This window comes from Leptospira sp. WS58.C1 (genome assembly GCF_040833995.1).
GTDB lineage: Bacteria > Spirochaetota > Leptospiria > Leptospirales > Leptospiraceae > Leptospira_B > Leptospira_B cinconiae.
This window is the reverse complement of sequence record NZ_CP162137.1, coordinates 3340816-3398486: the sequence shown is the minus strand read 5'-3', so window position 1 is coordinate 3398486 and position 57671 is coordinate 3340816. Positions and strand designations below refer to the sequence as shown.

The 57671-nt window shown below is 41.3% G+C and carries 55 protein-coding genes and 1 tRNA gene (2 of these 56 only partly in view); 30 read left to right on the top strand and 26 right to left on the bottom strand.

Annotated features, from left to right (window positions below; translation table 11 throughout):
* From AB3N61_RS15625 to AB3N61_RS15610, 4 genes are all read left to right on the top strand, one after another.
* Positions 1-657, top strand: the 3' portion of a protein-coding gene (locus AB3N61_RS15625) for an acyltransferase family protein (RefSeq protein WP_367898040.1). The gene continues 534 nt to the left of window position 1, outside the view; the window shows 657 of its 1191 coding nt (coding positions 535-1191); its start codon lies beyond the left edge, outside the window; the stop codon is at positions 655-657.
* Positions 658-684: 27 nt separating this feature from the next.
* The gene (gene lepB, locus AB3N61_RS15620) at positions 685-1281 is read left to right on the top strand and encodes a signal peptidase I (RefSeq protein ID WP_020769060.1); all 597 of its coding nucleotides are present in this window, start codon (positions 685-687) and stop codon (positions 1279-1281) included.
* Between the two features lie 92 nt (positions 1282-1373).
* Positions 1374-3188 carry a penicillin-binding protein gene (locus AB3N61_RS15615; protein ID WP_367898039.1) on the top strand — a complete coding sequence of 605 codons (1815 nt, stop codon included), beginning with the start codon at positions 1374-1376 and terminating at the stop codon, positions 3186-3188.
* The gene (locus AB3N61_RS15610) at positions 3185-5050 is read left to right on the top strand and encodes a motility associated factor glycosyltransferase family protein (RefSeq protein ID WP_367898038.1); all 1866 of its coding nucleotides are present in this window, start codon (positions 3185-3187) and stop codon (positions 5048-5050) included. Before AB3N61_RS15615 ends, AB3N61_RS15610 begins: the two co-directional genes overlap by 4 nt.
* A 2-nt stretch (positions 5051-5052) precedes the next feature.
* On the opposite strand, the gene AB3N61_RS15605 is transcribed toward AB3N61_RS15610, so the two are convergent.
* A complete protein-coding gene (locus AB3N61_RS15605) occupies positions 5053-5808 on the bottom strand; it encodes a hypothetical protein (RefSeq protein WP_367898037.1) in 756 nt (251 codons plus the stop codon).
* A gap of 594 nt (positions 5809-6402) precedes the next feature.
* Between AB3N61_RS15605 and AB3N61_RS15600 the strand changes: the two genes are divergently transcribed.
* Positions 6403-6783, top strand: coding sequence for a phasin-related domain-containing protein (locus tag AB3N61_RS15600; protein WP_020769276.1), 381 nt, complete (start codon positions 6403-6405; stop codon positions 6781-6783).
* Between the two features lie 82 nt (positions 6784-6865).
* Here AB3N61_RS15600 and AB3N61_RS15595 read toward each other — a convergent pair whose 3' ends face one another.
* Positions 6866-7273 carry an MmcQ/YjbR family DNA-binding protein gene (locus AB3N61_RS15595; protein ID WP_367898036.1) on the bottom strand — a complete coding sequence of 136 codons (408 nt, stop codon included), beginning with the start codon at positions 7271-7273 and terminating at the stop codon, positions 6866-6868.
* 154 nt (positions 7274-7427) lie between these two features.
* A complete protein-coding gene (locus AB3N61_RS15590) occupies positions 7428-8657 on the bottom strand; it encodes a PLP-dependent aminotransferase family protein (RefSeq protein WP_367898035.1) in 1230 nt (409 codons plus the stop codon).
* A gap of 38 nt (positions 8658-8695) precedes the next feature.
* Here AB3N61_RS15590 and AB3N61_RS15585 point away from each other — a divergent pair, with 38 nt between their 5' ends.
* The 6 genes from AB3N61_RS15585 to AB3N61_RS15560 all read left to right on the top strand — a co-directional run bounded on the left by AB3N61_RS15585 (position 8696) and on the right by AB3N61_RS15560 (position 14125).
* Complete coding sequence (locus AB3N61_RS15585; RefSeq protein ID WP_367898034.1) at positions 8696-10120, top strand: PLP-dependent aminotransferase family protein; 1425 nt, start codon at positions 8696-8698, stop codon at positions 10118-10120.
* Between the two features lie 42 nt (positions 10121-10162).
* Positions 10163-11182 (top strand): DUF2804 domain-containing protein, encoded by a 1020-nt coding sequence (locus AB3N61_RS15580; RefSeq protein WP_367898033.1) that lies wholly within the window; start codon positions 10163-10165, stop codon positions 11180-11182.
* Between the two features lie 6 nt (positions 11183-11188).
* Positions 11189-11947 carry a PPK2 family polyphosphate kinase gene (locus tag AB3N61_RS15575; protein ID WP_020769228.1) on the top strand — a complete coding sequence of 253 codons (759 nt, stop codon included), beginning with the start codon at positions 11189-11191 and terminating at the stop codon, positions 11945-11947.
* A gap of 121 nt (positions 11948-12068) precedes the next feature.
* Entirely contained in the window at positions 12069-12440 is a 372-nt protein-coding gene (locus tag AB3N61_RS15570) for a phasin-related domain-containing protein (protein WP_020769408.1), read from the top strand.
* 102 nt (positions 12441-12542) lie between these two features.
* Positions 12543-13361 (top strand): hypothetical protein, encoded by an 819-nt coding sequence (locus AB3N61_RS15565; RefSeq protein WP_367898032.1) that lies wholly within the window; start codon positions 12543-12545, stop codon positions 13359-13361.
* Complete coding sequence (locus AB3N61_RS15560) at positions 13361-14125, top strand: glycerophosphodiester phosphodiesterase (protein WP_020769142.1); 765 nt, start codon at positions 13361-13363, stop codon at positions 14123-14125. The genes AB3N61_RS15565 and AB3N61_RS15560 overlap by 1 nt, the downstream gene beginning before the upstream one ends.
* Here AB3N61_RS15560 and AB3N61_RS15555 read toward each other — a convergent pair.
* On the bottom strand, positions 14118-14717 hold the full coding sequence (locus AB3N61_RS15555; RefSeq protein ID WP_367898031.1) for a hypothetical protein: 600 nt from the start codon (positions 14715-14717) through the stop codon (positions 14118-14120). The genes AB3N61_RS15560 and AB3N61_RS15555 overlap by 8 nt on opposite strands.
* A 478-nt stretch (positions 14718-15195) precedes the next feature.
* Between AB3N61_RS15555 and AB3N61_RS15550 the strand changes: the two genes are divergently transcribed.
* From AB3N61_RS15550 to AB3N61_RS15540, 3 genes are all read left to right on the top strand, one after another.
* Positions 15196-15480 carry an LIC10235 family protein gene (locus tag AB3N61_RS15550; RefSeq protein WP_010513869.1) on the top strand — a complete coding sequence of 95 codons (285 nt, stop codon included), beginning with the start codon at positions 15196-15198 and terminating at the stop codon, positions 15478-15480.
* A gap of 60 nt (positions 15481-15540) precedes the next feature.
* A complete protein-coding gene (locus AB3N61_RS15545) occupies positions 15541-16128 on the top strand; it encodes a tetratricopeptide repeat protein (protein ID WP_367898030.1) in 588 nt (195 codons plus the stop codon).
* A gap of 96 nt (positions 16129-16224) precedes the next feature.
* Complete coding sequence (locus AB3N61_RS15540; protein WP_020769083.1) at positions 16225-17442, top strand: Crp/Fnr family transcriptional regulator; 1218 nt, start codon at positions 16225-16227, stop codon at positions 17440-17442.
* A 39-nt stretch (positions 17443-17481) separates the two neighbouring features.
* On the opposite strand, the gene gmd is transcribed toward AB3N61_RS15540, so the two are convergent.
* Together gmd and AB3N61_RS15530 are read right to left on the bottom strand one after the other, a co-directional pair.
* Positions 17482-18504, bottom strand: a complete 1023-nt coding sequence (gene gmd, locus AB3N61_RS15535; RefSeq protein WP_020769182.1) for a GDP-mannose 4,6-dehydratase — start codon at positions 18502-18504, stop codon at positions 17482-17484.
* 99 nt (positions 18505-18603) lie between these two features.
* Positions 18604-19968, bottom strand: coding sequence for an MATE family efflux transporter (locus tag AB3N61_RS15530; protein WP_367898029.1), 1365 nt, complete (start codon positions 19966-19968; stop codon positions 18604-18606).
* 109 nt (positions 19969-20077) lie between these two features.
* Here AB3N61_RS15530 and AB3N61_RS15525 point away from each other — a divergent pair, with 109 nt between their 5' ends.
* The 5 genes from AB3N61_RS15525 (at position 20078) to AB3N61_RS15505 (ending at position 25496) form a co-directional block, all read left to right on the top strand.
* Positions 20078-21403, top strand: a complete 1326-nt coding sequence (locus tag AB3N61_RS15525) for an adenosine deaminase (protein WP_367898028.1) — start codon at positions 20078-20080, stop codon at positions 21401-21403.
* 2 nt (positions 21404-21405) lie between these two features.
* On the top strand, positions 21406-22179 hold the full coding sequence (locus tag AB3N61_RS15520; RefSeq protein WP_020769101.1) for a hypothetical protein: 774 nt from the start codon (positions 21406-21408) through the stop codon (positions 22177-22179).
* Between the two features lie 6 nt (positions 22180-22185).
* Positions 22186-23988 (top strand): TrkH family potassium uptake protein, encoded by a 1803-nt coding sequence (locus AB3N61_RS15515; protein WP_020769232.1) that lies wholly within the window; start codon positions 22186-22188, stop codon positions 23986-23988.
* 12 nt (positions 23989-24000) lie between these two features.
* The gene (locus AB3N61_RS15510) at positions 24001-24690 is read left to right on the top strand and encodes a potassium channel family protein (RefSeq protein WP_020769347.1); all 690 of its coding nucleotides are present in this window, start codon (positions 24001-24003) and stop codon (positions 24688-24690) included.
* A 107-nt stretch (positions 24691-24797) separates the two neighbouring features.
* The gene (locus tag AB3N61_RS15505; RefSeq protein ID WP_367898027.1) at positions 24798-25496 is read left to right on the top strand and encodes a hypothetical protein; all 699 of its coding nucleotides are present in this window, start codon (positions 24798-24800) and stop codon (positions 25494-25496) included.
* Here the strand turns inward: AB3N61_RS15505 and AB3N61_RS15500 are convergent, their stop codons facing one another.
* The 6 genes from AB3N61_RS15500 to AB3N61_RS15475 form a co-directional block, all read right to left on the bottom strand.
* Positions 25497-26516, bottom strand: a complete 1020-nt coding sequence (locus tag AB3N61_RS15500; protein WP_367898026.1) for an aldo/keto reductase — start codon at positions 26514-26516, stop codon at positions 25497-25499.
* A gap of 12 nt (positions 26517-26528) precedes the next feature.
* Positions 26529-28445 carry a gamma-glutamyltransferase family protein gene (locus tag AB3N61_RS15495; protein ID WP_367898025.1) on the bottom strand — a complete coding sequence of 639 codons (1917 nt, stop codon included), beginning with the start codon at positions 28443-28445 and terminating at the stop codon, positions 26529-26531.
* Positions 28446-28546: 101 nt separating this feature from the next.
* Positions 28547-29671, bottom strand: a complete 1125-nt coding sequence (locus AB3N61_RS15490; protein WP_020769131.1) for a hypothetical protein — start codon at positions 29669-29671, stop codon at positions 28547-28549.
* A gap of 85 nt (positions 29672-29756) precedes the next feature.
* Positions 29757-30044 (bottom strand): acylphosphatase, encoded by a 288-nt coding sequence (locus AB3N61_RS15485; protein ID WP_020769196.1) that lies wholly within the window; start codon positions 30042-30044, stop codon positions 29757-29759.
* Positions 30045-30081: 37 nt separating this feature from the next.
* The gene (locus AB3N61_RS15480) at positions 30082-30510 is read right to left on the bottom strand and encodes a bacitracin resistance protein BacA (protein ID WP_367898024.1); all 429 of its coding nucleotides are present in this window, start codon (positions 30508-30510) and stop codon (positions 30082-30084) included.
* Positions 30507-30992 (bottom strand): RNA pyrophosphohydrolase, encoded by a 486-nt coding sequence (locus tag AB3N61_RS15475; protein WP_020769416.1) that lies wholly within the window; start codon positions 30990-30992, stop codon positions 30507-30509. The genes AB3N61_RS15480 and AB3N61_RS15475 overlap by 4 nt, the downstream gene beginning before the upstream one ends.
* A gap of 225 nt (positions 30993-31217) precedes the next feature.
* Between AB3N61_RS15475 and AB3N61_RS15470 the strand changes: the two genes are divergently transcribed.
* On the top strand, positions 31218-31649 hold the full coding sequence (locus AB3N61_RS15470; RefSeq protein ID WP_020769273.1) for an SET domain-containing protein: 432 nt from the start codon (positions 31218-31220) through the stop codon (positions 31647-31649).
* Between the two features lie 260 nt (positions 31650-31909).
* Complete coding sequence (locus AB3N61_RS15465; protein ID WP_367898023.1) at positions 31910-34324, top strand: ATP-binding protein; 2415 nt, start codon at positions 31910-31912, stop codon at positions 34322-34324.
* A gap of 2 nt (positions 34325-34326) precedes the next feature.
* Here AB3N61_RS15465 and AB3N61_RS15460 read toward each other — a convergent pair whose 3' ends face one another.
* On the bottom strand, positions 34327-35367 hold the full coding sequence (locus AB3N61_RS15460; protein WP_367898022.1) for an alpha/beta hydrolase: 1041 nt from the start codon (positions 35365-35367) through the stop codon (positions 34327-34329).
* Between the two features lie 490 nt (positions 35368-35857).
* On the opposite strand from AB3N61_RS15460, the gene AB3N61_RS15455 reads away from it, so the two are divergent.
* The 3 genes from AB3N61_RS15455 to AB3N61_RS15445 all read left to right on the top strand — a co-directional run bounded on the left by AB3N61_RS15455 (position 35858) and on the right by AB3N61_RS15445 (position 38477).
* A complete protein-coding gene (locus tag AB3N61_RS15455; RefSeq protein WP_367898021.1) occupies positions 35858-36442 on the top strand; it encodes a tyrosine-type recombinase/integrase in 585 nt (194 codons plus the stop codon).
* A gap of 180 nt (positions 36443-36622) precedes the next feature.
* On the top strand, positions 36623-36958 hold the full coding sequence (locus AB3N61_RS15450; protein WP_020769420.1) for an STAS domain-containing protein: 336 nt from the start codon (positions 36623-36625) through the stop codon (positions 36956-36958).
* 22 nt (positions 36959-36980) lie between these two features.
* Entirely contained in the window at positions 36981-38477 is a 1497-nt protein-coding gene (locus AB3N61_RS15445) for an ArnT family glycosyltransferase (protein ID WP_367898020.1), read from the top strand.
* 173 nt (positions 38478-38650) lie between these two features.
* Here the strand turns inward: AB3N61_RS15445 and AB3N61_RS15440 are convergent, their stop codons facing one another.
* Entirely contained in the window at positions 38651-39145 is a 495-nt protein-coding gene (locus AB3N61_RS15440) for an acyl-CoA thioesterase (RefSeq protein ID WP_020769189.1), read from the bottom strand.
* Positions 39146-39180: 35 nt separating this feature from the next.
* Positions 39181-40221 carry an arylesterase gene (locus tag AB3N61_RS15435; protein ID WP_412758414.1) on the bottom strand — a complete coding sequence of 347 codons (1041 nt, stop codon included), beginning with the start codon at positions 40219-40221 and terminating at the stop codon, positions 39181-39183.
* A gap of 121 nt (positions 40222-40342) precedes the next feature.
* On the opposite strand from AB3N61_RS15435, the gene AB3N61_RS15430 reads away from it, so the two are divergent.
* On the top strand, positions 40343-40600 hold the full coding sequence (locus AB3N61_RS15430) for an LIMLP_16025 family protein (RefSeq protein WP_020769310.1): 258 nt from the start codon (positions 40343-40345) through the stop codon (positions 40598-40600).
* 34 nt (positions 40601-40634) lie between these two features.
* Entirely contained in the window at positions 40635-41465 is an 831-nt protein-coding gene (locus AB3N61_RS15425) for a penicillin-binding transpeptidase domain-containing protein (RefSeq protein ID WP_367898019.1), read from the top strand.
* A 24-nt stretch (positions 41466-41489) separates the two neighbouring features.
* On the opposite strand, the gene AB3N61_RS15420 is transcribed toward AB3N61_RS15425, so the two are convergent.
* Positions 41490-41561, bottom strand: a tRNA-Pro gene (locus AB3N61_RS15420).
* Positions 41562-41640: 79 nt separating this feature from the next.
* Positions 41641-42123, bottom strand: coding sequence for a phosphohistidine phosphatase SixA (gene sixA / locus AB3N61_RS15415; RefSeq protein ID WP_020769166.1), 483 nt, complete (start codon positions 42121-42123; stop codon positions 41641-41643).
* A 99-nt stretch (positions 42124-42222) separates the two neighbouring features.
* On the opposite strand from sixA, the gene AB3N61_RS15410 reads away from it, so the two are divergent.
* The 4 genes from AB3N61_RS15410 to rsgA all read left to right on the top strand — a co-directional run bounded on the left by AB3N61_RS15410 (position 42223) and on the right by rsgA (position 46940).
* A complete protein-coding gene (locus AB3N61_RS15410) occupies positions 42223-43143 on the top strand; it encodes an ATP-binding cassette domain-containing protein (protein ID WP_367898018.1) in 921 nt (306 codons plus the stop codon).
* On the top strand, positions 43140-43955 hold the full coding sequence (locus AB3N61_RS15405) for an ABC transporter permease (RefSeq protein WP_367898017.1): 816 nt from the start codon (positions 43140-43142) through the stop codon (positions 43953-43955). The genes AB3N61_RS15410 and AB3N61_RS15405 overlap by 4 nt, the downstream gene beginning before the upstream one ends.
* Positions 43956-44040: 85 nt before the next feature.
* Positions 44041-45564, top strand: coding sequence for an HDOD domain-containing protein (locus AB3N61_RS15400; protein WP_367898016.1), 1524 nt, complete (start codon positions 44041-44043; stop codon positions 45562-45564).
* A 248-nt stretch (positions 45565-45812) separates the two neighbouring features.
* Positions 45813-46940, top strand: a complete 1128-nt coding sequence (rsgA, locus tag AB3N61_RS15395; RefSeq protein WP_367898015.1) for a ribosome small subunit-dependent GTPase A — start codon at positions 45813-45815, stop codon at positions 46938-46940.
* Between the two features lie 35 nt (positions 46941-46975).
* On the opposite strand, the gene rsmA is transcribed toward rsgA, so the two are convergent.
* The 9 genes from rsmA to AB3N61_RS15350 all read right to left on the bottom strand — a co-directional run.
* Complete coding sequence (gene rsmA / locus AB3N61_RS15390) at positions 46976-47854, bottom strand: 16S rRNA (adenine(1518)-N(6)/adenine(1519)-N(6))-dimethyltransferase RsmA (RefSeq protein WP_036089216.1); 879 nt, start codon at positions 47852-47854, stop codon at positions 46976-46978.
* Positions 47826-49718 carry a ComEC/Rec2 family competence protein gene (locus AB3N61_RS15385; RefSeq protein ID WP_367898014.1) on the bottom strand — a complete coding sequence of 631 codons (1893 nt, stop codon included), beginning with the start codon at positions 49716-49718 and terminating at the stop codon, positions 47826-47828. The genes rsmA and AB3N61_RS15385 overlap by 29 nt, the downstream gene beginning before the upstream one ends.
* Positions 49719-49777: 59 nt before the next feature.
* The gene (gene trpS, locus AB3N61_RS15380) at positions 49778-50758 is read right to left on the bottom strand and encodes a tryptophan--tRNA ligase (RefSeq protein WP_367898013.1); all 981 of its coding nucleotides are present in this window, start codon (positions 50756-50758) and stop codon (positions 49778-49780) included.
* Entirely contained in the window at positions 50755-52587 is a 1833-nt protein-coding gene (locus AB3N61_RS15375) for a hypothetical protein (protein ID WP_020769334.1), read from the bottom strand. Before AB3N61_RS15375 ends, trpS begins: the two co-directional genes overlap by 4 nt.
* Before the next feature lie 3 nt (positions 52588-52590).
* Positions 52591-53181, bottom strand: coding sequence for a LolA family protein (locus AB3N61_RS15370; protein ID WP_008594884.1), 591 nt, complete (start codon positions 53179-53181; stop codon positions 52591-52593).
* A 32-nt stretch (positions 53182-53213) separates the two neighbouring features.
* The gene (locus AB3N61_RS15365) at positions 53214-54173 is read right to left on the bottom strand and encodes an electron transfer flavoprotein subunit alpha/FixB family protein (RefSeq protein WP_020769254.1); all 960 of its coding nucleotides are present in this window, start codon (positions 54171-54173) and stop codon (positions 53214-53216) included.
* 11 nt (positions 54174-54184) lie between these two features.
* Positions 54185-54946 (bottom strand): electron transfer flavoprotein subunit beta/FixA family protein, encoded by a 762-nt coding sequence (locus AB3N61_RS15360; protein WP_020769329.1) that lies wholly within the window; start codon positions 54944-54946, stop codon positions 54185-54187.
* Between the two features lie 98 nt (positions 54947-55044).
* On the bottom strand, positions 55045-55341 hold the full coding sequence (locus AB3N61_RS15355) for an LIC10362 family protein (RefSeq protein WP_367898012.1): 297 nt from the start codon (positions 55339-55341) through the stop codon (positions 55045-55047).
* 13 nt (positions 55342-55354) lie between these two features.
* Positions 55355-57671 carry the 3' portion of a glycosyltransferase family 39 protein gene (locus tag AB3N61_RS15350; RefSeq protein WP_367898011.1) on the bottom strand. Its footprint extends 125 nt past the window's final position, so only the last 2317 of its 2442 coding nucleotides appear in the window; its start codon lies beyond the right edge, outside the window — the gene reads right to left on this strand; it ends in the stop codon at positions 55355-55357.

The window sequence follows — 57671 nt, the reverse complement described above, 5'->3', positions numbered from 1 at the left end:
CTTGGACCCTTCTTCTTATTCTCTAGAACCAAAAAAGTAAGGGTCATCATATTATCGATCATATATATTATCCCTTTCTTATCTAGATGTTATCTATACTCTAAAGGTCAGATGAACGCAAATGCTCTATTCTGGACGGAGAACAGATTCGATTCCATGATCGCAGGAATGCTTTTGGCGGAATATGTGGACTCTAGACCGGTGGGAGAAAGTTTAGGAAAACTGAAATATTCTTTGGTCGGATTCTCGGCGATCGTATTCATTTTGATCTCTTATTCTTTCAATTGGAAACATTTCATTCGATTGACGCTTGCGAATAATTTTTACAATATCGCATTGGTTCTGATCATCTATTTAGCGATCCAAAAAGAAGGAATTTTTAAAACTATCTTAGCATTACCGATCTTCCGTCCATTGTCCAGGATCACATTTACTGTGTATTTATGGAACATACCGTTGATGGGGATTGCCACTCAATGGGCTCTAAAAGGGGAAACATTGGTCACTTTAAGCGTATTACCTAAGCTCTATTTTATATGCTTTGGGTTTACATTCTTAGCAGCTTGGCCGATCTTTTTACTCATAGAACAACCTTTTATTTGGTGGAAAGAAAAACCGAAAGTTTTGGAAAATAAGAGTGAGACCAAGACTTCATAGTCTGTCCAATAATTACGAAACCATAGTATGAAATTCGATTCGGAAATAATTCGTTCTATTCGGCACTCCACATTTCGATGGATTAAACTTTCTTTTCCGATCTTGTTCGCAATATTTTTCATTTTATATTTTAGAATTTTTGTGATCCAATTCTATCTAATTAGCGGCACGAGCATGATGCCAAGCTATAAAGAAAACGATTGGGTCCTAGTTAAAAAATGGGGTTTCCCGGCGCAGATCGGTCCCTGGGTTTTATACATTTTAGAACCGGACGTTAACAGATTCGATGTCTTAGTCTTGGATGGGATCGGAGCGGAGTTAAGTTTAAAAAGAGTGGTAGGGCTTCCCGGAGATTTTTTCAGATTTTCGGAAGGAAGAATTTTAATAAACGACTCTTCCTTAGAAGAACCTTTCTTGAACTCAGGCTATAAGACCCAAGCTCCTTCCGCCTCCATTCTACCTGTGATCGGAGTCTCCGGAAATATAGGCATCGGAGATTCGGGAAGGATCCCTCCTGGTTATGTTTTGGTTTTGGGGGATAACCGAGAATTCTCCACAGATTCCAGAAATTACGGCCTAATTCCTTTCAAAAAGTTGAGAGGAAAGGTTATCGCCAGCTTTTAAACCATTATTCGAATTCGGATTTCACTTGTACTAGAAAAGCTCTTTAATCATTCTGAAAAAGACCGAAATTTATAAAAGCGGTTCGCTCATCGATGGATTATAGCCCTCTTAATCGAAAAAGATTCACCATATTATTCGTTCTATTATGCGTATTCTTCTCCGGGCTTTTGGTCCGAGTAGGTTATCTGGTATTCTTTAACGATAGAGAGATCGCATTCAAGAATGGAGAAAGGATTGGGCGAGGCGCGATCTACGATAGAAGAGGGATCGAATTGGCATTGTCCATTGATTCTTCTACGATCGGGATCTATCCCGGGAATGTTTACGATCCGAATTTTACCGCAGTACAAATTTCTCCTTATTTGGACATTCCTCCCGAAAAGATAGAATCTTTGATCCGAGAAAAAAGCAGATATTTCCTTTTGAAAAGGGAGATAGACGATACGACCGCGAGCCGTATTATGGAGATGGCCCTTCCCGGAGTCAGAAGAGAACGAGAATTTAAAAGAGTATATCCTCACGGAAGTTTGGCGGCAAGTCTTGTCGGTTTTACCGGGATGGACGACGATAAGGCTCTATCCGGTTTAGAATATTATTATAATCAAGAATTGATGACGCCTACTGAAGCGGATTCCACCAGAGGTGCAAATGTCCATTTGACTTTGGACGGACTCATCCAATTCAAACTGGAAAAGGCGCTTGGAAAAAGATTCGAAGAAGCCGGTGCTAAAAGAGCAGTAGGTCTATTGATGGAGATCCATACGGGAAGAATTTTGGCGATGGCCAGTTTTCCATCCTTCGATCCGAATCGTTATTCTTCTTTTGAAGAATATTCTCATACGAATTGGGCGATCCGACATGTGTACGAGCCCGGATCTACCATGAAAATTTTCCTAGCAAGCATTCTTCTTAATGAAAACTTAATCCATCCGAACGAAAAATTCGATTGTCCAGGTTACGTCGATTATGGAAGGACCAGGATCAAATGTACACATGTTCATGGAAAAGTGAACTTGGAAGAGATTTTACAGTATTCCTGCAATGCTGGGATCATAAAGGCGGCCGCAAAGATCCCGAACGATGTACTTTATGAATATATGAAACGATTCCGTTTTGGGGAAAGAGCGGGACTTCTGCCCAACGAATCCGTGGGATATATGCCGATCTTGAATAAATGGACTCCGACCACTCCGATGTTCATGGCAATCGGCCAGGGAATATCGGTAACTCCTATACAGTTAGTAGCATCCGCAGCTTCTATCGTAAACGGAGGAAGATTTATCACACCTAGGGTGGTCTCTCATATTACCGATTCCTACGGAGAAGTCATGCAGGAATTCCAATCGGAAGAGACTCCGGTAGGTATCAAAGAATATTCCACCGAAAAATTACTGAAAGCGATGACTAGAGTCGTCCAAGCCGGAACAGGAAAGAACGCATACATACAAGAATATTCCATCGCGGGAAAAACAGGAACCGGTCAAAAAGCGGTGTCTGGTAGAGGGTACCAAGACGGACTATGGTCCGCATCCTTTTTAGGATTTTTTCCGGCAGACAAACCGAAAGTGGTCGGCCTCATCCTTTTTGATGAGCCGAGAGGGGACAGTCATACAGGGGGAGGACTCGCCGCTCCCGTATTCAGGGAAGTAGTGGAGAATATTATTCCGATCATAGAACAAGGGGAAAGAACGATTAACGTAAAACTCCCTAAGTTGAACAGAAAACCTCTTACGGGCAAATCGGAACGTATTCCCGATCTCATCGGAAGGAGTAAAAGAGAAGTTGTGGAATTATTAGCTCCGTTAGGAGTTCCTTATAAACTTCACGGAAGCGGTTTCTGTTACGAGCAAGATCCCTCTCCGGGTTCTTCTTACGAAGGAAAAAGGATAAACGTATTCTTCCAATGAAAGAACTCAGGTCGGATTTACTCGAAAAAAATTTGGCCTCACTTCGCAGTTTCGCGCCGAAAGCCTCCGAAAGAATAGGATCTTCCCGGATCAATTTCGAGATAGTCCCTACAAAAACGGACGATCCAAGTTTAAAAATCGGTAATGTACTTTTACATAGTTCCATGGATCCTCGCAAAGAAGCGGAAAGACAGCTTGCGGATCTGAAAAAAGGGGATGAAGAAAGGGCATTCCTATTTTTCGGAGCAGGGCTCGGTTATTCCATCCAATATACATTAAGATTTGATAAAATAATCTGCGTATGGATGGAACCTTTTCCGGAAATTATCAAGGCTGCATTTTCATTATTCGATTTTTCTCCCATGATCCTTTCCGGTAAGTTGAGAATATTTCTCCCCCCATACGAAGAATCCGCGTTTTACGAGGGTTTTAAAGGGATCTCGGGATATCCCGTAAGTTTTATTCCTCATAGGGGGAGTTTGCAATGGAAACAGGAAGAATACCAAGAGCTAAGATTTTTAGCCGAGACATTCTTCCATAAAAAAGATGTAAACACGGCCACATTGACCAGATTCGAGAAGGTCTGGACCGGTAATTTTATCCGCAATCTTCCGGAACTTGTGGATCTGAGCCCCATCAATGAATTATTCGGTTTATGCAAATCCAAGATAGATGTGGTTGTTTGTGGGGCCGGGCCCTCTCTTTATCTTTCTTTGCAAGACTTGAAAGAATATAGAGAAAACTTTATATTGATCGCAGTGGATACTGCGCTTCTTATTTTGCAAAAATCAGGAATAGATCCCGATCTTGTATTTAGTGTGGATCCCCAACCTTTAAATTCAAAATATTTAGAAGGATATTTCGGAAAGGCAAAGTTTGTATTCGATCCTACTACTTCCTATCATTCATTAAGAATGCCTTATATAGGTGGAAACCATTATCTGACTTCCTCTCCTTTTCCCTGGATTAAACTTTTGGAAAATGCTTCCGAAAACGGACTGGGAGCCGTGGACTTCGGAGGTTCCGTTTCCACAAATGCCGCAAGTCTAGCGGAAAAAATGGATGCAAGGTCCGTTTTACTTTTAGGACAAGACCTTTCTTTTCCGGGTTCCCAAGCGCATTGTAAGGGTGCAATCTTAGAAGAAAGATTAAATTTTTTGGAATCCAGAACGCAGAGAAGGGAACATCATAATTATAAGCAGATGACCGCTTTGCCGCCAAAGTGGATCGAATCTATCCGGGGAAAAAAACTTAGGACAAACGAAAAACTTCTGATCTTCAAAAAATGGTTCGAAGAAAGACAAAAAGACCGTCCTTGGGCCAATCTGGGGCAAGACGGAGCAAAGTTAGAAGGGATCCAGAATATTACATTTCAAGAATGGTATAGACAAAACCCATCGAATATAAAAGAGGTAACCGAGATCAAAAAAAAGATCCGGGACCTTCTTCCTTCCAAGATCAATCGCAAAAAAGTATCGGTCGAATTAAACAAGATCCGCAACGAGTTAAAAGAATTCGGAGTGCAAGTTTCCAAAGGAGAAGTCCTTTCCGAGAAAATTTACGATCTTATTCAAAGCGGAGAGAAGGACAAAGAGTCCATTCGAAAAGCATTGCATGAGATTTCCATAATAGATGATCGTATCAGTTCTAAAAAAGGGCTAACTGAATTTTTAGGGATCAGTTTGCAGAGAGTGATCTTGGCCATCACGGAAGGATACGACACCGAACTTACATTGGAAGAGAAGAAGAATGAAAGACTTGCAGTTGCGAAAAAGAGCCTTCTTCTTTATTCGGGTCTAAGAAAAAGTACGGAAATGAATTTGCAGCTTATTAACAAAGCAGTGAAACGGTTTTCAGCGTAAAATCATATTTCCCCACTTTGTTTCAATTTTTGCATTAATTTGCGAGCAGCAGAGTTAACTACCATATCTACCGTTTCGGAAAGAAGCATACTTTCGGCTATTTTCTCCGACCAGATAACTTTTCCGGTTTCGGAATCGACGCAACGAATACTAAAATTAATCCTTCCTAAAACGCTGGTGGTAGCAGAAGTTATATTCAGGTCTTCGACTAAAATCAATCGATCAGCCTGTAAAAGTCTTCCCAGTTTTGAATAATCCCGCGCTTGTGTTATCCCGGCCAAGGATAGCTGGATTTCATTTATGACTTCATTCAGTTTTCTCCTTTCTAATATCGAAATTCCATATTTTAAAAAAATCTTATTAAGCTCGGAATAAATTGAGGAGGCAAGATATTCATCGTTAGCAGATTTTGAAGTGACAATAAGAGCATGATTATAGTCATTCGTAGAAAAAAAGCGGGAAGCAAGTTCTTTCGATTCTCGAATATCTTTGAACAGATCATATTCAAACTGAGCAAATACAACCCTCATAATTGCATAGGTTTTATTATTTGTAGAGTGATCAAATCTATCCGTAAACATTGAAACAATAGGACCCAATAGCATAGGAGCCCAGCCTAGCATTATTCTATGATTTACGGAATACTTATATATTCGTAAGATCTTATGCTTCTCCTGATCATACAATTCAAAAGAAATGGATCCGTAAGTCCTATAAATTGCGGGAATGGCGCCTAAAGTGAATAAAAAACCGATCATAGTCAATATTGGAGGTTTTACGTCATCCACCAAAGGAATGATCTTGATCTTCATATTAGAATTTGATGAGATTAAAAACTTCTGACTTTTTTGAAATTTTGAGATAATCTCCGTGGAAAGGTATCCGTCAATTTCATCCTTCGGAGTCTGATTCGATCCTTTATCGTGTAATATTTTAATAACTTCATCTTTTGTAGGAGGGTTAAAATCGAGTCTGACAGGAAGAATCTCTTTATCTGAAGGGGATCTATGAAAAATGGATTTTGCCCCATAGATATCGCCTTCAATATTTACGTGGTGAAGAAAGCAGGACCATAAGGAGAAAAATATTGGTAAACAAAGTATTAATTTTCTCATTTTTATACAAAGACGGATTTCCGAAAGGACCAAATGGTAGTTATTAAAGGCTTAAAATAGAAAATTTTTCAAGTATTTGCAAGAATTTTTATAGAACTCTGCCATAATTGCGTCGCATTCCTGGTTAAGACCTAAAATTCACCTTTGAAACTTTTTTTCGTTTTTTTGTTGACTGCATTTGTGCTACGCACTACAAATGGATTGTGCGCCGCACAACGGTGCATCAAGGAGCTAAAAATGGAAAAACAAATTCTAGATGTACTGAACGCAGGTCTTGGTTTGGTTAAAAGCGGACAAGAAGGTCTGGATAAAGCGAAAGCAGAATTTACTAAGAGTTTTCAAGAACTCGCAGCTAAAGGCGCTTCCGACAATTCCGAAGCATCTGTTCGTGTTCGTGAGTTCGTAGACAAATTCTTAAACGAAGCTAAAGAATTAACTACCGCAGCTACTAAAACCTATGAAGATTCTCGCGCTAAGGCACTTGAAGTTTATAACCAGATTGTTGAAGAAGCTAAGAAATTAGTTCCTGCTGAACAAATCGAAGCTATCAAGGCAAAATTTAGCGAAGTTACGGAGACAGTTAAAAAACCTGCTGCTCCAACTAAAAAAACTGCTTAATAAAAGCCTTTTGAACCTCCCAATATCGGCGGGAGATCCTTCCCGCCGAAAATTTTTTTCTCTTTTCTTTTTCTGATCTAAATTAACGATTTTCCACCATCTCCGCTAATTTTTTAGGCGCAAGTTGGCAGTAACTTTCCTTCAATAAAACTTCTACCTCGTCCCAGTCGATCGAATCGTCGATCACGAGCCCGATAATATCTTCCCACCAGACCGGTTTAAAAAATGGATAATCTTTAAAACGAGAAACATCCATCTTTTTGGGAGAATAACGAAAGGTTAATAAACAAGCAATTCCTTCCAGGCCGGAAGCCTTTGCATAAGCAGGCGGGTACCCGTTCTGCAACATCAATACATGAGCAAAATTTTTCTTTTTGATACACCAGCGAGTTCCGATCCAAGCCTGTTCTTCATAAGCTTCCGGAAGATCCAAACAGATCAAACGAAGTTTGGATAGAATCATGTTTGGGACTGAAATATGATCCGACATTGGGACACCCGGGGAGAAGGATTATAGTTCCTTGGATACAAACCTGCAATCTAAAATCGAAAGAACGCGATAAGAAAGAAAACTTTATACCTCGGTCATTTCCTGATAGTCCGTCCCTAAATTAAGGCTATCGACTGGTACTTGATCTCGGGCTTCAAGAGCCTGAAAGGCTCTTATACACTTTATATAATCTCTCTATTCCAAGTTTTGTTTCTTCCTCCGAAGCGTTTGAGAAGTTCCATCGTAGATGATTGTTTTCCGGTTTACCTACGAAGAAAGAAGATCCTGGAACCGCCGCGAGTCCCTTCTCCAAACATTTTCGAAAAAGTAGGTCCGTATCGATCTCTTCCGGAAATTCCAGCCAATAGAATAAACCTCCTTTAGAAATTTGTAATGGAATAGAATCTTTGAAATTATTTTGGAAACAGGTAAACGTATGCTCCGATTTCTTTTTGTAAGTTTTTCGGATCAAGGATAGATGTTCTTCATATTTGGAAGAAGATACGAATCCAAATACTAATTCCTGATTCAGGGTAGCGGAATGTAAATCCATGGATTGTTTTTGTACGATCAGATCTTGGAGGATCTGTCTCGGTGCCCTGATCCATCCGACTCTCAATCCGGGTGAAAGTGTTTTGGAGAATGTCCCGATAGAGATCGTATTTTCCGGGCCTAATTCGCATAAAGAAATCGGCAAGTTCTCCTGGAAATACAATTCTCTATAAGCAGTATCTTCTATGATCGGAACTGTATTTTTTAAAAGGAGTTCAGAGATCGAATGTCGAATTTCTAAAGAATAAGAATACGCGGAAGGATTTTGGAAATCAGGAATGCAGTAAAAGAATTTCGGCTTTTCGGAGGAAGTCGCCAATGTATATTTTAATTCTTCCATGTCCGGGCCTTCTTCGCCATAGCTGATCCCTAAGAAGGATGGTGCATAAGACGAGAATACTTGGATGGCTCCTAAGTAGCTGGGTCTTTCTAAAAGAATGAGCGAACCTTCTTCTATAAAATAACGACCGAGTAGATCCAATGCTTGTTGTGAGCCGGAAGTTAAAAGAATTTCGTCAGCATTAGAACCTGGATAATATCGATCTGCGATCCAGGCACGTAAGTCGGAATGTCCCTGAGTATCCGCATATTGGAATAGTTTTGCGCCTTTTTTAGAAACGGAAGCCTCGAAAAAATATTTTAGATCTTGGATCGGAAACAAAGTATCATCCGGAAGACCTCCCGCAAAAGAGATCATACCCGGCGTATCGATCACCTTCAGTATCTCTCTCGTCACAGACGCAGGAGTTCTGGCCGGCCTTGCAGAAGGTCGGAAAATTTCGGAGCTATTTTCTATAATTAACTTGCTCATCTTCTTATTTTGTTTATACATTAAATTGAGAATACCATACAGATGCAGAAATCGTTTTTATGACCGATACAGATCGAGCTATTACTAAATATTCTAAGATCGCAAATTCTTTGATACGTAGGATAGAATCTGGAGAATTCCCTCCCGGTTCCAAATTACCTTCTCTACGAAAGATCTGTTTATTCGAAGAATGTAATCTTTCTACTGCCGTGGAAGCTTTCGGCATTCTTCAGGAAAGAGGCCTTATCAGCGGTAGAGAGAGGTCCGGTTATTTCGTTCTTCCGCGACCGGAATTTTATCCTAAATATAAATTAGAAAAACCTGTAAGAGTTCCGAATCCGTCGGTTCCGGAAGAGGTAAGTTCTTTGATGTCGGAACTTGCGGATCCCGGCTTCATTCCTTTCGGGGCAGCGGTCCCGGATCCTCAATTTTTGCCGTACTCTTCCTTGCAGAAAGCATATAAGAAATCCTTAAAGGACTCTCAGGTTTATAAATATTCGGATGCAGCCGGTATTTTGGAACTCAGAAAAAAGATCGCAATCCGTTCTTCCGGTAGAGAAAGAAGGATCCGTCCCGAGGAAGTGTTTATCACCTTAGGTTGTTCGGAAGCGGCGTTTTTGGCTTTGAGCCTTTCCACCAAACCGGGTGATAAGGTTGCAGTAGAGAGCCCACTTCATTTTGTTTTATATCAAATTCTTTCCGATTTAAAACTAAAGGCGATCGAGATACCAACCGATCCCGTTACGGGTTTGGATCTTCAATCTTATATTTCCGTTATAAAGAAAGAATCTCCTAAGTTTTTGATCACCATTCCTACCTTTTCGAATCCCACCGGAAGTCTTATGCCATTGGGATCCAAAAAAGAACTTCTGAAAATTTCCTCCGAGTACGGTGTGAAAATTCTGGAGGACGATATTTACGGGGACTTGCAGCATAACGGCGGCATCCGTCCTTCTTCTCTTTTATCTTTGGATACGGAAGGAATTGTGACCCAGGTTTCTTCTCTTTCTAAATCCGTGAATCCCGGGCTTAGGATCGGTTGGATGATCAGTGATCCGACTAAAGTGGAAAATGTTAGACATCTTCGTTTAGCGGAGGCGATCTCTTTACCGGCAATTCCCCAGCTTGCCGCTTCTTATTTTATGGGATCTCTAGCTCATGAAAGACATTTGAGGGAATTTAGACGAAAGTTGGGAGGTTTGGTGCTTTCGTATGCGGATTCTTTTTTGGAATATTTTCCGAAGGGGACCAAAGTTGCCATTCCACAAGGCGGCTTTCTTCTCTGGATAGAACTTCCGAAAGGAAAAGATTCCAGAGTCCTCAGATTCCAAGCCGCTAAAAAGAAGATCAGTTTGGTTCCCGGAAATCTTTTCTCTCTTTCCGGTAAGTATGTGAACAATTTTAGGATTAATGCAGGAGTTCTCATGGGACCAAAGGTGATCTCTGCCATCCAGACTCTCGGAAAAATTGCAAAAGAAATTTAGATTGTGGGTCCGTACAGGCCCAAGGTATTGTCCATTGCGAGCATGAACTTAGAAACAGAAATCCAACAACCTACCATTTTATGCGACCCTTCCGGTAAAGTGAATCGGAATGCGATCGGCTGGTCCAAAACTCCCTTACATAGATGTAATGTAAAAGGCCACTGGCTCCGTAAGAAAAAATGGAATTACTGGTGTTTTTACGATCAAAATTTTTTGGCTTCTTTTACTGTTTCGGATATCGATTACGCAGGCGTGATCTTTTGTTATTGGTTGGATAGAAAGACCGGCGAGTTCCAAGAGTCCACTGTCATCACTCCTTTCGGAAAAGGTACTCTATTAGGGCAAACCGTTTCCAGCAGCGCTCGTTACGAAGGTAAGGAAGGATTTCTGGATTTCCAAATGGACGAAGATGGAAATTACCGGATCAAAGTCGACTTCCTAATGGGAACCCGCAAGGCCATCCAAGCGGATATTACATTAGAAGTTCCGAATCAATGGGAAAGTCTGAACGTTGTGGTTCCTTGGAATAGAAATCGTTTTCAATTCACTCATAAATTATTCGGATTGGGGGCAAAGGGGAAAGTTACGACTGCTTCTAAATCTTATGAATTCCAACCTAAAACCTCTTTCGGTGTTTTGGATTATGGAAGAGGTGTTTGGCCATATTTCAGCAAATGGAATTGGGCATCCATGTCGTATCGTCCCGGTGGCAGCGAAGTGTATGGAATGAATTTGGGCGGGGGTTGGACCGACGGAACAGGGACTACCGAGAATGCTCTTTTGATCAATGGTAGGATTTATAAAATTCCTTCCGTGATCGCTTTTGAATTCGATAAAAAAGATCCTAAAAAACCTTGGATGATCTATTCCAAGGAAAGTAAAGCGGTCGAGCTTGTATTCACTCCCGACTTCCATCGAAAGGCCTACTCCAATATGGGTTTAATTTCTTCGAAGGTGAATCAAATGATCGGAAGTTTTGACGGCGTTTTCCGGATCGGCAAAAGTGAATTTAGGATTGAAAACGGTCAAGGATGGGCGGAAGATCATATCGCTCGTTGGTAGGTTAGAATGATCCAACTTTCCGAATATTCCACGGAACCGAACGAAGATCTTTCCAGAGAAAAAGCGGAAGAACTTCGCCTTAAGGAATTGGAAAGAATAGAAGAACTTCAGATCCGTCTTTTTGCTAGTAAAAAGAAATCATTACTAATCATTCTTCAGGGAGTAGATGCATCCGGAAAAGACGGGACTGTTAAAAAACTTTTCTCTGCTTTAAATCCGTTGGGTTGTACCTGCAAGGCTTGGAAAGCTCCTACGTCCGAGGAATTAAGTCGCGACTTTCTCTGGAGAATCCATAAAGAACTTCCCGGGAAAGGTTGGATCCAGATCTTCAATCGATCTCATTACGAGGATATTCTGGTTCCGTACGTTTCTGAAAGTTTATCCAAAGATAGGCTGAAGGACAGATTAGGATTTATAGATTCTTTCGAGGAATTTGTATCAAAGGAAAATCATACTCATATCCTGAAATTTTTCCTACATATTTCCCAAGAGGAGCAGACCAAAAGAATAGAAGAAAGGTTATCCAATCCGGAAAAGAATTGGAAATTCGATCCAAGCGATCTCGAAGCTCGTAAAAATTTTAAGAAGTATCTGAGCGCGTATGAGTGGATATTTTCCCATTCAAAGGATCGTTTTCCTTGGGTAATCGTTCCTTCGAACAAAAAATGGTGCCGGGATTATTTGATCGCTAAGTCCGTCCGCAAGGAATTGGAAGATATGGATCTCAAATATCCTAAGTTGGAAGTCCTACCAGGCGGGATTTAGCCTAGTTTTCTTTTTTCATTTTTTCAAATTTTTCATAAATTAGAGGTTGACCGTTGTGGTGCGGTGCAATATGAATGGTTTGTGCGCTGCACTAAAAATGCGGCGAAAAAAGGAGAGAAAAATGGAAAAACAACTGTTGGACATTCTTAACGCCGGAATCGGACTTTTGAAATCTGGACAAGAAGGACTAGACAAAGCGAAAGTAGATTTGGAAAAAACCTACGGAGAATTAGTAGCGAAAGGTGCTGCAGACAATTCTGAAACTTCCGTAAAAATTCGCGAATCTGTGGATAAACTTTTGAACGAAATCAAAGAAGTTTCCACTGTTGCCGGTAAAAACTACGAGGAAACTCGTGGCAAGATCGTTGAGAAGTACAATCAAATCTCCGAAGAGATCAAAAAACGCGTTCCGGAAGGACAATTAGAAGCTGTTAAAGCGAAATTAACCGAAGTGGCTGAGACAATCAAAGCTACTGCAAAGGGAAAAGCTTAATTTCCGACCGAGCGGGCGAAGGGAAACCTCGCCTGCTAATTTCTTCCCACCTCTTATTTTCCACTGCTTGACATTTTCTTTTTTCGGGTGTTTTTGCTAGGGATGTTCTCCCGTCCAAAATCCGCCTCAGCGTTTTTTCCTAAATTATCCGTTCTCCTACTAATGATCCTATCTTTCCAAGTTTGGCCCCAAACAACGGAACCTTCTCCGGATAAAAATATTGAGCAAAAGCCTAGTCCTTTGAATGAACTTCCTCCTGAAAAAACTCCGACTGGACCAAGCCAGCCGGAACTTAGGGAAAAATTCAAGAACCAGATCGGAGGGTTCGCGTTAGGAAGATTCGATAGGTATTATTCTTTGCAGTTTGCCAGAATGTTGGATTCACAATGGGCAATCGGACTCAACGGATATACTAACTCTTATGTGAATCGTTTTGATAATGATACCGCTTATTCTTATTTTCTTCCGCCTCATGATTTTTACGGTAGGTTGAGAAATTATGAGGAAAAGTATTGGGGAGGAGCATTCTTCGTCCAAAGGTTCATAGCAGATTCTCCTTTTTTCGTTTCCCTTTGGTTGGGAAGAGAACATTTCCAAGAAACCCAAACGGTTCTTTATTGGGAATCCGCCGGAAATACGTATCGTTTCGAAAAAGATTCTTATAGTTCCGGACCAAGAAACTATGCCGGTTTCGGAGTCGGATTCAGATTCCAAACTTCTTCCGGTCTTTTTTTCGGTTGGGAAGGTGTATGGAGCTGGTATTCTCCTTATCATAATTCATTCTCCGTTTCCGATCTTTATTATTCGGATAGGACCGCAAGTATGGGGGATCTTTTATACAGAAAGTATGCATATCAGAATGGAGAAAGATTGCCCGGCTCCAGCTTCGGTTTGAATCTTTTTGTCGGGTGGGCCTTCTAATGACGGATCCATTTCTTCTTCCTAAACCTTGGGTAATCGCGCATAGAGGAGACAGCGGAGAATATCCCGAAAACACTATGATCTCCTTCCAAAGCGCCTGTGAACTGGGGGCCGATTGGATAGAATTGGACATCATCCATTCTGCTGATGGAAAAATAGTAGTCATTCACGACGATACCCTGGATAGAACCACCGATCAAAAAGGAGAAGTAAAACTTCTTCCTTTCGATTTGATCCGTAAAGCGGATGCGGGCGTATGGAAAGATCCAAAATTTAAAGGGGAGAAGGTGCCGGAACTTTGGGAGGTCTGGGATTTTTTAAAATCCAAAAATATAGGCCTGAATGTGGAGATCAAATCCTGCGCCTACGAAGAGATCCCGATCGAAATTCCGATCGAACAGGAACTGATCGACTATACGAAAAAAAATTCTCTTTTCCATAAAACGTTATTCTCTTCTTTCTGCTGGGACTCTTTGGTGAGACTCAGGGAATTGTCCGTAGAAGCAAAACTTGGGATCTTGATCGGAGAAGAAACTTCTTCTTGGATGGAAGCTTTAGATCTAGGTTTTAGATTGAACGTTTTCAGTTTGAATCTTTCCGCAAAGGGTCTGGACAAGGAAACTGTTTCCAAGATCCAAAAGGAAGGTTTTAACGTCTTAGTTTATACTTTGAATACGGAAGAAGAATTGAAGTTCGGAATAGATCTGGGCGTGGACGGGATCTTTACGAATTATCCGAAAAGAATGAGATCTCTTCTTACTTGATCTCTACTCTGGCAAATTGGTCCAGTTCTACTTGCCAATGATCTATCATATTTTTTAGGACAGATACTACCTGTTCGGAAGGAACATCGTAATTATCGGAGGAGAATGCGTCGGTTTCTTGAAATCCTTCTATATTTTTCAGATCTTCTCCTTCCGCTCTGAATCTATAGATCTCGAATTCTTCTGCACCTCTTGCTTCTCCGTTCTTAATGAAAAAGGGTTTGATCAGGCTCATTCTATATTTTCCGAAACGAAAACCCTGCAAAGATTGCAGGAATTTATAAGTACCTAAAGCCAATTCCAATTTCATATGATCTGAGTATTTTTCGGAACCTAGAAATGTAAGTGCAGAAGTTCCTCCGAATCCTAAGTACACCTCATATTTAGTGCCCTTATCGTCTTGGGTTTTGATGAGATCGATTTCTTTTAATCTTTCACCGAATAAAGCGAATGCTGCCATTTTGATCTTTTCTTCTTCGTTTAATTGCGCGTCGGAAAGTATCGTTCTTACTTTTTCTTGAGGTGATTTGGAACAAGAAGAGAATTGAAAAAGCGCCAAAAGGGCTAATAGTAAGTAAACAGTTGTTTTCATAAAAATTCTAAAATCGAAAACTGATCTGCCTTTTAATATGACTTATTTTCCGAAAAAAATCCATCGATAAAAATGCAATTTTGGCGTTCAAGCCTTCAAGTAACGATTTTTTTAGGAAGAAACAATCATCGACTCCCTATCCCTTAAGGTTAGGCTTATTGTCGTTAGATTAAATCTTATTATTTTGCTATAATCGTCCGACGCTCCCTCCGTTATATGTCAGAGCCATGGAAATAAATTTCCATATTTATTGAGAATTGATGTAAAACGACTTAACGTTGACGTGTCCGGAATAATCCGTTATTTGAATGGTTAATCGTTAGCCGAAACAGGGTCATCCCCGGACGAAGAAATTTATTAAAAAAACAGCAACCTAATACGAGTTTTGTCAAAAAATTTTATGTTGTGTTATGCGGAAAATTAAAAACACTTTACTACTTTTGTAAGAATATAACTGTTGTTACGTCAGTTAACATTTATGAAACCAAAGAAAGTCACTAACGATGATTTGGAAAAGATCATCGCCGGGGTAAAAACTCAAGCTGTTGAAGCGATCGGTAATTACCTCTACAAAGGATTTCGGATTCAGGTTAGTAAATACAACCTGTCTGGGGCGGAGAGGGTTCAGCTCCTTTACCAAAGGAGAAGGAAAGAAGGTCTTTGTATCGTCTGCGGCACTAAAGTAGGTAAAAAAAATCCGTCTACTGGCAGGTTGTATCGCCTCTGCGAATTCCACCGGAAGAAAATAGATAAAAAAAAGTAGTTCATAAAATCCGGAAAACGGCTGATAATCTATAAAGAGCTTTTGCTCTGGTAGGTACTCTTGTTTTCCGGATTTTATTTTAAGAGCATACGTTTTCCTTTTTCGAACAATGCTTTCAGAACGTTTCGCCTCTCCCGAATCCTAATCTTTTTCCTTATACTTTTTTCAGTCTCCTTCTCCACATTCGGCCAAGGGGAAAATCCTTCCAAACAAGGGCCATCCGATCCGGATATTCTGTTTAGGATCGCCGAAGAAGCCTATAAGGACCGTCGATTTTACAAGTCGGCTGAAAGTCTTCGTAACTTCCTGGTACTTTATCCAGGGAATCCTAAAAAAAACAGGGTACTTAACCTTCTGAAAGATTGTTTTCTGAAATTGGATCGCCCGGAGAAAGCTTTAGAAGTCAGTCTGGATCTTTATAAAATGGAACCGACTGGAGAATTCGGATTAGAATCCTACTTGGAAGCCGGGCGCCTCCTGGCCAAGATGGGAGAAATCGACCAGGCGAAGCAGATTTTCTCCTCTATTTGCAGACAATCTTACTCCAGAGCCATGGCAGAAAAAGCCGCCCTGGAATTCTCCGGCATCGATCTACTTTCGGATGGGGAAGAACCTTCTCCGGAAGGGGAATCTTGTCGCGAAAAATAAGGAAATACTCGGATTTCGGTCCGAATTCTCCGATCGCGAGCCGATACTAGTTTATAGTTGAATTCCCACGGAAGAAATTTTTAATCTCTGGTAAGTATGTCCAACGGCTTCTTTCAAATCGTGAATTACCCGAAAGGGTCCTATGTCATCGTCGAAGGCAAGAAAGAGGCACACAATTTCTTTATCATCCGACAAGGCAAGGTCAGGGTCGCCCGCGAAAACCAAGTAGTAGGAGAGGATCCGAACCAACTTTTGGGCCCGGGGGATTTTTTCGGTGTTGTCGCTGCGATGAGCCAACACGCTCAGATCGAATCTGCGATAGCTCTTACCGATGTTTCTTTAATTCAGGTAAGTTATGATCAGTTTGGAACTCTGATCCAAAAAAATACTCCGGTAGCGATGAAGATCATTCGCTACTTTTCGATGAAACTCAGACAGTTCGACTCTACGATCACTCGTCTGTCTTTCCGTACTGCAATTGAAGAAGACCCGAATCAGTTGTTTGCGATCGGTGAGTATTACTTTAACCAGAAGAACACTCTTCATGCCGCATACGCATTCCAAAAATATCTGCAATATCTTCCTAACGGTCAGTTTGCCACTCAGGCAAAATTGAAATTACAGACCGTTAATCAACCGGTTGCTCCTTCTCCGATAGATTATACCAAGTTCAATCGTGCGTACGGCGATAACGAAATGATCTTTTGCGAGCATGAGCCTGGTAGAGAATTGTATATCATCCAGCACGGAAGAGTGAAGATCACTAAGATCGTAGACTCTAACGAAGTGCTTCTCGCAGTTTTACAAAGCGGGGATATCTTCGGAGAAATGGCACTTTTAGATAATAAACCTAGATCCGCGTCGGCGATTGCCTGGGGTGAAGTGCAACTCCTTGCGATCAATAAGGCAAACTTCGAGGGAATGGTCAAGGCTCAGCCTCAATTGGCGACAAGGCTAATCACTCTTCTTTCGGAAAGGATTTGGACTGCATATAAACAGCTCGCTAACTTGCTTATTTCCGATCCTCAGGGAAGGATCGCCGATACGTTACTCACTCTTGTGGAGAAAAATAGGGTCAAAGTTATTCCTAAATCCACCTACAATTTCGAGATCGGTACTAAAGACTTGATCAAGATGGTGGGATTGACGTATCCAAAGGACGAGAACTTGGTTCTGGATCTGATCTCCAAAAACAAATTTATCAAATTAGATCAGGGGAAAATTTCCTGCACGGATCTTGTAGAATTGGAAAAATTAGTACAAGCGTTCCGGAAAAAATCCCAGATAGACGCTAAGATCAAAAAACGTGCTTAAAGTGCCCATATTGAGAGGCTCGCTTACGCAAAGCGGTCCTTAGATATTGATCCCGAAAGCTTTACAGTCAGCTTTAATCATAATCTCTACTAGTTCTTTGAACTTGACCTTAGGTTCCCAACCTAGTTTTGCTTTTGCTTTTGCAGGATCTCCTATCAGAAGATCCACTTCGGTCGGTCTGTAAAAAGAAGGATCTACTTCGATTAAAAGTTTTCCGTCTTTCTTATTATAACCCTTCTCTTGGTCTCCCTTTCCTTTCCATTCTACTTGAATGTCCAGATGTCGGAAGGATTCTTCTATAAATTCTCTGACGGTATGAGTTTCGTTGGTGGCCACAACGTAATCGTCCGGCTCTGATTGTTGTAACATCATCCACATCATATTTACGTAATCAGGTGCATATCCCCAGTCTCGTTTTGCGTCCAGGTTCCCTAAATGGATCGGCCCACCTTTTCCGGAAACCAGGCCCGCGACTCCGAGAGTGATCTTTCTGGTTACAAAACCTTCTCCCCTTCTTGGAGATTCATGATTGAATAAAATTCCGTTAGAAGCATGTAATCCGAATGCTTCTCTATAGTTTACTACCGCCCAGAATGCGTATAATTTTGCGACTGCGTAAGGAGATCTAGGATAGAAGGGAGTTTTTTCGTCCTGAGGAACGGCCTGCACTTTTCCGTACAATTCGGAAGTAGAAGCTTGGTAGAATCTGGATTTGACTCCTGTTTGTTTGATCGCATCTAAAATTCGTAAAGTTCCGACTGCGTCCACTTCCGCTGTGTACTCGGGGACTTCGAAAGAAACTCCCACATGAGATTGTGCGGCTAAGTTATAAATTTCATCCGGTTGGACTTTTTCTAGGACCCGGTTTAGGTTACTGGAATCGGTTAAGTCCCCGTAATGCAGAAAAAGGTGAGGATTTCCTCTTAGATGTTCGATCCGATCCCGATTTAAGGAACTGGTTCTGCGAACGATCCCGTGTACTTCGTATTTTTTTTCCAAAAGAAGTTCGGTAAGATAGGATCCGTCCTGTCCAGTAATCCCTGTAATAAGCGCCTTTTTCATTCTGGAACCAAAAACCCCGGCTTTGTTATTGGGGCAAGAAGGATTAGATTACCGAACCGGTCTCAAATTCCACCTTTTGTGGGACTTCCAACAAGGGGTTTAAACCGTCCCTTTTACCCAATTTTTCTTTCTGAATTCATATATAAAAATCAGGGAAAGTGATGCGATCCAAACGAATATTGCGGCCCAGATCCCAAGAGTTCCGCCTTTCCATACGATCCCGAAAAGATAAGACAGTGGAAGCATTACTACATACGTAAGAAGAATATAGATCCTAAAGACATAGTTCTGTAGACCGGCTCCTCTTAAAGCGGCACCGATAACCATGTGGTAAGCGTCTCCGATCTGAATAATTCCTAATAATAGTAACACAGGATAACATTCTTCCACCAGGGCTTGGTCCCTGGTCATCGCATACACGATCGTTTTTCCTAAGAAGATAAAACATAAACCGATGAATCCCATTACATGCGCGGAAATAAATGCGGAACGAAATGCCGAATGATATGCTAGTTTATATTTTTTGGCTCCCATGGCTTGCCCTAAGATCGTGGTCGCGGCTACTCCGAATGCGTATCCGGGTAAAAATGCAAAACTTAAGGTAGAAAACAAAACATTGGATGCTGCGACCGCAAGTACCGAGATCAATCCTTGGATCTTGGAGAAGATCACAAATGCAATATTGACAAATCCTTCTTCAAAGCCGGGAGGGAGCCCTACTTTGAAAATTTCGATCAAATGTTCTTTGCTGGGGAGAAGGTTTACTCCTTCGAAATATTCTCCTAATTTATAATAAAAAAAGAATATAGGGAATACTAAGAGCCCGGCTAGGCCAGCGATGGAAGATGCAAGGCCTGCTCCTCCGATCCCCATCGGAGAAAATCCTAGGTTTCCGTAGATCAGCATCCAATTAAAGATTATGTTTGCGATAGTAGTTACCGCCATCGAAACAAATCCTGCCTTGGTAAATCCAAGGCCGTCCATAAATCCTCTAAAACAGAATCCTAAAAAATAAAATCCGCTGCCTATAAATCTAAAGTATAAATATTCCGTTCCGAGCGCGTTGACCGTTCTTTCTGGACCGATCCAAAACATAAGCTCTTCTGAAACCCAAGGGCCGGATATGGATAGGATACATCCTAAAAATACGGAAAGATAAAGTGTAGAAACTCCTACTTTTCCGATTTCGGATTTTTTACCTTCTCCAAATCTTCTTGCGACTATGATCTGCACTCCCATGGAAAATCCGATTAGGAATGCAACAAGAGTATAATAACAGGTCCCGCCTATGCCTATGGCCGCGATCGCATTTTGGCCTAAGTATCCGACCATAACCGTATCCGTGATCCAAACTAAGGATTGGCTAAGCATTCCGAAAACAACCGGTAACGCTAAGGAAAGGATTTTAACGTTTAATCTGCTTGGGCGATAGAGTCTGAGAATTTTTTTATATAAAGGATCCAAGTAGTTTCCAGCTTTGAAAGGAGGGTTGTGCGAACAACATTTTTTCGATGAAAAACGGTTTATCCCGGTAACGATAGAGTTAGGATGACTTAAAAGTGTAGAAGGATACATGGACTCGAATCTAGGATTTGCAGATCTTCATAATCATTTATACGGTAGTCTGAAACCTGAACTTCTTAGGCAGATCGGATTGAATAATCCTTCCCCTCGTTGGGAAATTTTTACGAAACCTTTCCAGGAACTTTACGGTAGGTCCATTAACGCTGCGACATTCTTCGAAGATTATAAATCTTTGGAAGATTTTAAAAAGATCTACTTATTCAATCACCAAGGTCCTTTTCCCGAATTCCAGGCAAAGTTTAACCTGATCATTGCACTTTCTAAATTTGATCCTCAAGAGATCAAATTTGTATCCAAACATATAAGCAAGGACCAATACGAAGAAGGAGTAACTTTTGGAGAATATCGTATCATGTATTCCCCGCTCGAAACCTATGAAGGAATTTATTCTAAAACGTTAGCTGCCTGCGAAGGTTTTGAAGATGCGGAGTCCGAACTTTCAGGGAAGGCTAAATCCCGCTTAGTAGTTTCCTTGCACAGGGACGGAGAAATATTCAAAGAATACGAAATACTAAAAGAGATGATGGAGAAAGACGCCCTCATCAAAAAGTATCTAGTCGGATTAGATTTTTGTTATATTGAAGAAGGTTTTCCCCCGAAAGGGAAAAGGGAATTTTTGAAAGAAGTGCAAAAAGATAATATTGCGGAAACTTCTACAGCACTTGCGGTTCTTTATCATGTAGGGGAATCTTTCTTGGATAAAACTCTCCTTTCCGCGTCTCGATGGGTTGTAGAAACGGCTGAATGGGGGGCACATAGACTAGGGCATGCAATCGCAATCGGTTTGGATCCCTATGCATATCTTGGTAAAAAAGTTTTAGAACCGGTGTCCGAAAGAGAAGACACACTCAAATTCCAATTGGATCATTGGGAAGAAATTTCCAAATACGGAGAATTACCACCCAAAAAAAAGTTGGAATCCGAATTGGATTCGATCCGACATAAGGAGAAGGTGGAAATTTCCGTTACTGAAAACCTGGTCTCTGAAACAAAGGTTTTTCAAGAGTATTGTATGGATCGGATCAAAAATACAAACGCGGTCATCGAGTCATGCCCTAGTTCCAATGAGTATATCGGAATGGTACGAGATAAGGCTCATCATCCGTTAATCAGATTCGCTCAGAACGATCTGAAATTTACCATCTCTACCGACGATCCCGGGATTTTCGGGACCAATATTAAAGAGGAATATGATAAGGCGGAACGTTTAGGATTGGACTCCGGACTTTTGGAAAAGGTTAGAAAGAATTCTTTTCAATATACATCCGAAGTCCTTTCCGGAAGGATGAGATCCGAACAGGGAGCAGTGCTCTAAAGATGAGATCTTATTCTTTATTAAACAAGTTAGCTGCTCTTTGTATTATCTTAGCGTTTTCTTTTCCGATATTCGCTCAGAACCAAAGCGATTTTTCGGATCCGTACGATTATAATTTAAGAAATTATAAGGATGAAAAATCTCCTGATGGATTTAGGGAATATTCTCTTCCTCCTAAAATGGATAAACCTACTTTGGTAAATCCAAGAAATGTGCAAGTTCCTTTCCAAACTGGTTTGCCCATTTCTTCGGGGAGCCAAGGTACCAGAAGGACTACGAACCCGGTCCAAGGTAGAAATGACGAAGGTCTCTTTAATCCGGTCACTGGAGAAGTGAATACCGAGGCTTTGCAACGACAACAAGAGCAGGCAAGAGATCGCAAAAGAAAATTAGAAGAATTCGGGAACGATCCTCAACCTTATACCGAATCCAGGCTTCGTCGTTTTTCGATCATATTTTTTATGACACTTCCGATCGCCGCCGGTGTAGCGTATGGTGCGTTATCCGCCGTAGATCCGGGGTATCAAAAAACATTCGAGGGAGGATGGATCGTATTCGGTGTGGCTTCCACTCTTGCATTGGCAAATGCTTGGTTGGATCTAAGGGATTATGATCGTATGAAATTGGAAAACCAACCGCAAAGCCCGACTCCGAATCCGACTGTACCGGATAAACTTTCCGAAACGATCCATCCTAAAACGATCCCAGGATACGGATTGTATTCCAGAAATATGGAATACAGAATGGAATTCGAATTTTTTAGCACTCGTTTCTGATAAAATATGAATCCTCTTTTAGACCCCGATGTACGGACAAGAATAGTTTCCGAATGGGAAAGGGTCTCGCTCTTTTTTGAAGAGAATATCAAACCTTTCTTACGGTTTATATTCGGGGTCTTAGGGATTATTTCTCTTTTTATACTGATCTTTTTATACGGATTTTATTATCCGCCTGAATGGGTCCATCCACTTCGTTTAGTTACGCTAACTATCGTTTGGTATTTGGTAATCTATGAATTTTTGAGTTTTATATTCACGTTAACTCCGTATCGCGATTATTTAAAGTTTCATAAAATAGAGGCCTTTGTTGTCCTAATAGTGATCTTACAGTTCTTCTTCGAGGAAAAGATTGAATCGATTCTTTCTCAACAAAGAACGGAAGAAGTCGTACTCTTGTTCTTATCCTTAAGCCAATTGACTTTGGCATTCGGAGGGTTTGCGCACTTTTTACGAAGAGCTAGACTTTCTCTCGGAAAAATTTCTCCTTCCTTGGTAATGACAGCAAGTTTTGCGATCTTGATCTTTTTAGGAACCGCTGCCTTATGCCTTCCTAGAGCAGAAGCAAGACCGATCCCATTAGTGGATCTTTTTTTCACTGCGGTGAGTGCGGTTTGTGTCACAGGTCTTAGTACGATAGATGTTTCTCAGGATCTGACCGGGACCGGACAGGTGATCTTGATGGTGCTTGTGCAGTTAGGCGGTTTGGGACTGATGACTTTGACCGTATTCTTCGCATTGGTCTTAGAAGGACAAGTTTCCGTTACGGAAAAACTGATCGTTAAGGATCTATTTAGCCAAGAAACCATTGGAAGAGCGGGTTCCATCTTAAAACAGGTTGCTTACCAGACATTTGCGATAGAAGGGGTAGGTTCCGTTTTTTTATATTTAACATTTCCTAAAGAGTTGGGATTTTCACAAAGAGAACTTATCTTTCAGTCCGTATTTCATTCTATAACAGGATTTTGTAATGCAGGGTTTGCACTTTTTCCTAAAGGACTAGCGGACCCCCATTTGAAGGGGTCTTATTCATTACTTTCCGTATTAATGGTCCTGATCGTATTCGGAGGCTTAGGATTTCCCACGGTAAATCAACTCTTGAAAAAAATCAGATTCGATGGAGAATCTTTTAGACATCGTTTTTCTTTGGGCTCTAAACTTATCCTTATTACGACCGTCATTCTATTACTCTTTGGCTGGATTTCCTACTGGGTATTGGAAAAAAATTACAGTTTGAAGGACTTATATTGGTACGACCAGGCATTCCATTCTTTATTCTATTCGGTTACCGCAAGGACTGCAGGATTTAATACTTTGGACATCTCCTCCATGGGAATACCTATGGTGTTCGTGAGCCTATTTCTGATGTGGGTGGGCGCTTCCCCAAATTCTACAGGAGGTGGGATCAAAACTTCCACATTGGCGCTTGCCGTTTTACAGTTTTATCAATTTTTTACCGGAAAGGAAAGAGTGGATGTTTTCGGAAGAACCGTCGCGGAAAATTCTCTTTCCAGAGCCTCCGTTGCAATCGTACTTTCTATGTTTATAATATTCTTAGGTATCTTTTTTTTGGTCTGTTTCGAGAAACCTTTACCATTTCTAGATATTTGTTTCGAAGTAGTTTCCGCTTACGGGACCACCGGTCTTTCTAGAGGGGTCACTTCTCAGTTAGAGGATCCCGGAAAACTAATTTTGTGTTTTGTAATGTTTGTGGGAAGGGTTGGAGTGCTAACCGTATTATTGGCTTTTGTTCCGAAACGGAAACCCAGAAGATATTGGTATCCGGAAGAATATGTCGTGGTCGGTTAAAGGAAGGTTCGAATGAGAAAGAAAAGGATCGCAGTCATAGGCCTCGGAGATTTCGGGATCGAACTCGTAAAAAGATTATACGAAGACGGGCAAGAAGTCACCGCAGTCGATCAGGATAAAAACAAGATAGATCGTATTAGAGAATTTTCGACTTACTGTGTAGCGATCGATTCCACGGACGAATCCGAATTGAAAGAACACGGTTTGGACGAAATGGACGCTGTCGTATTGGCAATCGGGGATAATTTCGAAAATCTGATCGTGACAGCGGATGCTTTAAAAAAAATAGGAGCTATCAATATATTCGCCCGTTATCAGTCCGATCTGAATAAAAGAGTTTTGCAAATGTTAGGAATTGAGAACTTATTCAACCCGGAAGAACAAGCGGCTCATTCTATGGCGGAACAACTTGCTAATAGCAGTGTAAAAGGTGTCACCTTGCTTGGACAAGATTATAGGATTTTGGAAGCCATGGTCCCGAAACATATGCAAGGTAAAACGGTACAAGGAGCCAAACTCAGAGAAGATTGGAACTTAAATCTGATCACAGTCAAAAGACCTAAAAATACCAGAAGAAAATCTGACCGAAAAGACGAAGAAGTTTTAGGTATTCCTTCTCCTAATCTTGTATTGGCTGAAGGGGATATACTAGTGCTGTTCGGAAAAACGGAAGATCTGGAACAAATGATCGGAATTCGTTAGGTAGGTTTGTAGGTCCTTTTGAAATTTTCAAACTAAACTACCGAATTTTAAATGAAAACGATTCGATTTGGGAGTAAAATCCAATTCGATCCGGTCGAAATAATGTTATGAGAGTTCTGGTCCTCTTGCTATTATTAGGATTCAATTTTTGTTCTCCTCTCCAGGTAAAATTCCAGGTAGAGGTGGAAAGATCAGATCATATCCGCTACTACGAAAAAACCTACGCGTTTCTTCCGTTTTTAGGCCAAGCGCCGCCTATTCTGATCCGCGAGAACGAAGACTTGATCCGTGAAAAATTTGCGGAGAAGGGTTATAGGGAAGTGGATATTTCCAGAGCGGACCAATTAGTACATTATGATATATTAATTTTTCCGAGAGGAAGTGTGATCGATCATAAAGCGGATCTGGGCGCCTTCGGTGGATGGACTAGCGCCAGAGGGATGAGATACCACTCTTACGGCGGAACTTCCAGCCGATTAGCCGCAGTGCCTATTTTAGGGAGTGCTGGAGGATATTCCCCTTTTGCATTTATGGGAAATTTCGGCAATTCTCGGATTTCAGGTTCCAGCCCTTATTATGAAAACTTTTACGATGTGATCTTTAAAATAGTGATCTATGACGGAAAACGTTATAGAGGACTTCCTTCCAGCGTACTTTTAAAAGCAAACGTGGAAGGAGAAGGTAGGTCCGGGCCGATGTTCGATGTGATCCCTTATCTGATCACAGGTTTTTTTAAATCATTTCCTAATTTCGCCGGAGAAAAGCATGAAGTCATCTCCGAAGAGGAAGTTTGGAGAGGCGATTGATTATCCCATCGGATAAGGGATCTTTTTAGAGACCTCGTCTATCTTTTTTAAAATATCATCCGATAGGATCAAATTTGCGGCCTTTAAACTTTCTTCCAATTGTTCTACAGTGTTGGCCCCGATAATGGTAGAAGCCACGTAATCGTGTTGTTTGGACCAAGCAACCGAAAGAGTGGTCACGCTGATCCCTGCCTCCTTTGCGATTTCCATCAGATCTTTTGTAGAAGCAAGTGTGCCTTCGTTCAAAAAACGATTCGCCATTCTTCTTTGTCTTTCCGTAGGAAGTTTTGCATAACGCGTAAATCTTGCGTTTTCGGGTGGAGTAGGTCCGTTGTATTTTCCTGTCAGAACACCTCCTGCTAAAGGAGAGTAAGGAAGAAGGCTGATCTGCTCTCTTCTACAAATATCGGAAAGAGCATCTTCGAACCTTCTGTTCAGAATGCTGAAATTATTTTGGATGGATTCGTACCTTGCAATTTTATTCGTGCGGGAAACTTCCAGGCTTTTCATGGTTCCCCAGGCGGTTTCGTTGCTACTTCCTATATATCTGACTTTGCCTTCGTCTATCAATTCGGTCAAAGCTTCCAAGGTTTCTTCGTATCCGAAATCATGATCCGGCCAATGAGTTTGGTATAAATCTATATAATCGGTTCCGAGTCTTTTTAGACTACCTTCGATCGCAACTTTGATATTTCTGCGATCTAATGCGGTCTTACCTTCTCTCACAGGAGGAGTAAACCATCCATGACCCGGTCCACAAACCTTGGTGGCGATCAGAATAGATTCTCTCTTTTTAGTCTTCAGCCAATTGCCGAAAATTTTTTCAGTGGCGTGAACGTACTCCGCTTCCGGAGGAACAGGATAGATCTCCGCAGTATCATAAAAATCTATACCTGAATCGAAGGCCTTATCCAAAATACGATGCGCTTCCTTTTCATCACAAGTGGAACCGAAAGTCATGGTGCCCATACAAATTTCGGAAACCACCATACCGGTTTTTCCAAGCCTTCTTTTTTTCATTCTTACCTCTTTTTATTTTCCTTCCGCCCAGGATTCTTTCCTGGGATCGGCCCCGCCGTATAAAATTCCTGTTTTAGGATCTTTTAAAGAAATACAGGGAGCTCCGAAATCGTATTCCCATTTTTCCCTTTCTTTGACTTCGTAACCGAGAGCTTCAAGACCTTTTCCTTCTTTTTTATAGATCTCTTCTTCTAATTCTATTCTTCCAGGATAATATTTATGAGGGGAGAAGGCGTCCGGCCAGTTTAAGGAACGGAAACGAGGAGCATTAACCGCGTCTTGCGGGTTCATTCCGAAAACAACTAGATTTAAGAATACCTGGACCACCGCTTGCGTTTGCATGTCTCCGCCCGGGGTTCCAAAACTCATCCAGAATTTTCCGTCCTTGAATACCATCGATGCGTTAGGCGTAATTGTAGGTCTTTTTCCCGGGACCAGCGAGGAAGGATGGTTCGGATCCAAACGGAACTGGGTCATTCTAATCCCTAATGTAATATCACCTTCGATAATAGGAGATTGAGGGAAATCACTGGGAGTTAAGGATAAAGAATTTCCTTTAGAATCGATGATACTTAAATAAGTCGTATCTCTTCCTATTTTTCCGGATTCCGTTCTTTCCCAAAAACTGGGAGTAAGATCCAAAAAAGTTTTTTCATCCAAAACGATCCGTTCTTCTTTTGGATATGTGATCATTTTTGAATTTGCAGCAGATTCGAATAAGAATGGATCTCCCGGAGGAGGAGTTTTTCCGAAAGCTTTGGATTGTAATAATTTCCTTCTTTCTGCCGCGTACTCTTTGCTAAGAAGGCCCTTCTCCGGAACGGAAACATACGCCGGGTCTCCGAAATATTTTTCACGATCCGCCATCGCGAGTTCGATCGCCTGCACCACCGTATGAACATACTCCTTGGAATTATGGCCCATGGATTTAAGATCTATTCCTTCTAAAATTTGGAGGACAATCGGAACAACTGCTCCTTGGTTCCAAGTCCGATTGGAGAAGATGGTATAAGGTCCGTAATTTCCATGTAAAGGGACTTCCCAGTCGGCGCTATATCTCGCTAGATCCGATTTTACCATGGTGCCGTCATGTTCCGCATGAGCCTTAGCGATCTTATCAGCGATCGGTCCTTTATAGAAATAATCTCTTACCGCTTCTAAAGAATCTGCGCGGTTTTTTCCGGAAGAAGAAGCGGCCTTTTCAGCTTCTGCCAACTCTTTCAGTGTTGCGGATAACGCAGGCCTTTTGAATTTTTCTCCGAGATGGAGCGGTTTCCACCATTTGTCTCCGACATAAATTTTTGCATTGTAAGGAAGTAAAAATTTGAGGCCTAATCTTTTGAAAACGCCTATGTTCAGATTCCTCATTAGAATTCTATGAACCGGGAATCCTTCTTCCGCAATTTGAATGGCGGGCTTACTCACTTCTTCAAAAGATCTCGTACCATACTTTTTCAGCAACGCGACTATCACATCCGGAGAAGCTGGAACCAATTGAGAGGAATATTTTAACATTGGAATGGACTCATGCCCTCTAGACTTAAAATATTCTATCGTAGCCTTTGCGGGCGCTGTTCCAACTCCGATATAACTATGTACTTTTTTATCCGCCTGGTCGTAGTAAAGTAGAGGAGCTACGCCGGGAAAAGACGCCTCTTCTCCTTGGGTCACATTCAGAACTAAAAGTGCTGCCACTCCTGCATCCGCGGCATTCCCGCCTTTTTCCAAAATTTCCAACGCAACTTTGGTGGCCAAAGGATGACCGCTTGCCACCATAATCTTGGACCCTTGGGCTGTGGGTCTTTCCGTATGATACGGATCTTGGAAACTCATTGTCTCTTCCGGTTGGGAAGTCACGTAATAGAATATTACAAGAACTAGAACGATTACTAGGACCCCTGATAAGGAATACGTTAGGATTTTTTTCATGACCTTCCTCTTCACTGCGAGAGGATCTTTCTAATTCTTCCGAAAGAACGAGCAAGGTTTTTTTATGTTGGCAGGCGACGAAGGGAATCGGCGGAATTTAGTTATTCAAGAAGTTCTACTTTTCCGGAAATTGGAGTGATGGAGCGGATCTTGTCTTTTTTATAATCCAATTCGTATAGAGTGTAATTATTATAAGGTCTGTATTCCTGGTCCTTGGATTGTTTTACGAACTCAGGATCTCCTAAAAAATAAACGGATCCGTTTTTCACCACAGGAAAACAGCCTACAAAAGAAGAATCGTATCTTTGTTTGGTTTTTAGATCTACTACGACGATGTTTCCCAATTTTCCGTCCGCTCTTTCCGTGAAGGATAGGACTTTTCCATCAGGACTAAAACTGATGTTCACTTGTTCCTTATTTTCCATAGGTTCTTTGGACTGAGGATTTACTGGAAAAGGATAGAATGGATCCGAGAACTTAACCAATTCTCCTGTCAAAGAAGGAAGTTTATAAAGACGATTTTCCTTCTCCGTCGCTACACGAACTATAACTAGATCTTCCGCAACCGTATATACGTCAGTGATCTGTAGTTTTCCACTTTCTATCCAAGCTAGGGTTTTTAATTCGGTAGTTTCTAAGGAATATTTGTGGATCGGAACTCGTAAAGATTCCTCCCCATGTTCCGAGTAACGTACTTCGTTGCCAATTAGCACCAAATTTTTTTGGTCCGGAGAAACGAACGGTTGGTAACCGGGAAGGGACTTTATCTCCTTCTCCTTTTCATAATCGTATAATACGGTTTCCCATCTATCCGAATTTTTTCTGGAGAAGATCACGATGGATTTATCTTTCAAGAATCCGCTATTTCCGGGGAACGCGTCTCTTGTTCCTTTAATTGTTTTCACTTTGGAGTTGGTTAAGTTTAATAAATTCAGATCTTTGGAAGTTTTAAACAGAATATAGTTCTGTTTCCGAAAGACCGGGATCCCTTTTTCTTGGGTTCCGGTATAAACCAATCCTGTTTTCCCGTTAATCGAAGAAATGGTGATCAGTCTTAAGATCCCTTTGTCTTCCTGTACGGCATATACAGGACTCATAAGAGGAACAGGCGTAGGAGTGACAGAGAAGATCGGGTTTTGTAAGATCGATAGTATACAGATAGATCCGAGAATTCGGAGGAGAGCAAGGTTCAGAAGTTTATTTTTAGATGGTTCCTTCGCTTGCATACAGTCACTCTCCGAAAAAAACCAGGTTTCGTCAGTAAAATTTATTCGATCGAATCCGGCGAGTTTCCCCAAAGAGGATATCAGGTCAACGTTTGATCTCGAAAGTCCTAAACGTACCTTTAGCGTCTTCCCAGTGGATCGTAGCTTCCGTTACTTTGGCTTTAGAAGGGCCTCTTTGAACTGCCTTGTATAAATCTTCGATAAAAATTTTGTCTCCTTCCACTACAACTTCCACTTCTCCTGTAGGAAGATTCATCGTGTAACCTTTGAGTCGGTTCTCTTGCGCTCTTTGTAGCACAAAATATCTAAAACCAACTCCTTGTACGGTTCCTCGGATCCTAATTTTCGCTCTAGATTCGTTTTTTGCAGCCATTCAGTTATTGAAACTCCTACAACTAAATTATACTTTTTCATTCTTGAGAAGAAGCCTTATTTACCATCCAAGAAGAGAAATCCTGTAAAAACTGCCAAAGGATCTCTTTAGATTCTTCATCCGCTTCCCAGTCTTTGATCGCCTTACGGTAGCAGGAAAGCCAAACCCTTCTTGCTTTTTCGTCGATCGGAAATGGAAGATGTCGGGCCCTCATTTTTGGAGGTCCGTATTTTTGAACGTAATAGGGCGGACCTCCCAGGACTTGCACCATAAAGTCCGCAGACTTTACTTTGCTCTCTTCCAGATTTTCCGGAAACATCCAACGAATTTCACTGACTGCTATTTGATCATAAAAAACGGAAACAAGTTCCCGAATGGGATCTTCTCCCACTTTAGCAAATAATTCTCTAAGGCGAGGACTCGGAGGTGGAGGTCCTCCGGGAGGGGTATAAAACGTCGCGCTCATGCAGAAGACCCATTCTTCAAAAAGTCCAGTATCTTAGGTTCAAACTCATGGACTAGTTTTTGATACACATCTTTTTTAAATGAGACCACGGTCGAAAGGCATTCTTGGAAAGGGATGAATCGAACTCTTTCAAACTCTTGCTCATGTGCCGTTAGATTGCAGTCTTCCGCTCTACCATTCCAATAAAGAAGATACCATTTTTGGGTTTGGCCTTTATACTTTTTTAGATTAGAGCTTAAATGTAGGGACTCCGGAAAATCATAATTGATCCAACTTGGATATTCATATACGATCTCAGCGTTTTGGATGCCTACTTCTTCTAAAAGTTCTCTTTGAGCGGCTAAGTCAGGATCTTCTCCATCATCTATTCCCCCTTGAGGAAACTGCCAAGAGCCTTTAAAATTCAGTCTTTCTCCTACTAAGACCTCTCCCTTAGAGTTGAAGACCACCATTCCCACGTTCTTTCTATACGGTTTGTCCATCTTAGTAGAGATTTACTTTATTGATTCGAGAGACAAGCCTATAAAAAAATTTGGACCTAAAGTGATACTTAACTCAGGAAAATTTTTAAACAAGGCAAGACAGTCATTGAGACTCTGTTTCTTTGCAGTAGAAAAATATGATAAATCAATTGCGGATGGACAAGAAGAAGGCATAAGATTCTTTGGATTAATATTCCGATCCAATAGGAGGAGATAATTCTCACGATGTCGGTCAGATATAAAATTCGCAGACCTCGAGTATTTTCAGAGAAGGATTTCGAAATTCAGGAATCCAAGATACCCGGAATCGGAATGGGATTATTCTCCAAACAAGATTTGGTCAAAGGTGATACTATCGGGTTTTATACCGGAAGGGTCCTTGACGATAAGTCGGCCAATTCCGCCAAATACTGTGAGTCCAAATATTTACTTTGGATCTGTAAAGATCATTGGATCTATGGAGAAGGTAAAGAGTCCAACTATACCCGCTATATCAATCATAGTTCCAAACCGAATGTAAGATTAGTGGTATCTACTCGCTGGAAGACCGCAAGATTCGAAGCAATGCGAAAGATCAAAGCGGGCGAGGAATTATTCTTCGATTATGGAGATGAGTATTGGATCCATATAGATGTCTCTCCGGTGGAGCAGAACTAAGTTTCGATAGGACGCGATCGAAACTCCCGTATAACAACGAATAGTCAGTTTTTTTCCCAATAGAAACAAAAAGTTTCAGGGATCCGAATCATTAATTTTAATCATATTTTCCGCAAAGAGTGGATTCCCTTTAAACGATAAGGAATATTGGAGCCTGGAGTGCGGTTCTGAATTTTTTATCCGACATAAAGAACAGCGGGAGAGCTCCATATATTGAAAATAAGGAACTTCCTTATTGGACTTGGATCCTTCCGCTAATCTTGTTTTATTTCGCTTCCAAGGTATCTTTAGCCTTCCAAGTGGATACAGGGATCTCCATATCCTATCTTCCCATCCCAATCGGTATCATACTATGCTTTTGGTGGGGACCGGCTCGCACATTACCCGCGATGTATGCTAACGCATTGTTCAGCGCCAACCTCTGGGGACTTCACGATGTGGATAAATATCCCATCTATTGTCTTTGGGAAGTTTTGGCGGTGGGAGTTTCCTGGTTCTTTTTTATTAAATGGAAAAAGGGAAAATCTTGGCTACCTGACCTGAGAGAGATCGTAAGATTTTTACTCTGGGTGGCCTTTCCTGCTTCTTTATGTAACGGATTTTTGGTGGCGGGAGGACTTGTTCTATTCGGAGACCTCCCCCAGGATAAGTGGTTTGCATCTAGTCTATCCGGGTTAGTTGCCACTTTATTCGATACATTGAGTGTGTCCGCCCCTATCCTTCTATGGGTTACTCCTTGGATGGAGCTAAAAGGTTGGACAAAAACGGAAGGCGCTTGGGAAAACAGGGAAACTAGTTGGGATAGGAATAGGTTCAGAAATCTGAAGCCTAGAAAAATCGCGGAGATTATCTCGGTATTTCTACTCTGCGGGTTTTTCGGTGCGATCATACCTTCCTTAGAATATTGGTTCGTATTCGCGTTATTTGTTCTTTGGGCAGCATTGAGGTATGGGATTACCATGGCTCTTACTGCAAATATTTGGGTCCAAATAGTGACTTTAGTATTTCCTGCTCTGGTCGGTCGTTCCGAAAATTACCAATGGTTTAAGGACGATAAGCAGCTTATTTTTTTGATAAACTTGGGGATCTTATGTGTGGTCGCTTTGATAACTGGAAGAGCCACAAGCGATTCCAGAAAGGAACTTCAAAAAAGAAGAAGGATAGAAGGTAAACTTCTTCAGAGCCGAGAACAATATCGAAAGTTTTTCGAAGAAAATCTTTCCGCAAATTTTATCACGGACATCTCCGGAAATATTTTGGCCGCGAACTCTTCCTTTCTAAAGATGTTCGGGTTCGAGAACCAAACGGAAGCCTCTCTTCGGAATTTTGCCGATCTTTTTCCTTCTTATGAAGATTTTTCGTTCTTGTTACAAAAAATACGGATCAGCGCCAGACTCGAGACCCACGAAGTATTCTTTCAGGATAAGAACGGACTCCCTATCCATACGACGGGAAATTATTTCGCTACATTCGATAAGTCGGGAGGTATAGATTCTGTCCGAGGGTATCTAATGGATGATACTCTCCGTCGTAAGTTGGAAGACCAACTTATAGAATCTAAAAAATTGGAAACGATCGGGACATTGGCAGGGGGGATCGCTCACGATTTTAATAATATCCTGCAGATCATTTCCGGTTATGCGACCAGGATACAATTGGAGTCCTCTAAATTCGCTTCTCTATTGGAAATGTCCCGTTCCATTAATGCGGCTGCAGGAAGGGGAGCGATCATAGTTCGAAGACTGCTTTCCTTGGCAAGAAAGGGAGGAGGTGGATTTAAGACCATATTTGCGGACCAGCTGATCAACGAAACGATCGATCTTTTACTTCCTACATTCTCCGAAAAAATAAAATTCAAAAAAGAATACAAAGAAGGACTTCCAATAATCGTAGGGGATTATTCCCAATTAGAACAAGTGCTTATTAATCTATGTTTGAATGCGAGAGATGCGCTTCCGAATGGAGGAGAGATCTCGATACGTGCCTTTGGTGTACAAGGAGCAAATATCAGGGAATCTTTTCCACTTTCGGAACCGGCAGATTATCTTTGTATAGAAATTTCGGATAACGGAGAAGGAATGAGTGAAGAAACTAGGAAAAGGATATTCGAACCTTTCTTCACAACAAAAAACAAAACCCAAGGTAGTGGGCTTGGATTGTCCATGGTATATGGGATCATGCAAAATCATGAAGGAATGGTGCAAGTAAGTTCGCAATTAGGAACCGGAACGAGTATTCGATTGTTCTTTCCGGTGGCCAAGACCAAAACCTCCCAATTAATGGAAAAGCCTACGAAAGGGTCTCAGAGATCTACAGGTATCATTTTGGTTGTGGAAGAATCCCCTTATTTATCGGAAATCCTACAAGACCAAATGTCGGCCTTGGGGTTTAGATTGATCAGCGCGGATAGCGTTAAAAAGGCTCATGAAATATTAAGTAAATTCAAGTCTTCAGCGGTTTTGACCGTGATCGATCTGGATTTTGAAAATCTTTCTTCCTTGGAATTTTTAGAAACGATCAAAAAAGAATGTCCGGAGTTGAAAATTTTGGTCTCCGGAACGGATTTCGGGGATGAAACAAAAGAAAAACTTTCTGCACTCGGAATTAACGATCTTCTGGAAAAACCCTACAAGATCCGCGACCTGATCGAATTCTTTTATACGAAAAGTTTTTAGGGTTAAGCCGCCTTTTCTTTTACTTTAGCGTTCTTAAAGAAAAATGCAAAACCCTGCACCAAATCGTAGATAGCAGGTATCTGGGCCAAAGAGATCCCGACATCCCCGTGAGAGATCAAAGGAGTTAACACTAATTTGGATTTTTTTCGAGGAAGATTTTCTTTTAAGATCATTGCTTCTTTCGCAGGCACCACATTGTCCCCCAAACCGTGAACGATGGAAACATGGCAGTCCAATAAATGTAGCTTATCCTTTACTTGCAATTCCTGCAAAAAAGAACTTTGAGAGCCTGCATTGTCCAAGACCTCTTTCCAGATCCTCTCTCTGAAATTTTTATCTTCTCTAAGTTTGAAAAATACTTCCTTGTTTTCCGCGCTGATGTTTTCCAAAACTGTAGGAAGTTCCAAGGTGTCTCTGGAAAAACTTCCGTCTAACACACAGGCTTTTAAAGCGAACTCCAATTCTTGGTTGTCCGACTTTAGAGCATACTTTACGAAATTGTAAAGAAGGATCATTCTTCCGTATTCGTCGCCCTCATCCGATGTCATCACGTAATCCAAAGTGGATTTTACATCACAATACGCGCCGATTGTGAGTATGGAAGAGATCTTTTCTCCCACTTTCGGATCGGAGGCTGCGATGAGTCCCATACTTCCCGAAAAAGAAGGAGCGATATACGAAAGTTTTTGGTCCGGGCAATATTCTTTATTGGAAGAGATATGAAGTATCAGCTCTTTTATTTTTTCGATCGTTTCTTTTAAGATCCTGAATTGTGTTACTTCTACTAGTAACGGCGAAATGACAGTATAGCTGACTGCTGCTGCAGATCTACAAACCGCCGCGAATCTTGGGTCCTTATTTCCTAAGTAAGCCAATCCATTTACCGCTAAAATAGTTCCGCAGGATTTCCCCTTTGGAGTATAAAGAATTGCGGGGATCTCAAATCGATCCGTCTTAACTACGATCTCTTGTTCTGAGACTTTTGGCGGAGTCGGTAATTGGCAATGAAGAGCGAATTTAGCCGCCTTCCAGAAATATTTCATATTTGTATCCAAACCCGGACTCGTTAAGATCGGATAACAATTCGATGACGATTTGAAAAGTCGGGCGACTCACTCACTTTGCTCGTGATCGCGCTCTATGCTTCAATCCGCTTCGCTTTCCGCTACGATCGGTGTCGAACAGGGAGTCAATGTCTCCAGTTTTTTCTTCGCTCCTCTCTGTTTTTTTCTCTCGCAGAGGTGCGGAGAGTATAATTCTTCCAGTAGCCTGAATATTTCTCTTCTAAGTCTGGTTCTTCTTTTTTAGGAAATTGTTTTCAAAAGACTCTTTTTACCTTCCCGGCTTCGTGTGAAATATATGGTAAAGATACCGTATGGAACGGAGAATCCACATTCCAGACCGTATATCCACGCTTCAGTCGCCCGGGTAACCACTATTCCGCCAATCAATCGATCGAAACGGCAAATTCTACTTTGCAGACTTTTTCCCAGGTTTCATTTTCCGAGAAAAAAATCACATTAGGGTATTCGAATGAAAAAAGAAAAAAGTACCAGGAAAAAAATTCTATCTGAGGAAAATCCGCCTTTAAGCAAAGAAGAGATCCGGCTCCTTCTAAACGCCTCCAAAACTCACGAAAATCATTATCTATGGTTTCGAATGTTGTATTCTTTCGGACTCCAGCTTTCCGAGTTAGTCTCCTTACGAGTGGAGGATTTGGATTGGTCCCACCATAAAATATTGATCCACCATTCCCAAACCTTAAATCCCAGGAATCCTTCCATCCCCCTGTCTTTAAGAAGGGATCTTTGGTATATTTCTCAGGGTAAACAGGGAGAAGACTTTTTGTTTTCGGGCAGAATGGGCAAACTTCGTCCTAGGACCGTTCAAAAAATGTTTTCCAAGCTAGAGGAACTGACGGGTCTTCCTATTTCGGTATTTCGACTCAGAAGAAGTTTGGCTTCTCACCTGATCGAGGCAGGTTGGGATCTGGAAAGTATCCAGGAACAGCTGGGGCTTTCTTCCCAAAAATCCCTCAGAGATTTGCTTGGAAAGAAACCAAAACGGCCTCTACTCAAGATATTTCCATTGGAGGAAATTAACGGCTCTGCGGCATAATATTCCAAATTTAGGATTTTCCAACTATGAGAGAATAGAGGAGATGGGAAAAAATTCTTGTAAAACCCCATTTCCTAACTATTTTAGTCTACGGCGAACTTTCCGTTCCCCTTTTGTATCTAAAAAAGGAAATTTTCTTTGTCGGAATATGATCTTATGGATCGTCGCTCGGAGCCTAGCTTGGAAATTAAAACGAAAAAAGTAGGGAAACACACCCTAGTCCAATTGGATGGCAGGCTGGATATCACTCATTCGGACGAGGTAGAGGCAAAACTTCTAGACGATGTCCAAGCCGGAACAGGTGATATAGTCATTAACTTGCAAAATATTTCTTATATATCTTCTTCCGGGATCAGGATCTTTGTCGGTATGGTCCGGGAACTGGAAAAACAGAATCGAAAACTCAAACTTTGCAATATCACACCTAACGTTAAAAAAGTTTTCGATGTTGTGGAATTGTTGGATCTTTTCGAAGTCTACGAAACCGAACAAGAAGCATTAGCTACATTAAAATAATAAGCCGGGGGTGCTTTTTATAATGGGTTCCCCCGCGAGCACAGAAGACCGGTCTTCCGAAATTTACGGACTTATCGGTCTTTTCTTTTTATCAGTACTTTCTCTGTTAATTTTTAGGATCTCCGGATTGGAGTTCCCGCCCGTGTGGCCCGACGAAGTTTTATTCTATTCTCCCTCCCTTGACTTTGCTAAAAATGGCCTCTTCCGCACGGAAGTATTAGAAGGTTTAGTAAAAGGAATGGAGACTAAAACTCTTTGGATGCCTCCCGTCTTCTTTTTGTTAAACGGTTGGGTCATCGGATTTTGGGGAGAAGGTCTCGAAGTCCTAAGATTATTCGCTGCGATCTTATCCGTTGCGAGTGTCTGGATATTTTGGTTTATACTTAAAACATTCGATTATTCACCGATCGCAAGGCTTGGAGCTTCCTTACTTTTATTCACGGATCTATTGTTCTTAAGAGTGGGTTGGACCGCAAGAATGGAAGCTCTTTGTCTATTTTGGGCGCTTCTATCTTTACTAGTACTTGCAAAAAAAGCGAAATGGAAAGGAGAAGTTCCTCTCCAACAATACGAATCATTCTTAGCCGGATTCTTTTTAGGGATCTCATTTTTATCACATCCATTCGGGGCGATCTTCGGAGTACCCGCATTACTTTTGATCCACCAAGCAAAAGCTTGGAAGGTTTGGATGTTTTGGTTGGGCGGAGCATTGCCGATAATCGCTTGGGGAATTTGGATCCATCCCGATTGGGAAATTTTTTTCTACCAATTCGGAGCGCAGTTCGGAAGAAAAAAAGATCTGTTCCAATCCTTCTCACCGATCACAAAGATCAAAGTATTATTAGGCGGATATGAATCTCCGGGATTGAGACTATTCTTTTATTTGGCGCTCGTCTACGGATTATGGGTGGTGCGAGGAGAAATAAAGGACAAACCGAAGTCCGCATTCTTCTTTTCCGCTTGGACAGTTTCGATCTTATTTTTTTTGATCTTATCCACCGAATATTATTACGTAATGTATTTGTGTATCCCATTGTCCGCTTTGGGAGGATTTTTTTTCGAAAGGATCAGAAGTAGAAGAGTGCAGTTCATCGCAGCTATATTAGTATTTTCCAATGTAGCAATTTTAGTGAACGCGTATAAAAGAATAGGATTCGGAAATCCCGAGTTCGATCTGAAGGACAGATTTTACGAGGTATTGGGACCGGAACTCAAAGGTTCTAAAAAGATATATCTGCAAGCGATCCCGGATCCTTATTTCCACATCCGAAAAGAATATCCGAATTTGAAAGTATTGGAGTTTATTCCCGGAGAACTTCCAATCCCGAAAGAAGATTTTATACAAACTCTGGATTCAATAGATACGTTCGTATTCTCTGAGCGCCAAAAAAGAAATGAATTCGTGCAGGCATACTTAGAGGAGAATTCCTCCAAGTTCAGAAAATTCAGGATCTCCGCGGAACCTTCTACGCTTAGAAAAGTGGCAAATGTAGAAGCGGAAGTCTATCGCAGAAGATAATCAGAATCTATCTCAAAAATACTTAAAAATAGCCTTTTAGTGAACTCTTGCCTTCCCCTTCGCTTGCACATCCTGTGCAAACCTCCGGGCCGCTTCGCCATCCTGGCTTCGCTCTCAGGCAAAGAGTTCACTCAAAGGAATCGTTTTTTAAACGCTCTTGAGATAGATTCTGATTATCTTCCATTGTCTTTGATCTTTTTGAGAAGGTTCCGATTGGCTTCCTGACGCAGGATCGCGTTTTCGTATCTTCTGATCTCCACTTCCGATTCGGGTTTCAACTTGGGGATAGGGCAGGGTTTTTTATTCTCGTCCAAGGCAACGAATGTGAGATAAGCGGTCGTAGCGCGGGTCACGATCCCGGTATAAGGATTTTCTTTGGACACCTGAACACCTATTTCCAAAGAACTTCTTCCCGCATAATTCGCAGAAGCTTTTAAGATCACATGATCCCCCAAGGAGATGGGCTCCAGAAAATTCAATTTATCAACACTTGCAGTGACAGCCTCCCTTCCACAATGTCTTTGCGCAACCATGACTGCGATCAAGTCTATCCAAGACATTAAGGTCCCTCCGAAAAGGGTACCATAATGATTGGTATGGTCGGGCATAACTATATGCCTGGTTTCCGCTGCGGATTGTTTCGGTGTTTTGATAATTTCTTCCGACATCTGAAGTTTAGACGAACAATCCCGGTATTACGTTCTTATAATTGGCATTGCAGTATAAAATCGTTAAATACTTGAGCGATATAAACTCTTTCCTTATATGTAAGCGCGGTACTTCCCGCAGATATCAATTCACCGGAGTTGGAAAAAATTTCTTGGATAGAGTCATCCGGAGAAATACTAAATATTTTGGTGGGAGAATGAGATTCCGCATTACTTGCATGTCTCAGGAATTTCATTACGGACGGATGTGTGACAGTAAAGATGGTTCCTTTTTCATCTATCTCCAGATTGTCCGGTCCGCCTTCGAGCACGATCTGTTTTGGGTCTCCTAATACGATCTTTCCGTTTTCCCTTTTGATATCGAATTTTAATACCGCTCCGAGCCCGAATCCCGCTCTGTATAAATATTCCTTTCCATCCAGTCTTTTTACGTATAATATTCCGTTTCCGTAATATAATGGGTTTCCTAAGGAAGACCAATTTTTTCCGTCATAATAAGCGATCTCCGCTCTGCTGATCCTGAAAAGGTCCTGGAATAGGTAGGTGGACAGCCCTCCTGCACCATGATCATTGGAAACAAAAATTTCGTTTTCGGATGCGACGGATAGATCGTTAGGACTTGTGATCAAAGGATCTTGTAAAGTTTGGATATGTTTCCATTTTCCAGCCTTGGATTTTGCGGAAGGTTTTTCCGTTCTTTCAAAAACTTCTATGGAATGTTCTTTGTATAATGTGATATGAGAGATCACATATAATCTGTATTTTCCGTTTTGGTTCAGAAGGCTCATCCCATGTGGTCTGAAGTTTTTTGGATATTCTACTTCCAATAATTTGGGTTCCAGCGGGGAAGAATTCAGGTCCAAAAAGTAGATCTTTCCTTCTTGGTCTTTGATCCTTCTTTCGTGAGAAGATACATAAAGAAGTCCCGCCTCTCTATCAATGGCCAAATCTTCCGGGCCTGGCATTCCGGAAATTTTGGAGCAATTTTTTAAAGGGATATCTTTGATATCTCCGGAACAATTACTGAAAAGCAGTCCTAAAACGACGAATACTGTGGGTAGAATGGAAACTCGCATGGGGTCCAAAGATCTGCCCTAAATCCGGCAATGGCAACCAGATTCAAAGTTTGAGATTGAATTTTATTCTTGCATTTTTTGTGCAGTGCATAAAAATGGAGTGAAAAAGGAATAGCAAGGCATGGACAACCAAAAACTAAACGATATCATCAATGCCGGGATTGGGGCCGTCCAGACTTCGAAAGAGATTTTCGATAAACTTCTCCAAGACCTAAACGACGGCAAGGAGAAGGTGGAGCAGAGATTCGACGAACTCAAAGCCCAGGGAGAAAAAGACCTGAGCGAGAATGCGTTAAAATTCAAAGTTCCTCTGGCTTGGGGAATCGTTAAAATAGAAGAGATTCGGGAGAATATCTTAAAACAATTTTTGAAGAAATGATGGGCGGATTTTTCCCCTGGATTAGGAAACGATCATGTTTCGATTTTCAGAGGGAAGGAATTCCGCACTAGGTCGCTTTTTACTCTTTCAACTATCTTCCCTCTTCCTATTTACTTCATTACATTCCCAAAACCTTTCGACAAAAAACGTTACACTTCATTCAGGGGAATTGATTCTTGTAACCGAACAAAGTCCTTCTAAGGACAGATCCGAAAAGGTCTACGGTGCTTCCACACTTTTAAAAAGGGAATATTCTCCCGCTTCTACATTTAAAACCTATCTGGTTTTGTCTTTATTGGAGAATCATAGCATCGATCCCCAAGAAAGGATAGAATGTTCAGACAAACATATTTCGAATTCCCCTAGGTTTTTGGATCTAAGAGATGCATTATTCTATTCTTCAAACGATTATTTCGAAAAAGTTTTTCCTAAATTGGGAAAAGAAAAACTGGATCTTACCCTACGCAAGATCCGCTATTTAGAAAATTCTAAATCTAATGTAAAAGTTGAGGATTGGTGGATCGATCTTTCCGGTTTGAAACATGGAGGAAAGATAAGATTAGCTCCCCAAAAAATACATTCTTCCTGGGTGAAAATTTTTGAGAACGCTTATGGACTTCCTAAGAACATTATGGAAGAATGGCGAAAGACTCTTTACTGGTCCGAATGCCCTGAAAGAGAGGCTAACGTGTATGGTAAGACCGGGTCATGGGAAGGAAGTTTTTGGTTCCAAGGTGCTTTGGTAAGATCCGATTACGATTATGTCATATATACGATCTTAAATAGAAGTAAATCGGCATCAAGGATGGGAACGATCCAAAAATTTTACGAATTAACAGGATGTAAGATTCCGAGTTTGGAATAAAGAAGAGACGTAAAAAGAGGACTTTCGGAGTGACTGGACTTGAACCAGCGACCCCTTCCCCCCCAGAGAAGTGCGCTACCACTGCGCTACACCCCGGTCCTCAGGAGTATAATTTTTCGGGACCGATCCCTATGTAAACCGGTTTTTAAGAACTAAGCTTGGAGAGAAGAATACATCAGCAAAGAAAATCAGGGGAGACAAACCAGATGATCTGTCCTCCTTGGAATTTTTCTCTAGGGATATTCACCGCAAGTGCGGAGCCGGGCGTGAATAGAAAAGATTTTCCTACTCCTGAAATTCCCAGTAGAGTTTCAGCAAACACACTTACGTCCGGGCTATGACCCACTAAAAGGATCGCATCCGAGTTGGAATTGTCTTTGAGAAGGGGACAGATCCTAAAGTAGTCTTCTCCAGGAAGAAGATATTCTGCGGATTCGGTTTCTAATTCAGGTTTCAGGATCTTTGTATAAATTTCCGCACTTGTTTTGGTGCGAACATAGGGACTGTGGTAGATCTTTTTGATCTTAAATCCGGTTTGAAAGAACCGGGCCATCTTTTCGATATCCGCAATTCCTTTAGGAGTAAGAACCCTGGAGGAATCTTTGCCGTCTTCTGAATGGGGATCGGCTTCCCCATGTCTGGCTATGATGATCTTCATAGAATAAATGTAGAATTGTGCGTACGCGTTCTAATAAAAAGGATTGCTTCGAGAAGCAATGGAACTATCGTCTCCGGCACTTGGTCTAAGGATTTTTGAATGCCTCAATTTGCAATTGAAATAGAGCACCTACGCAAATTTTATCCGAAAGTAAAAGCATTACAAGGAATTGATCTAAAAATTCCGCAAAGCGGGATCTTTGGTCTTCTCGGTCAAAACGGTGCCGGCAAAACTACTTTGGTTCGGATCTTACTCGGGTTTTCCAAACAGACCGAAGGTCATTGTAAAGTTTTGGGTTTGGAACCTTCTCCGCTTGCCAGAACTAAGATAGGTTATCTTCCGGAACGAATGGCTATCCCTACGTATTTGAGTGGGAAAGAATTTTTAGAAGCAAGTTTCAGACTGGCATTGGTGCCTTCTTCTATTGCAAAAAAGAAAAGTAATGAATTCTTAGAAAAGTTGGGATTGGCAGAAGCCGCTGATCGAAAAATTTCCACTTACTCCAAAGGTATGCTCCAAAGATTGGGACTTGCAAACGCTCTTGGAGCCGAGCCCGAACTTTTACTTTTAGATGAGCCTGGCACAGGTTTGGACCCCGCAGGTTATAAGGAATTTAGGGAATTAATTTTAGAAGAAAACAAGAAGAGAGGAGTCACCATTCTGATCAACTCTCACCGTTTATTAGAGGTTGAACAGATCTGTACCGAGATAGGCATTCTTCATAAAGGAAATCTAATGGCCCAGGGTAAGCTGGACGAATTAAAACAGGGTAAGGATAGGATCCGTATCCGTTTGGAATCGGCGCCTGAATCTTATTTGGAAGAGATCTCTTTGGAACATAAGATAGATGGAAAAACCTGGGAAATACGTCCTAAGCCTGAAGTGGATCTAAAAAAATTACCTGCGATCTTAGTGGAGAAGGGAGCGGAAATTTTTCTCTACGAAAGGAAGACCGAATCTTTGGAGGATGTTTTCTTTAGACTTACCCAAGGCTCCGGAGATAATGGAGGATCAAATTGAGTTCTCAGACTGATTTCAATTTTTTTATCTCCTCCATGTTCCGTCAGATCGGGACTCTGCTTCGACTAACGTTTATCCAGGTACTCAGACGAAAGGCGATTTTCTTTTATTTTTCTCTTCTCGGATTTTTTCTGTTGGGAGAATGGACCTGCACCACTTCGGTAGGAGGAGAGACCAGTCACGGCGTTTCTTCTTATATGTATTTTATCCTGACATCTTTTTGGAGTCTGGTCTTTCTGGTGATCCTAACTTCGGATCTTCTCCGCCAAGACATGGATTCTCAAGTCCATACTTTATGGTTGAGCCGTCCAGTGGACCCGTTCGCGTATGTGGGAAGTAAGGGACTCACTTTACTGATCTGCGTTCTACTGTTCGTACTTCTTACGTTTGGGATCAGCTCCTGGTTCTCCCTGGAAATTCCTTGGGAGTTTCTTTGGTATCAGGGAACCATGATGTTGGTGTATTCGTTTTTTGTTTTATTAGTACTTTTAATTACTCTCTTCTCGAACCAATCCCTTGCGATCGTGAGTTCTCTCGGTCTCATCCTTTTTAGCTGTATTTTGGATTTTGTTGCCTATAACCAAAACATCGATATGTCGGCGGAAGCGAGCGATATCAAAAAATTCGTTCTAAAAACGATCTACTGGGTTGTCCCCCAGGTCGGGACTGTTTTTTATCATTCTTTCGCGCTTTTTTTAGGGAAGGCGGATCCGAAAAATTTCTATGGACCTTACTCTTTCGTCCAAGTAGGAGTATGGATCGTCATTTTAAAATCCACACTTTGGTGGAGCACTCGGCACAAAGAGATTTAGGCCCTCGGGGGTTTGGGGAATTTAATCTAGGGTTGACAAAACCTGCTCAGCAGTAGGATATAGCAGGCCCTTCCGCCGAGCGAAAATGAATATAAATTGGTACCATTTCGAAAAGGAAGGATACTATCTGAGCGTTCGGAACGTAAACGAACGTATTGAAAAGCTAAATCCTCTCTATATTCGGTTTAACACCTTGAATAAAAGTGTGGATAAACTGCTCAGCGTTCTTTTGGACAGGTACCTAGTCTATTTGGATGCGATCTCCTTGAAAGAGTCCGTTTTTTCTATTTTGAGAGAAAGCGCGATGAACGCCGTTAAGGCAAATTCCAAACGTATCTTTTTCGCCGAAAATAATCTGAACATTTCCAATCCGGACGATTACGTTAGAGGGATGGCGAATTTTAAGAAAGAAATGATCAAAGACAAGGAAAGATATGCAGCCTTGTTGGAAAAAGTTAAATTCCATTGTTTGATCACTCTGGCCTTTAATCGAACTAGCTTCTTGATGAGAGTTTCGAATAACGCTCCTATCATTGCGGAAGAATTAAAACGTGTAGAGAACAGGATCGGCAAGAGTAAAGAATACAACGACTTGGGTGAAGTTTTTGCAGATCACGCCGACGATTCTGAAGGCGCGGGTCTTGGGCTTGCCATGTCCCTTCTGATGTTAAAGAACGAAGGGATAGCTGCTGATTCCTATAAGTTAAAGGCGGAAGGAGGGATTACTTCCGCTTATATCAAAATTCCGTTGGACTTCAAACATCGAAATGTTTCCTACCAACGTACGGTCGAAATTATCGCAGAGATAGATAAACTTCCGACATTTCCGGAAAACCTAAATCAGATCATGAGTCTGATCAATAAGCCGGATTCTTCCATCCAACAGATCACCGAACAAGTCGGAAGGGACGTTTCCTTATCCACCAATATCCTAAAACTCGCCAACTCCGCCTCTTTTGCACAAGGAAGAAAGGTGGAAACATTGGAAGATGCGATCAAACTGATCGGTCTATCGGAATTAAATAATATTCTTTTGAGCCTTGGGACAAAAAAGATCCTGGAAGAAAGATACAAAGAGTTCGAACATATCTGGGAGATGTCCAGTCTTTCCGCCTATATTTGCAGGAGATTAGGAGAACGAATGGGCTGGAAGAAAACGTTCCTGACCAATCTGGTCTGTGCCGCACTTCTTCATAATATTGGACTTGTACTTTTACTCTCTTTAGAAGGAGATACGATTGAAAAGTTAACCGATATCTCCGGCAAAAAACTTTTACCTTCTACCTTAGGTTTGGAAGAAGCTGCACTAGGGATCACACATACTTCCTTAGGAGGTATGATCTGCGAAAAATGGAATTTTTCGGATACGATCAAGGTGGCCGCAGAATACCACCATAGACCGTTGATGGCCAAAAAAGAATCCAGAGACATTGTATTTGCAGTCTACTTATCCGATTGGATCATAGATTGTTTGGATGGTAAAGCCGATCCGGCTGCCATTCACTGGGAAGTTCTCCAACATTTCGGTTTTAAGAAGGATGAAGAATGGTTGGAGTTCGGTAAAAAGGTCATAGAAGAATATAAAGCCTTCCAGAAATATTCTGCCTGAATCGTTTCTTCTCAAAAAAAACTTTACAACTTATATAGCGCCCGAAAGTCTAAGTACCAGTTTGCATATGATTGCCTAATTGTTTACAACCTTTTCCTCAAAGGACCCTCGTATCACGGGGGAGTTACATGAAATAGTCTGATTGACTGCCTATAGTTATAGTCCGTCTCAAAACTGGAGCCAACGATTAGTATCGTGGTCCTGCTACAGTAGCTTGGGACAGCCTATTATAGGTTTTGGCAAAAAAAATGAATCAAAAACCATCTTTGAATTTATCCGTATGGGATGCGGATAGAGAAAAAGAATTTATCAAAATTGCAGAGGACCTCCGTATCTCCGATCCGATCTCAGCGAGGATTATCGGAGAACAAGGACAAGAGTTTCGACTCGAACTAGGAAGTTTAAAGGAAGAAGGAACCGGAATTTTGACCGGAGCGCTTCGCTTTAATGCGGATTCTAGTTTGGATCTACCGGTTGCGGGAGATTGGGTCCTTGTCACAAAATTAAGCGGAGAAGAATACCTTATCCACAAAGTCCTTCCTCGAAGAAGTTTACTCGTACGAAAAGTCAAAGGAGAAACTTTAAGACCGGATCCGATCTGTGCAAACATGGATCGAATTTTTCTTTTACAAGGTTTGGACGGGGATTTTCAACCGAGAAGATTGGAAAGAACTTTGATACAGATCTGGGAAAGTAAGGCAACGCCCGTAGTCGTACTTACCAAAAAAGATCTGTATACAGGTAGAGAAGAAGAACTTAAAGAGAAGATCCTTATCGTTCAAAAGTCTTGTCCCGGTGTGGAAGTATTCTCCGTTTCGAATCATAAACAAGAAGGTTTGGAACAACTGGAAATGTTTTGGAAGGATGGATCTACTTCCGCTTTTATAGGATCTTCCGGAGTAGGTAAATCTTCTCTTCTCAACTTATTGATCGGAGAAAAGATCCGATCCGTAAACGAAGTCAGAGAATCCGATTCCAAAGGAAGACATACCACCACAAACAGATGGATGTTCCGTTTGGATTCAGGCGCTTGGATCCTGGACACTCCAGGTATGAGGGAGATCCAACTTTGGTCCGACGGTTCCGGGTTGGAAGAGACCTTTCCTGAAATTTTCGAAGCGGCTTCAAATTGCCGATTCCATGATTGTTCGCATATAAGTGAACCTGATTGTGGTGTGAAAAGCGCTATCGAGTTGGGAAAAATTTCGGAAGAAAGATTCAAAAGTTATCTGAAACTCAAAAGAGAGTTGGAAAGGACTGCTAATTTAAGCGCTCCCAACTCGGTTGAGTTCAGAGAACAAAAAGCGAAGTGGAAATCCATCCACAAAGAACAAAAAAGAATGCAACAACAACGAGACCGAGAAAGGTATCGTTAGTTTCGAAGAGAGCAGGGGAGTCTCCTCTGCTCTTTTTAATCGATCTGAAAAAACTCCACAACCTTATAAAAATCTTCCGCCTTTAACTCTTCCGGTCTTTTATCTAAGGAAATTCCTGCAGACTCTAAACATTCTTTCAATTTAGATCTTAAATTTTCATGCGAGATTTGGAGGGGAAGACCGTTCGGATAAAAGGAATCCAATGGGGCTTCTTTGATGGATGAACCTATCTTTTTTCTTTTGCCCCAAAATAAGGTCCTGCATAATATTTCTAAAACTTGATAAGATGTTTTTTGGGAAAATCTTTTGTCTGAAACAAACGTGAGAACGCTCGAATCCACATTGGGAGAAGGATAAAAACATCCAGCCTTGATCGTCTTTTTACTTCGGAATTTTCCGTAGGCTCCCGCATAAATAGAAAGAGAAGAGATCTCTTTAGTGATTCTTTGCGCGAATTCTTTTTGTACCAAAAAGACCGCTCCTAACAAATTCGGAAGCTTTTCCAATGAAAGAAGTATGAGTTCGGAAGTGATATAATAAGGCAGATTTCCGAATAAAAAACAGGAGCTATTTTCTTGTTCGGATAATGTTTCTCTCGCATCTCCTAAAATGATTTCCGTTCCAGGAAGGAATTCATTTAGCCATTTATAATATACCGGATCGATCTCGTACAATCTCAGCTTTTTTCCGAGGCCGTAGAGTATGTGGGAGAGTGCTCCTAAACCCGGGCCGATTTCCAGGATCAGTTCCGCTCTGTCGATCAGTTCCGGAGCTGCGCTGGAGAATAAAGTTTTTACAGCGTTTGGATCGATTAGAAAGTTTTGCCCCCATTTTTTAAGCGGAGCAGAAGATCGTTCGGATAAGAATTCCCGGATTATATTGGGTTTATAAAACGGGTATTCCGGGGAGTTCATCACTTCCAATAAACTTCCAACCGGGAGCGATTCCAAGCTGTTTTCTAAATCGATTCCAGTCTCTCGGATCATCTTTCATCCCAAATCTGGAAAGGATGAGTATGATCCCTTCTCCTTTTTTTGTCCGGTTTGCTAAAGTGAGAAGGGAATCTTTTCCGACTTCGAATCGGATCAGTTTTTGGCCTGGGTCCGGTAGTTGAAATTCCACTAACTTAGGGACTAAGATCCAATTTTCAAAACCTGCGGTCTTAGGTTTTTCTTTTCCTCCGTATTTCAGGGATAGGTTTTGGTTTCTTCTTAAACATTCGGAGATCCATTCCAAGCAGGATTCATGTTCAATATAGATCTCGTTTCGTGTTTTGGAATTTCCGCAGAATCTTTCCGGATCTTTGCCCAAGGACTTATACAGAATTTTGGAACTATACTTACATTTTCCTCCAAGAACTAATCTGTTCTTTTCTTGGACCAAAAAGGTGAATCGATCTCCGAAAAATACATCGGGAAGCCGTATCCAAGTGGAAGAATTCGCCAATAAAAATTGGAAACCGCAACAGATACAAAATCCCAAGATCCAGATGTTCTTGAGCAATGGGTGGGTACGGGTCTTATTCTTTACGGAATCAGAAAGATCTAAGTTGGAATTCTCAATTTTATCGGAAGGGAGCAATTTCCATAAGAATAAGAAGTTTAAGAATAAAAACCAGATCACTAAACCGAAAAACTTTGTGGGTCCTCGATAATGATACATCCAATTCCAATTCGATTCACCCCAATAGAGAGTCACCTTTTCTAATATTTCCAAAAGGAATAAAACGATCTGCCAGAACGGTTTGGCGAGTAAGGAAATATGCACGGATTCTAATGCTAAAGAAAAATATAATAGAGGAAGTAATATCCCGCAGATTGGGACCAAGATCAGATTTAAACCCAGAGAACCGAAACTATAGGTCCCAAAATAATAAATTAAAGAAGGTAAAGTGCCTATCCCTGCGGATAAGGAAACCAAAAGATTTTCTCTCCAAAAACCTAAAAATCGACTTAGGATCGTTTTATCTTCCGGTATGGGGGGAATACATTTCTGGAAAATTGGAAGCAAAAGTAGAATGCCTGATACTGCACCGAAAGAAAGTAAAAAAGAAACTCCGAAAGAACGAACCGGGTCCCAAAGATAAACTAGTCCGACAGAAGAGATCAATAGATCTGCCGGTCTAGATTTTCTAAAAAACAATGATTGTAAGAGTATCCAGGTTGCGAATATCCATGCTCTTGCAAGTGAGATCGGAAAACCTAAACAGGTTAAGTAAATGAGTCCCAATAGCACAGGGAGTATTCTCGGAATATAATATCCTAAAAAAGGAATTCGTTTTAGGATCACAAACATACATCCGATTAAAATTCCCAAGTGTAGGCCTGAGGCTGCGAATAAATGTAAAATCCCTCCTTCTCTAGCATTCTTCTTAAATTCTTTGTCTAAACCTTTTGCATCTCCTAAAACCAATCCTAAGGAAATTTCCTTGGCTCTACCTTCTATCTTTGCTTTATCCAATGTTTGGTTGATCTTTTGGGAGAATTGTTTTTTCCAGAAACCGGATTCTTCTAAAAAAGGAGCGGATCTTTTGGTGTAACCGAAGATCGCTAAAATAAAAAATAAGATCACTCCCCAAGAAAAGCTGGAGATCTTTTTTCCTGAGGAAAATGAAAGAGAAAAGAATATTATTCTAATTGAATGTATCGCCGTCCAAACTAGGACGAGGTCCGGAAAGAAAATATCTAGAAATAAAGCGGATAAAAGTCCAAGGATTAGATAGGAAAATAAGGAGGACGGGATCCAGTCTCGGTAGTTTTGTTCCAAGTATTCGCCCATACGAATACCTGTCTCGGGATGTCGGGATCGTACGCGGAATTCTCATTCCGCGGTATTTTTTAGTTAGAAACTTTTGAGATCCCGATCCCGAGTCTGTCTCTCACCTTATCCAAGATCTGGGACGAAGCCGCTCTTGCTTTATCGGAACCTTTTTTCATGACGGATCTTACGTATGCTGGATCAGCCGAGATCTTTTCTCTTTTTTTTCTGTAAGGCCCGAAATAATCTAAGATCGTTTCTAACAGTGCTTTTTTGAGATCTCCGTAACCGGTTCCCGGGTTGGTAAATCTGGATTGCAGATCCTTTTTGCCGGACTCGTCTAAGAAAAGGGAATGGATCGCATATATTATACTTTTTTCATAATCCTTCGGCTCTTCCACTCCGGCGGAATCCGTGAGAATTCCCATTACCGATTTTTTTAACTTCTTCTCATCATCGAAAAAGTTGATCGTATTTCCATACGACTTGGACATTTTTGCACCGTCCACTCCGGGCACAATCGCAGTCTCCTCGTCAATTTCAGGTTCCGGAAGTTTAAAAGTTTCTCCATATTGGGAGTTGAACTTCTCCGCTATATCTCTTGCGTATTCTAAATGTTGCTTTTGGTCTTTTCCTACAGGCACCTTATCACTATTGAATGCAAGAATATCCGCTGCCATTAATACCGGATAAAAGAAAAGTCCACCGCTCGGAACAATTCCCTTTGCGACTTTATCTTTATAAGAGTGAGCTAATTCCAATTTAGGAACTGTGATCGACATGCTCAAATACCAAGTGAGTTCCGTTACTTCCGGAACTTCCGATTGGATCCAGAAAGCACATTTGTCCGGATCAATTCCTAAGGCTAAAAAATCGCAAACGGCATCATAAGTATTTTCCGTTTGGTTTTTTGCGGAACTAAAAGTAGTCAAGGCATGTAAATCTGCCACAAAACAGAATAGATCTGAATTGTTTTGATAATCGACTAACTTGCGTATAACGGAGAAGTAATTTCCTAAATGTAATTTACCAGAAGGTTGTACTCCGGTCAATATCCTCATTGTTCCTCCGAGGAAGAGAATCGGTTTTGTGGATCGTCGAAAGTTTTTCCGGATAGACGTTCGTACTCGGCCTTTAATGCGCTTAGTTCCGAATCCAACTTTCTATGAGCGGTCAGTTTGTTAACGGTGAACTTGTCTTTATAGATGACTGCGTAGTTAAATAATAGCTGCGCCATATCCACAAAAACGTATTCCAAAGTTTTGCCGTTTAAACGATTCCCGGAGACCATCGTGGAATCATAATATGGTATGAATCTGTGAAGGACTTTCACTTCTTCGATCACTTTTTCTTTAGAAGCAAGGACCCTTTCGTTTAATTGTCCTTTCGTTTCATAATCTTTTGCTAATAGATGGTTTTCCACCAATACGTTGATTTTTTCCGCAAATTTTCCCATGAAGGCGGAAGCTTCCGAAAGTAATCTTAGCAAGTTTACCGTGATCTGGTCTTCTACGGATCCGCCTGAAGTATTTTGGTTAAAATTGGAGAAAGTATATTGAAAGCTGGGATACTTTTTGTTGAACGCATCCAATTGTCTAAGAAGATTATTAATTTCCTCTATCTCCGCTTTGAATAGGCCGGGTTGGATCACCAGCACATCCCTATTATGGTTTTTAGTCCCGATCTTAACCATTCCTTCCAATAAAGGAGTGTAACATGACTGAAAATCACGAAGTAGGATATGGATCAGTTTATGAGGCATTCCTTTATATGAGGATTTAAATGCCGCAGAATTCATATTCTCTGGCATATGATGGGCGAAATAATCGTCTACAACCCCGTTCAAGAAATCGAATGAGATCTTTCCATTATCGTCTATTTTGAAATAACGTTGTCTTAGACCGTGTAGTTCTTCTTTCTTGTTCATCCTTGTCAGAATATCATCCGACAATTTGATCAATGTTGTTTCCACTTCTTTGGTTATATCGGGAGAACCCTGGAATTTGGTTTCGTTGATCGGAGGAACATTCAGAGAATCTAATATTTCGTCCCAAGTGATCACCTTTTTATTGGAAACCACATAGAATGCCCGGATCGCATCCGTAAGTTTGGGTCTTCCGTTTTCCAGATTTAATCCATAGTTCAAGCCGGATATGATGGACGGAAGTTTTACGGATAATTTTTCGTCCTTCTTTACCAACTCCGGAACATGGCCTAAGATGATATCTCTGGCGTCGTTCCTGGAAAGATGACGTGCATAATACATCTGCATCTTCAAAGATCTGTTCAAAAAGATCTCCGGAGAAATTTCGTCGATGAAGAGCGAATCTAAAGAGATGAAGTTATTGAAAAATTTATTAAAATTCAGTACCACATTGTAGACCAATGGTCTCCAATGTCTCCAACCTTGGCTTTCCGCAAGCCTAAGCGCCTGTAATGTGGATATGATCTGGTCTTCTTTTAATGCTTTGAATAGTCTTTCTACAGAAGGAGCGATCTTGGAATTTCTTCCTAAAAAACCTACTTCTACAGTTCCGGTTTCTTTTGCAAATTTCGTAATATTCGCATTTCCACCGAAAAGGTTGGCGAGAAATCCTAGACCTGCTCCGGCATCCTGTTGTCTTTTTACAGGTTTAGGCGCAGCTTTGGAAGAAGCGGAGGAGGACTGAGATGATTTTGAAGATCTATCTTCTTCCTCCGGTTTTTTGCCTGATTCTTCTTTCTTCTTTTGTTCGAACTCTTCGTCGACTTTTTTCATCAAGTCGATACGAATGAATATATCGTTCGATTTTTGTATGACTTCGTCTATCTTCTGTTGGTGTTCCGGAGAACGTGTCTTTCGATAGAGGTCTGCGAAGACCTTATGGGCGTCTGTGCGAGAAGTAGACAAAACTTATTCCCTCTCGTTAAGCGGGTTCTCCACAATTTGCGCGTTCGCAGGTGCTCCGAAATTGAAGAGGGACGCAGGTAAACCTATACCGGTTTGGACTCCGGAAAAACTTACGGAGGTATATTCTCCTGTAGATCTGCTCTTCATTCGGAGGGAACGAGGAGTATTGTCAGGACCTAGGGTAACCACGATCTCTTCGTAAGTTCTGGTTGCTGATTTTAGGCGAAGCGAACCTCCCACTGGGGTCACCTCTTCGTATCCGGAGAGTAGGCCAGCCATTCCTCCGGTCATACCTTTTACGTCCTGTTTTCCTACAATTCCTCTGGAAGGGGAATAAAACCAAAGATAACGTCCGTTGGAAGCGATGACCCTTCCGTCGGAAAATTTTACATGGATATGATTCGGTTTTTGATAAGACAGAGTTCCGGTGAGTTCATTATTGATCGTAATACTCGCCCGAAAACTGGAAATTTCGGCCATCTTTCCGATGACGCCGCTTAACCGTTCCTTGCCAGGATCGGATAAAATAGAAGTGCCGCAGACCAGTAGAGCTGCGGCACCCAAAAAGGATAAGATACCCTTGGATGAAGCCATAATCGTTCCTACTATGGCTTCATTAGACGAAATTATCCAAGTACTTTTTTAAACTCGTCGGTCAGAGCCGGCACGACTTCGAAAAGATCTCCTACGACTCCGTAGGTAGCTACTTTGAAGATCGGAGCATCTCCGTCCTTATTGATAGCCACGATATACTTGGAGGAACCCATTCCGGCTAAGTGCTGGATCGCTCCGGAAATTCCGCATGCGATATAGCAGTTCGGGGAAACGGTTTTACCGGTTTGACCCACTTGATGGCTATGAGAAATCCAGCCTGCGTCGACCGCAGCACGAGAAGCACCTAAAGCCGCACCTAAAACGTCCGCCAAACCTTGGAGAACAGGCCAGTTTTCAGGTCCTTTAATTCCACGTCCCCCGGATACGATGATAGAAGCTTCCGCTAATTGAACTTTGTTCCCACCGCTTAGATCAGATGAAACAATTTTAACTTTCGCATCTCCAGCAGACGGACTAGCGGCTTCAGTTGCACCTGCTCCGGCTTTTTGTACTACTTCTTGAGAGTTTGGACGAACGGTAAAGATAGCTACATCGCTAGTAATTTTGAAATTACCGTATGCTTTTCCGGAGTAGATCGGCTTCTTAGCTACTACTTTGCCGCCATCTACGGAAAGACCTACTGCATCAGCTACGATTCCCGCTCCTACTTTAACAGCTACTCTTGGAGAATAATCTTTTCCTTGAGAAGTGTGAGGAACTAAAACAACGGAAGGTTTTTTGTCCTGAATTACTCCGGCTACTAAGTTCGCCCAAGTTTCCGCGTTGAAGTCCCCTGCATTTACGGTAACTATGCTGTCCGCTCCGACTGCTCCCAGGTCTCCTGCGAATTTTTCAACTCCGGATCCGATAAGAAGAGCGGTAACTTTTCCTCCGAGTGCGTCCGCAATTTTGCGGCCAGCGGAAGTGATTTCTTTGGAGATCTTTTTGAGTTCTCCGTTTTTGAGTTCGCCTACGATTAAAACGTTGCTCACGGGTGTTCTCCTTAGATAACCTTAGCTTCTTCGCGAAGAGCTTTTACTAATTGTTCAGCGTAACCTTTCGCATCTGCCGCTTCTAACTTGCGACCAGGAATACGAGGTGGAGGAGGCTCAAGGCCCACTACTTCAATCTTGCTTGCAGGATTTCCCAGATCTGCAGGCGTTTTGGTTTCGATAGGCTTTTTCTTTGCAGCCATCAAACCTTTTAGGTTAGGATAACGAGGTTCGTTTAATCCTTTTTGAGCAGTGATTGCTACAGGTAGGCTGGTTTCCACAACTTGTGTTCCACCTTCTACTTCTTTGGTAGCTTTTACGGAAGTTCCGCTGATCTCTAAACTAACTGCGAAAGAAATATGAGCAATCCCGAGGCCTTCTGCTACTTGGATCACTACTTGGGAACTATCGCTATCGATAGATTGGCGTCCGCCGATGATGATATCTGCATTTTCAGCTTTCGCGAAATTTGCGATCAGTTCTGCGGTTAAAACGGTGTCGAATGGAACGTAATTGTCCACTTTGATCTGAACGGCACGGTCCGCTCCCATTGCGTATGCTTGGCGTAAAGACTCTTGAACGCGATCCGGTCCTAGAGAGACTGCAATAACCTCTCCTCCGTTTTTCTCGCGTAATCTAAGTCCTTCTTCAATTGCGAATTCGTCGTACGGAGAGATAATCCATTTAATTCCGGCTTCATTGATGGACTTGTCCCCGACTTTGATATTCGTTTCGGTGTCAGGCACCTGTTTCACTAAAACGATGATCTTCATGAACTTTCGTTCTCCAAATAAATAGGGCTATAAAACACGAAATTTCTGAAAAGCTTGAATGCAAACTACTTTTTTGCGGTTATTTCGGGAAATCTCGCCTATCGAAACAGAATGAGTGTTCTGCTCCAAAAATAGATCCAAAATAATCCTAAAATGATAACCAATACATTCGCATCCGATTGAAGGAAGAAGGTTAATCCCCAGAAAAACGGTAAAAGGAAAAAACTGATCAGAAACAAGAACCAGATTAAGGACTTTCCGGAAAACGGGTTAGCAAATGAGGTCTCGATCTCTAAACGGAACTCTTCTAAACTTAGGGGAAATTTTCCTAGATTTCGGATCCCGAGAACCAAAGCGAAAAGGCAGACCAAAGTTAATACGACAGAATATAGCATAATCATTCTCCGTTCAGGGAATTCTCGATAATTGCAGGGATTTAAGAACTGCTTGCCTGTCCCTTTTCGTGTGGAACCTGATTTGTATATCGTCTGTCTCGGGATTTTCCACTGAGAATTCGATGTTCATCTTTCTATCGTCCCCAACTCCTGGAGACTCGGGAAAAATTACGGAAGAAGATTGGTTCGCAGTCACGCTGAAAGTAGCTTGGCTAAGGGACTCTCCTTCGAATTCCACTTTAAACTTTCCAGTAGGGTTTATCTGAAAACAATACGCGTAGGCTTTCACTTCTTCATAAACATTCGGCTGGCTTTTACGTTCCGATCTTACCGTCTTTAACGTGTAGGTGAATTGAGAAGGATTTATAGAGACCGATTTTTTTGTCTGGATGGAGACCTTCGGGCCTAATCCTAATTTATAAACCTGTAAGAAGACCCCTCTATACAAAAGCATATCCGGATAACGATTCACCGTATCCAAAGGATAATTTCCTTCTAAACTGATCTGATCCACTTTTTCTAAAGTAACAGATCCATCTTCTAAATGGAAGTCTTCTTCGATCAAATATACATTCCAACCTGATTCGATCAGTCGGCTTGCTTTTTCTAAAAAAGGACGGGTCTTGTGGATCAAATAAGTTTCTCTTCCGCTTAGATAACGAAGGGGGCTTGCAAGATCCTGTTTTTTGGTAAAGTATATCGCTTTCTCGTTCGGTAAAGCGATAGATAGTCTTTCGAATTCCTCCGAATAACCGGACAACATTCTTTCAAAGAAGATCAATCTTTCTCGATTGTAAAGATGATATACATAACCTGCAAATACGATTGCGATCAGGGTAGACTTAAATACTTGTTTTTTTATGGGAAGAGAATACATTCCCAAAACTCCCATTATACATACAAAAGGAACGGGAAATAAGAGCCAGCGTCTAGATGCCCAGTAATGATCCGGATAAATGCTCGGATCGTAGAAGTAAACAAAAGAGAGAAGGGATCCTAATAGCAAAAATACCAATGAGCCGGAAGATTGTTTTCGGAAGACTAATAGATCATATCCTCCGATCCCGAACAATACTAGAATAAGAGGAACATAAAATAAGAAGAATATAAAGCTGTTCTTTTTGAAATAAAAGAAATCAGTTAGATTCTCCGAATTACTAATTACAGGTTGAATAGAATAAGCGAATGTAATTAAGAGAAATAAGGAGGAAAGAATTACGATCCGTAAGATTTTTTTATTCTTGAGGATCGTGTTTTTAAGTAATACAATCGATTGTTTTCCGAATTGTAAATTGGAGAAGATCAATAAACCGGATAGTAAGATAGATGAAAAAACACAAAAAACGGTTAATTTTAGTAACTGTTTACTTCTCCATAGATCAAGCATGTACGGTTTGGAATTGATATAACCGTATAAAACTCCTAAGATCGAAATCGCCGAATATCCGAATAAGAAGTTAAATCCTCTCCAAAGAGATTTTTTTCTTAAAAATAATAAATAACCAACGAGGATCACGAGTGCAGGAAAATAAATTAAACTGTCTATCCTATTGAAACTGCTTAATCCTAAGACTCCGCCTGCAAAGAACATCCATCCCTTGCTCTTTCGAAAAAAATAAAGAGCCAAGTAACATGAGAATAATATAAGCAATTGCCCTAAAGGCTCTGAAAGGGTCGTCCTAACATTCCAGAGTTGAGCCGGGTTGAAGGCGCAGAAAAAAACTGCGATCAATGCTCCCCAAGGTCCTATCCATTTTTTTACGATCAAAAATATGAATACTAAAGATAATACACCGAATATTGAATTCACTCGGAACATCCCATCTAGTCCGAATAGATCAGCGGAAAGAGCTAAAAAAGTTGGGAAGAGGGGATAAAAACGGGGAGAAAGAGAACCGATCGGAACGGAAGGATCCTGAGGAGAATGATCCGAATGGATTGCCGGATAACCGAAAATAATATTATTCCCTAAAACCCGTGTCAAGTCCTGATAACGAAAATCATCAAAATTCAGACCCCCCGTTTTTTGGATTTTACTCCCGAAAACAACATACACTCCATGATCTCTATCTCCTTTAATATACTCTATCGGAAAAAGGGAATACATTGCTCCAGCACTTACGAGCAGCAAAGTAAGAATGATGTAAGTAAATAAATTTCCGGAGTTGTTCCTACCGGAGAGTGGACTCAATATTGGATCAAGCTTGCGAACGAGTATGTAAGCTAAGAATGATCCGGCGACTAAAAGTTGAATGAAAACTACGGGGAGGATTTTGTAAGACTCGAAGGAAACTAATAGAAGAGCGATTGAACCGGCTATTAAAATAGAG

Coding starts and splice junctions, on each gene's coding strand:
- lepB (WP_020769060.1), top strand. CDS start 685: ATGAAATTCGATTCGGAAATAATTCGTTCTATTCGGCACTCCACATTT.
- AB3N61_RS15615 (WP_367898039.1), top strand. CDS start 1,374: ATGGATTATAGCCCTCTTAATCGAAAAAGATTCACCATATTATTCGTT.
- AB3N61_RS15610 (WP_367898038.1), top strand. CDS start 3,185: ATGAAAGAACTCAGGTCGGATTTACTCGAAAAAAATTTGGCCTCACTT.
- AB3N61_RS15605 (WP_367898037.1), bottom strand. CDS start 5,808: ATGATCGGTTTTTTATTCACTTTAGGCGCCATTCCCGCAATTTATAGG.
- AB3N61_RS15600 (WP_020769276.1), top strand. CDS start 6,403: ATGGAAAAACAAATTCTAGATGTACTGAACGCAGGTCTTGGTTTGGTT.
- AB3N61_RS15595 (WP_367898036.1), bottom strand. CDS start 7,273: ATGTCGGATCATATTTCAGTCCCAAACATGATTCTATCCAAACTTCGT.
- AB3N61_RS15590 (WP_367898035.1), bottom strand. CDS start 8,657: ATGTATAAACAAAATAAGAAGATGAGCAAGTTAATTATAGAAAATAGC.
- AB3N61_RS15585 (WP_367898034.1), top strand. CDS start 8,696: ATGACCGATACAGATCGAGCTATTACTAAATATTCTAAGATCGCAAAT.
- AB3N61_RS15580 (WP_367898033.1), top strand. CDS start 10,163: ATGAACTTAGAAACAGAAATCCAACAACCTACCATTTTATGCGACCCT.
- AB3N61_RS15575 (WP_020769228.1), top strand. CDS start 11,189: ATGATCCAACTTTCCGAATATTCCACGGAACCGAACGAAGATCTTTCC.
- AB3N61_RS15570 (WP_020769408.1), top strand. CDS start 12,069: ATGGAAAAACAACTGTTGGACATTCTTAACGCCGGAATCGGACTTTTG.
- AB3N61_RS15565 (WP_367898032.1), top strand. CDS start 12,543: ATGTTCTCCCGTCCAAAATCCGCCTCAGCGTTTTTTCCTAAATTATCC.
- AB3N61_RS15560 (WP_020769142.1), top strand. CDS start 13,361: ATGACGGATCCATTTCTTCTTCCTAAACCTTGGGTAATCGCGCATAGA.
- AB3N61_RS15555 (WP_367898031.1), bottom strand. CDS start 14,717: ATGAAAACAACTGTTTACTTACTATTAGCCCTTTTGGCGCTTTTTCAA.
- AB3N61_RS15550 (WP_010513869.1), top strand. CDS start 15,196: ATGAAACCAAAGAAAGTCACTAACGATGATTTGGAAAAGATCATCGCC.
- AB3N61_RS15540 (WP_020769083.1), top strand. CDS start 16,225: ATGTCCAACGGCTTCTTTCAAATCGTGAATTACCCGAAAGGGTCCTAT.
- gmd (WP_020769182.1), bottom strand. CDS start 18,504: ATGAAAAAGGCGCTTATTACAGGGATTACTGGACAGGACGGATCCTAT.
- AB3N61_RS15525 (WP_367898028.1), top strand. CDS start 20,078: ATGGACTCGAATCTAGGATTTGCAGATCTTCATAATCATTTATACGGT.
- AB3N61_RS15520 (WP_020769101.1), top strand. CDS start 21,406: ATGAGATCTTATTCTTTATTAAACAAGTTAGCTGCTCTTTGTATTATC.
- AB3N61_RS15515 (WP_020769232.1), top strand. CDS start 22,186: ATGAATCCTCTTTTAGACCCCGATGTACGGACAAGAATAGTTTCCGAA.
- AB3N61_RS15510 (WP_020769347.1), top strand. CDS start 24,001: ATGAGAAAGAAAAGGATCGCAGTCATAGGCCTCGGAGATTTCGGGATC.
- AB3N61_RS15505 (WP_367898027.1), top strand. CDS start 24,798: ATGAGAGTTCTGGTCCTCTTGCTATTATTAGGATTCAATTTTTGTTCT.
- AB3N61_RS15500 (WP_367898026.1), bottom strand. CDS start 26,516: ATGAAAAAAAGAAGGCTTGGAAAAACCGGTATGGTGGTTTCCGAAATT.
- AB3N61_RS15495 (WP_367898025.1), bottom strand. CDS start 28,445: ATGAAAAAAATCCTAACGTATTCCTTATCAGGGGTCCTAGTAATCGTT.
- AB3N61_RS15490 (WP_020769131.1), bottom strand. CDS start 29,671: ATGCAAGCGAAGGAACCATCTAAAAATAAACTTCTGAACCTTGCTCTC.
- AB3N61_RS15485 (WP_020769196.1), bottom strand. CDS start 30,044: ATGGCTGCAAAAAACGAATCTAGAGCGAAAATTAGGATCCGAGGAACC.
- AB3N61_RS15480 (WP_367898024.1), bottom strand. CDS start 30,510: ATGAGCGCGACGTTTTATACCCCTCCCGGAGGACCTCCACCTCCGAGT.
- AB3N61_RS15475 (WP_020769416.1), bottom strand. CDS start 30,992: ATGGACAAACCGTATAGAAAGAACGTGGGAATGGTGGTCTTCAACTCT.
- AB3N61_RS15470 (WP_020769273.1), top strand. CDS start 31,218: ATGTCGGTCAGATATAAAATTCGCAGACCTCGAGTATTTTCAGAGAAG.
- AB3N61_RS15460 (WP_367898022.1), bottom strand. CDS start 35,367: ATGAAATATTTCTGGAAGGCGGCTAAATTCGCTCTTCATTGCCAATTA.
- AB3N61_RS15455 (WP_367898021.1), top strand. CDS start 35,858: ATGAAAAAAGAAAAAAGTACCAGGAAAAAAATTCTATCTGAGGAAAAT.
- AB3N61_RS15445 (WP_367898020.1), top strand. CDS start 36,981: ATGGGTTCCCCCGCGAGCACAGAAGACCGGTCTTCCGAAATTTACGGA.
- AB3N61_RS15440 (WP_020769189.1), bottom strand. CDS start 39,145: ATGTCGGAAGAAATTATCAAAACACCGAAACAATCCGCAGCGGAAACC.
- AB3N61_RS15435 (WP_412758414.1), bottom strand. CDS start 40,221: ATGCGAGTTTCCATTCTACCCACAGTATTCGTCGTTTTAGGACTGCTT.
- AB3N61_RS15430 (WP_020769310.1), top strand. CDS start 40,343: ATGGACAACCAAAAACTAAACGATATCATCAATGCCGGGATTGGGGCC.
- AB3N61_RS15425 (WP_367898019.1), top strand. CDS start 40,635: ATGTTTCGATTTTCAGAGGGAAGGAATTCCGCACTAGGTCGCTTTTTA.
- sixA (WP_020769166.1), bottom strand. CDS start 42,123: ATGAAGATCATCATAGCCAGACATGGGGAAGCCGATCCCCATTCAGAA.
- AB3N61_RS15410 (WP_367898018.1), top strand. CDS start 42,223: ATGCCTCAATTTGCAATTGAAATAGAGCACCTACGCAAATTTTATCCG.
- AB3N61_RS15400 (WP_367898016.1), top strand. CDS start 44,041: ATGAATATAAATTGGTACCATTTCGAAAAGGAAGGATACTATCTGAGC.
- rsgA (WP_367898015.1), top strand. CDS start 45,813: ATGAATCAAAAACCATCTTTGAATTTATCCGTATGGGATGCGGATAGA.
- rsmA (WP_036089216.1), bottom strand. CDS start 47,854: ATGAACTCCCCGGAATACCCGTTTTATAAACCCAATATAATCCGGGAA.
- AB3N61_RS15385 (WP_367898014.1), bottom strand. CDS start 49,718: ATGGGCGAATACTTGGAACAAAACTACCGAGACTGGATCCCGTCCTCC.
- trpS (WP_367898013.1), bottom strand. CDS start 50,758: ATGAGGATATTGACCGGAGTACAACCTTCTGGTAAATTACATTTAGGA.
- AB3N61_RS15370 (WP_008594884.1), bottom strand. CDS start 53,181: ATGGCTTCATCCAAGGGTATCTTATCCTTTTTGGGTGCCGCAGCTCTA.
- AB3N61_RS15360 (WP_020769329.1), bottom strand. CDS start 54,946: ATGAAGATCATCGTTTTAGTGAAACAGGTGCCTGACACCGAAACGAAT.
- AB3N61_RS15355 (WP_367898012.1), bottom strand. CDS start 55,341: ATGCTATATTCTGTCGTATTAACTTTGGTCTGCCTTTTCGCTTTGGTT.